Source organism: Poritiphilus flavus (assembly GCF_009901585.1).
In the GTDB taxonomy this organism is placed as follows: Bacteria; Bacteroidota; Bacteroidia; order Flavobacteriales; family Flavobacteriaceae; genus Poritiphilus; species Poritiphilus flavus.
In genome coordinates this window covers 1-57671 of the sequence record NZ_WXYO01000005.1, presented here as the reverse complement: position 1 = coordinate 57671, position 57671 = coordinate 1, and the positions used below count along the sequence as shown (strand labels likewise).

General features: G+C 46.2%; 44 protein-coding genes. 10 read left to right on the top strand and 34 right to left on the bottom strand.

Going from position 1 to position 57671, the window contains the following annotated elements:
- Positions 1 to 10 precede the first annotated feature (10 nt).
- From GTQ38_RS10525 to arfB, 3 genes are all read left to right on the top strand, one after another.
- Positions 11 to 2167 carry a prolyl oligopeptidase family serine peptidase gene (locus GTQ38_RS10525; RefSeq protein ID WP_161435483.1) on the top strand — a complete coding sequence of 719 codons (2157 nt, stop codon included), beginning with the start codon at positions 11 to 13 and terminating at the stop codon, positions 2165 to 2167.
- Between the two features lie 104 nt (positions 2168 to 2271).
- Entirely contained in the window at positions 2272 to 3258 is a 987-nt protein-coding gene (locus GTQ38_RS10520) for an ABC transporter ATP-binding protein (RefSeq protein ID WP_161435482.1), read from the top strand.
- Positions 3259 to 3339: 81 nt separating this feature from the next.
- Positions 3340 to 3741 (top strand): alternative ribosome rescue aminoacyl-tRNA hydrolase ArfB, encoded by a 402-nt coding sequence (arfB, locus tag GTQ38_RS10515; protein WP_161435481.1) that lies wholly within the window; start codon positions 3340 to 3342, stop codon positions 3739 to 3741.
- A gap of 5 nt (positions 3742 to 3746) precedes the next feature.
- Here the strand turns inward: arfB and GTQ38_RS10510 are convergent, their stop codons facing one another.
- From GTQ38_RS10510 to pdxA, 10 genes are all read right to left on the bottom strand, one after another.
- A complete protein-coding gene (locus GTQ38_RS10510; RefSeq protein WP_161435480.1) occupies positions 3747 to 4583 on the bottom strand; it encodes a fumarylacetoacetate hydrolase family protein in 837 nt (278 codons plus the stop codon).
- 86 nt (positions 4584 to 4669) lie between these two features.
- Positions 4670 to 5128, bottom strand: coding sequence for a 3-oxoacyl-ACP synthase (locus tag GTQ38_RS10505; protein WP_238857902.1), 459 nt, complete (start codon positions 5126 to 5128; stop codon positions 4670 to 4672).
- A gap of 51 nt (positions 5129 to 5179) precedes the next feature.
- The gene (locus tag GTQ38_RS10500) at positions 5180 to 5809 is read right to left on the bottom strand and encodes a hypothetical protein (RefSeq protein WP_161435479.1); all 630 of its coding nucleotides are present in this window, start codon (positions 5807 to 5809) and stop codon (positions 5180 to 5182) included.
- Between the two features lie 162 nt (positions 5810 to 5971).
- Entirely contained in the window at positions 5972 to 7087 is a 1116-nt protein-coding gene (locus GTQ38_RS10495) for an NAD(P)/FAD-dependent oxidoreductase (RefSeq protein WP_161435478.1), read from the bottom strand.
- A gap of 171 nt (positions 7088 to 7258) precedes the next feature.
- Complete coding sequence (accC, locus tag GTQ38_RS10490) at positions 7259 to 8611, bottom strand: acetyl-CoA carboxylase biotin carboxylase subunit (protein ID WP_161435477.1); 1353 nt, start codon at positions 8609 to 8611, stop codon at positions 7259 to 7261.
- 88 nt (positions 8612 to 8699) lie between these two features.
- Positions 8700 to 9194, bottom strand: coding sequence for an acetyl-CoA carboxylase biotin carboxyl carrier protein (accB, locus tag GTQ38_RS10485; RefSeq protein WP_161435476.1), 495 nt, complete (start codon positions 9192 to 9194; stop codon positions 8700 to 8702).
- Positions 9195 to 9230: 36 nt separating this feature from the next.
- Positions 9231 to 10226, bottom strand: coding sequence for a beta-ketoacyl-ACP synthase III (locus tag GTQ38_RS10480; RefSeq protein ID WP_161435475.1), 996 nt, complete (start codon positions 10224 to 10226; stop codon positions 9231 to 9233).
- Between the two features lie 174 nt (positions 10227 to 10400).
- The gene (rpmF, locus tag GTQ38_RS10475) at positions 10401 to 10592 is read right to left on the bottom strand and encodes a 50S ribosomal protein L32 (protein ID WP_161435474.1); all 192 of its coding nucleotides are present in this window, start codon (positions 10590 to 10592) and stop codon (positions 10401 to 10403) included.
- Positions 10593 to 10599: 7 nt separating this feature from the next.
- Complete coding sequence (locus tag GTQ38_RS10470) at positions 10600 to 11133, bottom strand: YceD family protein (protein WP_161435919.1); 534 nt, start codon at positions 11131 to 11133, stop codon at positions 10600 to 10602.
- 117 nt (positions 11134 to 11250) lie between these two features.
- Positions 11251 to 12297: a 4-hydroxythreonine-4-phosphate dehydrogenase PdxA gene (gene pdxA / locus GTQ38_RS10465; protein WP_161435473.1), complete on the bottom strand. Its 1047-nt coding sequence runs from the start codon at positions 12295 to 12297 to the stop codon at positions 11251 to 11253.
- Between the two features lie 59 nt (positions 12298 to 12356).
- On the opposite strand from pdxA, the gene GTQ38_RS10460 reads away from it, so the two are divergent.
- Entirely contained in the window at positions 12357 to 12944 is a 588-nt protein-coding gene (locus GTQ38_RS10460; RefSeq protein WP_161435472.1) for a riboflavin synthase, read from the top strand.
- Between the two features lie 17 nt (positions 12945 to 12961).
- On the opposite strand, the gene GTQ38_RS10455 is transcribed toward GTQ38_RS10460, so the two are convergent.
- Together GTQ38_RS10455 and GTQ38_RS10450 are read right to left on the bottom strand one after the other, a co-directional pair.
- Positions 12962 to 14056: an acyltransferase family protein gene (locus GTQ38_RS10455; RefSeq protein WP_161435471.1), complete on the bottom strand. Its 1095-nt coding sequence runs from the start codon at positions 14054 to 14056 to the stop codon at positions 12962 to 12964.
- A gap of 5 nt (positions 14057 to 14061) precedes the next feature.
- Entirely contained in the window at positions 14062 to 15873 is a 1812-nt protein-coding gene (locus tag GTQ38_RS10450; RefSeq protein ID WP_161435470.1) for a sodium:solute symporter family protein, read from the bottom strand.
- Between the two features lie 73 nt (positions 15874 to 15946).
- On the opposite strand from GTQ38_RS10450, the gene GTQ38_RS10445 reads away from it, so the two are divergent.
- Positions 15947 to 16702, top strand: a complete 756-nt coding sequence (locus GTQ38_RS10445; RefSeq protein ID WP_161435469.1) for a sulfite exporter TauE/SafE family protein — start codon at positions 15947 to 15949, stop codon at positions 16700 to 16702.
- 15 nt (positions 16703 to 16717) lie between these two features.
- Here the strand turns inward: GTQ38_RS10445 and GTQ38_RS10440 are convergent, their stop codons facing one another.
- The 11 genes from GTQ38_RS10440 to GTQ38_RS10390 form a co-directional block, all read right to left on the bottom strand.
- On the bottom strand, positions 16718 to 17566 hold the full coding sequence (locus tag GTQ38_RS10440) for an endonuclease/exonuclease/phosphatase family protein (RefSeq protein ID WP_161435468.1): 849 nt from the start codon (positions 17564 to 17566) through the stop codon (positions 16718 to 16720).
- Positions 17563 to 19203: a sulfatase family protein gene (locus GTQ38_RS10435; RefSeq protein WP_161435467.1), complete on the bottom strand. Its 1641-nt coding sequence runs from the start codon at positions 19201 to 19203 to the stop codon at positions 17563 to 17565. The genes GTQ38_RS10440 and GTQ38_RS10435 overlap by 4 nt, the downstream gene beginning before the upstream one ends.
- Positions 19200 to 20060 carry an alpha/beta hydrolase gene (locus tag GTQ38_RS10430; RefSeq protein ID WP_238857901.1) on the bottom strand — a complete coding sequence of 287 codons (861 nt, stop codon included), beginning with the start codon at positions 20058 to 20060 and terminating at the stop codon, positions 19200 to 19202. Before GTQ38_RS10430 ends, GTQ38_RS10435 begins: the two co-directional genes overlap by 4 nt.
- Positions 20061 to 20179: 119 nt before the next feature.
- Positions 20180 to 21562: a glucoamylase family protein gene (locus tag GTQ38_RS10425; RefSeq protein ID WP_161435465.1), complete on the bottom strand. Its 1383-nt coding sequence runs from the start codon at positions 21560 to 21562 to the stop codon at positions 20180 to 20182.
- Positions 21555 to 22925: a glucoamylase family protein gene (locus tag GTQ38_RS10420; RefSeq protein ID WP_161435464.1), complete on the bottom strand. Its 1371-nt coding sequence runs from the start codon at positions 22923 to 22925 to the stop codon at positions 21555 to 21557. Before GTQ38_RS10420 ends, GTQ38_RS10425 begins: the two co-directional genes overlap by 8 nt.
- Positions 22926 to 22952: 27 nt before the next feature.
- Positions 22953 to 24740 carry a LamG-like jellyroll fold domain-containing protein gene (locus tag GTQ38_RS10415; RefSeq protein ID WP_161435463.1) on the bottom strand — a complete coding sequence of 596 codons (1788 nt, stop codon included), beginning with the start codon at positions 24738 to 24740 and terminating at the stop codon, positions 22953 to 22955.
- Positions 24741 to 24784: 44 nt separating this feature from the next.
- Positions 24785 to 26323 carry a RagB/SusD family nutrient uptake outer membrane protein gene (locus GTQ38_RS10410; RefSeq protein WP_161435462.1) on the bottom strand — a complete coding sequence of 513 codons (1539 nt, stop codon included), beginning with the start codon at positions 26321 to 26323 and terminating at the stop codon, positions 24785 to 24787.
- Between the two features lie 7 nt (positions 26324 to 26330).
- Positions 26331 to 29366 carry a SusC/RagA family TonB-linked outer membrane protein gene (locus GTQ38_RS10405; RefSeq protein WP_317169066.1) on the bottom strand — a complete coding sequence of 1012 codons (3036 nt, stop codon included), beginning with the start codon at positions 29364 to 29366 and terminating at the stop codon, positions 26331 to 26333.
- Between the two features lie 232 nt (positions 29367 to 29598).
- Positions 29599 to 32379 carry a Two component regulator three Y domain-containing protein gene (locus tag GTQ38_RS10400; protein ID WP_238857900.1) on the bottom strand — a complete coding sequence of 927 codons (2781 nt, stop codon included), beginning with the start codon at positions 32377 to 32379 and terminating at the stop codon, positions 29599 to 29601.
- Between the two features lie 103 nt (positions 32380 to 32482).
- Positions 32483 to 34222, bottom strand: a complete 1740-nt coding sequence (locus GTQ38_RS10395) for a serine hydrolase domain-containing protein (protein ID WP_161435460.1) — start codon at positions 34220 to 34222, stop codon at positions 32483 to 32485.
- Between the two features lie 103 nt (positions 34223 to 34325).
- The gene (locus GTQ38_RS10390; protein WP_161435459.1) at positions 34326 to 35357 is read right to left on the bottom strand and encodes a helix-turn-helix domain-containing protein; all 1032 of its coding nucleotides are present in this window, start codon (positions 35355 to 35357) and stop codon (positions 34326 to 34328) included.
- A gap of 319 nt (positions 35358 to 35676) precedes the next feature.
- Between GTQ38_RS10390 and GTQ38_RS10385 the strand changes: the two genes are divergently transcribed.
- Positions 35677 to 36396: a hypothetical protein gene (locus tag GTQ38_RS10385; protein WP_161435458.1), complete on the top strand. Its 720-nt coding sequence runs from the start codon at positions 35677 to 35679 to the stop codon at positions 36394 to 36396.
- Here GTQ38_RS10385 and GTQ38_RS10380 read toward each other — a convergent pair.
- From GTQ38_RS10380 to GTQ38_RS10355, 6 genes are all read right to left on the bottom strand, one after another.
- Positions 36393 to 36809 carry a hypothetical protein gene (locus tag GTQ38_RS10380; protein WP_161435457.1) on the bottom strand — a complete coding sequence of 139 codons (417 nt, stop codon included), beginning with the start codon at positions 36807 to 36809 and terminating at the stop codon, positions 36393 to 36395. The two genes, GTQ38_RS10385 and GTQ38_RS10380, sit on opposite strands and share 4 nt — an antisense overlap.
- Before the next feature lie 305 nt (positions 36810 to 37114).
- Complete coding sequence (locus GTQ38_RS10375) at positions 37115 to 39031, bottom strand: transglycosylase domain-containing protein (protein ID WP_161435456.1); 1917 nt, start codon at positions 39029 to 39031, stop codon at positions 37115 to 37117.
- Entirely contained in the window at positions 39028 to 39909 is an 882-nt protein-coding gene (locus tag GTQ38_RS10370) for a hypothetical protein (RefSeq protein ID WP_161435455.1), read from the bottom strand. The genes GTQ38_RS10375 and GTQ38_RS10370 overlap by 4 nt, the downstream gene beginning before the upstream one ends.
- 2 nt (positions 39910 to 39911) lie before the next feature.
- Positions 39912 to 40640 (bottom strand): hypothetical protein, encoded by a 729-nt coding sequence (locus GTQ38_RS10365; protein WP_161435454.1) that lies wholly within the window; start codon positions 40638 to 40640, stop codon positions 39912 to 39914.
- 6 nt (positions 40641 to 40646) lie between these two features.
- Positions 40647 to 41855 carry a YfhO family protein gene (locus GTQ38_RS10360; RefSeq protein WP_161435453.1) on the bottom strand — a complete coding sequence of 403 codons (1209 nt, stop codon included), beginning with the start codon at positions 41853 to 41855 and terminating at the stop codon, positions 40647 to 40649.
- 18 nt (positions 41856 to 41873) lie between these two features.
- Entirely contained in the window at positions 41874 to 42071 is a 198-nt protein-coding gene (locus GTQ38_RS10355) for a hypothetical protein (RefSeq protein WP_161435452.1), read from the bottom strand.
- Positions 42072 to 42304: 233 nt separating this feature from the next.
- On the opposite strand from GTQ38_RS10355, the gene GTQ38_RS10350 reads away from it, so the two are divergent.
- The 3 genes from GTQ38_RS10350 (at position 42305) to GTQ38_RS10340 (ending at position 47429) form a co-directional block, all read left to right on the top strand.
- Positions 42305 to 42727 (top strand): DoxX family protein, encoded by a 423-nt coding sequence (locus GTQ38_RS10350; RefSeq protein WP_161435451.1) that lies wholly within the window; start codon positions 42305 to 42307, stop codon positions 42725 to 42727.
- 115 nt (positions 42728 to 42842) lie between these two features.
- On the top strand, positions 42843 to 45839 hold the full coding sequence (locus GTQ38_RS10345; protein ID WP_161435450.1) for a glycoside hydrolase family 2 TIM barrel-domain containing protein: 2997 nt from the start codon (positions 42843 to 42845) through the stop codon (positions 45837 to 45839).
- Positions 45840 to 45857: 18 nt separating this feature from the next.
- Positions 45858 to 47429, top strand: a complete 1572-nt coding sequence (locus GTQ38_RS10340) for a sodium:solute symporter (RefSeq protein WP_161435449.1) — start codon at positions 45858 to 45860, stop codon at positions 47427 to 47429.
- Between the two features lie 14 nt (positions 47430 to 47443).
- Here the strand turns inward: GTQ38_RS10340 and GTQ38_RS10335 are convergent, their stop codons facing one another.
- Both GTQ38_RS10335 and GTQ38_RS10330 read right to left on the bottom strand, forming a co-directional pair.
- Complete coding sequence (locus GTQ38_RS10335) at positions 47444 to 48385, bottom strand: 3-keto-disaccharide hydrolase (protein WP_161435448.1); 942 nt, start codon at positions 48383 to 48385, stop codon at positions 47444 to 47446.
- A gap of 224 nt (positions 48386 to 48609) precedes the next feature.
- On the bottom strand, positions 48610 to 48795 hold the full coding sequence (locus GTQ38_RS10330; RefSeq protein WP_161435447.1) for a hypothetical protein: 186 nt from the start codon (positions 48793 to 48795) through the stop codon (positions 48610 to 48612).
- 330 nt (positions 48796 to 49125) lie between these two features.
- Between GTQ38_RS10330 and GTQ38_RS10325 the strand changes: the two genes are divergently transcribed.
- The gene (locus GTQ38_RS10325; RefSeq protein WP_161435446.1) at positions 49126 to 51486 is read left to right on the top strand and encodes an ABC transporter permease; all 2361 of its coding nucleotides are present in this window, start codon (positions 49126 to 49128) and stop codon (positions 51484 to 51486) included.
- Positions 51487 to 51734: 248 nt separating this feature from the next.
- On the opposite strand, the gene GTQ38_RS10320 is transcribed toward GTQ38_RS10325, so the two are convergent.
- From GTQ38_RS10320 to GTQ38_RS10310, 3 genes are all read right to left on the bottom strand, one after another.
- Positions 51735 to 51989 carry a hypothetical protein gene (locus tag GTQ38_RS10320; protein ID WP_161435445.1) on the bottom strand — a complete coding sequence of 85 codons (255 nt, stop codon included), beginning with the start codon at positions 51987 to 51989 and terminating at the stop codon, positions 51735 to 51737.
- Positions 51990 to 52203: 214 nt separating this feature from the next.
- Entirely contained in the window at positions 52204 to 52602 is a 399-nt protein-coding gene (locus GTQ38_RS10315; RefSeq protein WP_161435444.1) for a hypothetical protein, read from the bottom strand.
- Between the two features lie 663 nt (positions 52603 to 53265).
- Positions 53266 to 57671 (bottom strand): BspA family leucine-rich repeat surface protein (locus tag GTQ38_RS10310; RefSeq protein ID WP_161435443.1); only part of this gene is annotated, 4406 nt, incomplete at its 5' end.

The window sequence follows — 57671 nt, the reverse complement described above, 5'->3', positions numbered from 1 at the left end:
AACCCTGAATATGAACCGTTATATCCCCATTTGCATGGCATTACTGTTAATAACAGCTTGCCAGAACAGTCCGAAAAAAACTACTATCGCCGTGACCTACCCCAATACGCTTAAAACCGACAGCGCCGACACCTATTTCGGGGTCGAGCTAAAAGATCCATATCGCTGGCTTGAAGATGACAGGAGCCCGGAGACCGAAGCCTGGGTAAAGGAACAAAACCAGGTAACTTTTGGCTATCTGGAACAGATCCCATTTAGAAATGACCTTAAAAACCGCTTTGAAAAACTCTGGAATTACGAGAAGCTGGGGACTCCTTTTAAAGAAGGGGGATATACGTACTTCTATAAGAATGACGGATTGCAGGACCAGTACGTGGTATACAGAAGGAAAGATGATGAGGAAGAAGAAGTGTTCCTTGATCCTAACACCTTTTCCAAAGATGGAACTACCTCACTTTCAAGTTTGAGTTTTACCAAAGACGGAAGCCTGGCTGCCTACCTGATCTCAGAAGGTGGAAGCGATTGGAGAAAAGGGATCGTTTTGAATGCGGAAACCAAAGAAATGCTTGGGGATACGCTGGTTGACATTAAGTTCAGCGGTCTGTCCTGGTACAAGAACGAAGGCTTCTACTATTCCAGTTATGACAAACCTGAAGGCAGTGAGTTATCCGCCAAAACTGATCAACATAAGGTATATTACCACAAGTTGGGAACATCGCAAAAAGAGGATCAACTCATTTATGGAGGCGAACCGGAAGAACAGCACAGATACGTTTCGGCCAGGGTCACCAAAGACCAAAATTACCTGCTGCTGACCGCTGCAAATTCCACATCCGGGAATAAATTATTCATTAAAGAATTAGGCGTTAAGAATGCGGCGTTGGTCCCCATAGTAGATCATGAAGATGCAGACACCTATCTCGTGGATAACGAGGGCGCAAAACTCTATCTGTCCACCAACCAGGATGCTCCGAACACCAGGATCGTCACTGTTGACGCTGCTGATCCCGGACCCGAAAACTGGAAAGATTTTATACCGGAAACAGAGCATGTACTGAGTCCGAATACCGGTGGGGGCTACTTTTTTGCTGAATATATGGTGGATGCTATCTCCAAAGTACTGCAGTACGACTATGACGGCAAACTTATACGTGAGGTAGAACTTCCCGGAATAGGTAGTGCAAGCGGATTTGGGGGCAAGAAAGAAGACAAGGAATTCTACTTTTATTTCAGCAACTACAAAACCCCGGGATCCTCATACAAATACAATGTGGAAACAGGGGAATACGAGCAGTATTGGAAGCCGGAAATCGATTTCAATCCGGACGATTATGAGTCCAAACAGGTTTTCTACAATTCCAAAGATGGCACAAAGGTCCCCATGATCATCACTCATAAAAAAGGCCTGGAACTCAACGGTAAAAATCCGACCCTGCTTTATGGCTACGGTGGTTTTAATATAAGCTTAACCCCGTCTTTTAGTGTGGTCGACGCCATCTGGATGGAGCAAGGCGGAGTATACGCCGTTCCTAATATCCGGGGCGGAGGAGAGTACGGCAAAAAGTGGCACGAAGGTGGGATCAAGACCAGAAAACAAAATGTTTTCGACGATTTTATCGCCGCGGCTGAATATCTGATATCCAACAACTATACTTCTTCTGACTACCTGGCAATACAGGGCGGCTCTAACGGCGGTCTGCTGGTGGGTGCGGTAATGACCCAACGTCCTGATCTGATGAAGGTAGCGCTTCCAGCTGTCGGGGTACTGGACATGCTGAGGTATCACACCTTTACAGCCGGTGCAGGCTGGGCTTATGATTACGGCACCTCGGAAGAAAGTGAAGAGATGTTCAACTACCTGCTCGGATATTCTCCGGTGCATAATGTAAAGGAGGGGACTGCTTATCCGGCTACCCTGGTAACCACCGCGGATCACGATGATAGGGTAGTTCCGGCTCATAGCTTCAAGTTCGCTTCGGAACTACAGGACAAGCAAAGCGGCCTTAACCCCACATTAATTCGTATAGAGACCAACGTAGGCCACGGTGCGGGTGCTCCGGTGAGCAAAACCGTTGAAAAATTCGCGGATATCTTTGCGTTCACCCTTTTTAATATGGGGTTCGAGGAACTTCCAAACCAGGCCGTTTTGAAAGAATTTAAAGAATAAACCCAAATATTTATCGTCAAAATTCGTTTTGAATGTGATGGTTCCATAAGGCCTGCCCCCGGGCCGTACCAAACTACAGAAGGACAGAAAAGAAAACACCGCTTATGTTACACGTAAACCGCGTTTCTTTTGCTTACGATGAAAAACCCGTGCTTGAAGACATCCGTTTTCAAGTGGGCAAGGGCGAACATGTGGCCATTATGGGGGAAAGCGGCTGCGGCAAAAGCACCCTTCTCAAGATAATTTACGGCTTACTGCACGTCAATGTGGGTGAGATTAGCTGGAACTCCAGTCCGGTTAAAGGCCCGTTGTATCACCTGGTCCCCGGGGAACCTTTTATGAAATACCTCTCCCAGGATTTTGATCTGATGCCTTATACCACCGTAGAAGAAAACATCAGTGAATTCCTCTCCGTCTTTTATCCCGAAGAGCTACAACAGCGAACGCAGGAACTGTTGGGAATGATAGAAATGCGGGAGTTCGCAAAGACCAAAGTAAAGCATCTTAGTGTTGGGCAGCAACAAAGAGTGGCACTGGCAAGAGTACTGGCGCAAAAGCCCGAGGTACTTCTACTGGACGAACCCTTCAGTCACATAGACAATTTCCAGAAGAACAGCCTGAGAAGGAATTTGTTCCATTACCTCAAAGCGGAGCAGATCACCTGCCTTACGGCTACTCACGATTACAATGATGTACTACCTTTTGCGGAACGCATCATAGTACTTAAAGACCATAAGATACTTGCTAAAGCCCCTACTCTGGAACTTTATGAGAACCCTGGGGATCTTTACACCGCTTCGCTTTTTGGGGAGGCCAACCTCATCCCCATCAATGTGGTAAAATCCTATGCGGACACCACCAGAAGGATTATCGTATATGCGCATGAATTTAAGGTCTCTCAAAATTCTGGCTTGCCTGTGGAGGTACAACATTCCTATCCCATGGGTAATTATTACCTCATCAAAGGGGTGTCCGATGAGAAAGCAATTTACTTTAATTCCGCTACAGCACTCGAAGCCGGAAGCCGACTATTTCTTAACATAGCCCTGGAAACCATCAACAAGCGGCTGAACGCGAAGCAACTGAGTTAAGGCCAACCGCCAATTGCTGTAACAAGCCTTATTTTTAAAAACCTCTATGTGGTTTTCCTATTTTTGCCAAAACCCTCAGAGTTGAATAAAGAAGAGATCATCCGGGAATTAAGGTTTAAATCTGTTAGAAGTAGCGGTGCCGGAGGGCAACATGTAAATAAGGTTGCTACAAAGGTCGTACTTCAGTTTGCTCTTGAGGATTCCAAAGCACTGAACGAGGAGGAAAAAATATTGATCAAGGCAAAACTGCGTAATCGCTTAAATAAAGATCAGCAGCTCGTACTGCACTCGGATACTACAAGAAGCCAAAGCAGGAACAAAGCCCTGGTAACCCAACAGTTCCTTAAATTAATTACCGAAGCGCTAAAGAAGAAAAAGATACGGAAGAAGACATCCCGTAGCCGGGCTTCCATAGAAAAAAGGCTTTCAGACAAGCGAAAAGCCGCGGAAAAGAAACAAAGCAGGCAAAAGCCGAAGCTTTAACCCTTTTATTCAACACAGTTTATCAGGGTTCCTATTCCATCTATGCTTATGGCGATCTCATCCCCGGACTGCAGGTTAAAACTACTGTCCGGAACAATTCCCGTGCCTGTCATCAATAAGCATCCGTGAGGAAAGGAATACTCCAGGAAAAGATAGTGCACCAATTCCTCGAGCGAACGCTTTAATTGTTCCAGCGAAGTACTTCCGGTGTAAACGGATTTACCTGCCCGGTTTATTGCCATGTGTATAGGGGTATTTCCGGCCAAAGGTTCCTTTTGGACAAGAATACAGGGCCCCACGGCCGCTGCTCCGTCATAGGTCTTGGCCTGTGGCAGGTAAAGGGGGTTTTCTCCTTCTATACTTCTGGAACTCATGTCATTTCCAATAGTATAACCGACGATCTTCCCTGAAGAAGTCACTGAGAGCGTAAGCTCAGGCTCGGGAACATCCCAACTGGAATCCTTTCGCTTTCTCACTTTTCCGTTTGGCCCCACGGCTCTGTATCCCATGGACTTAAAAAAGAGTTCAGGACGTTTGGCTTCGTAAACTCTCGCGTAGAAATTGCTTCCACCGGCTTCTTTAGATTCCTCTTCCCTTCCCAATTTACTGTTGTAGTAAGTAACGCCACTTGCCCAGATTTCCTGGTTTTGGACCGGCGCCAGAAGCTCCTCCTCCAGGTACTTTTCTGCAGACTCTAATGGTTTTGCGGTTTTAATGCGGTCCACCAGCTTGTCATACAGACCGTCATCGTTAATGAATTGATCCCAATTTTCGTTTTCTAAAAGATAGTGAGAACCGCCGTCTTCGAGCAGTATCCCTTTTCTAGTTCTATATACCTTCATGGCTGGTGGGTTGTCGTACGTGCTGTAAATTAAGAAGTATTTTTTGATCCGCGAAAAAGGGAAGAATTTAGCGCAGCCGCAACTAACTACACTATCCGAAGTATTTTGTGCTGTTTGCCATTTAGCTCGTAGGTATCCCCGGCCTGCTTCCCTAATAACAGTCGTCCCACAGGAGCCTGAGGGGAAATACAGAAGACCTGGCTTTTCTTGCCCTTGTACAATCCGGCTGAAATGGACATAAAGAAACATGCTGCTTTGGTCTCAACCAGGGTGCCCAGACCTATTCTTTCTGAGCTGCTCTCAGGATCTATCCCCTGAAGTACACTCTCCATTTTTTCAAGCTCCCGCAGTTGATAGCCTAATTTTTCCCTTTCGAGTTGCAACATGGCCCTTCCGGTTTCGTGTTTATCCCCGGCACTGCTTTTGGTCTCAGAAGTCAGAGCCTCCGCCACTTCAGCAATCCTTAGCCGAATCACTCGGCGTTTCTGGCTGACAAAATCAACACAAAAATCATAGGCTTCTATCTTGTTTTCCAAGATGATCATGAAGCAAATCTAATTAAAAGAAAATACAGTTTTGGGTGGTTATGGCCGGGCTTACTCTTCAAAATGATAGAGGTCTGCGAGCCTGAAGATCAGGAATTCGATGATGCCGTCGTCGCTCATCCCCTGCTGATACATGCTATAGACCTCATCAAAATTATCTTCCTTGAAGTAGTCCAGGTCTCCCGATCGATATTCACTGAATATGTTCCACGACTTAAGCCCTTCCAGCATTTCTTTATGGGCGTAATAGCGCTTACTCACCATGGCCAGATTTTCTTCGTACATTTTGCTCTGGGCACGGTTTAAGCCTACTTCATTGGCCAAAAGTCGGGCGTATTCAGCCTTTAGTCTTCGGTCTGACCTTTCAGCCTGGGCTATGATCTTGAAATAGGCCCTGGAGACCAGGGAATGGTATTTCTTCTCAAAACCGCTGTCAACATCTGATCCCATCTTGGCGTCACTTTCGGAGATCCCGACGTCGGAGCTGCTGTAAAAGAAGTCTTTGTTTTCCGAAGGGGTGATCGCCAGTCCGGCCTGCAACGAATTTTCCCAGGCCTGGGACTTGATCATCTCCTTCCATACCGCATTGTACTCCTTGCTGAAGTTTCTCTTGGAAGGAGAGCACCCCAGACAAAAACAAAGTATGACCACCGGAATTGCAGCGATTTGTCGTGTTCTCATATTTTCGGCCAAAAACAGCTTGAAAATAGATCTAAAGGTCAGGGGAAGGGTGTGAAAAAGGACTGCTTCTTCAGCCTTTGGGGAAAGGGCAAGAAACGACATTTATTCCTAATATAAAAGGGAATTCTTTAAGACGGGCTATTTCTTCGGCAAGTTTAAGGGTTAGGCGCTGATTTCAGCCAGGTCTTTTCCCGTCTCAGAGCCAATTGCCACACCCATACCTCCCAGGCGGACCGCACAAAAGACCTTGTCTGAAACTGCTTTGACAATTGGGGTTTTATGGTCTCCTACGCCCATGATCCCGCTCCATCGCCTTTCTATCCCGATGGATTTCCCAGGCAGGATAACGGATTTCAACAGCTGTTCCAGTTTGTTTTGAATTGTTAAGGTAAGGCCGAAATCTGTGGTTTCTTCTTTGGCGAAATCCAGATTCCTCCCACCGCCCAGGAGAATACGTCCATCCAGATTTCTAAAATAGTAATATCCTGCATCCAGGTGAAAGGTGCCCCGGACTTGGAGTCCTGGAATGGGTTTGGTAAGCAACACCTGTGCTCTGGCAGGTTTTACGTTTTCGTTGAGCAATTCAGAAGCAAATCCATTGGTTGCAAAGCACAATTTTTTGGTCTCAAATTCAAACTGGTCTGTTTGCACCTTTACTACAGATCCGCTCTCTTCAAATTTTTGAACAGTAACTTTGTTCAGTATGGGAATATTATTGGAATAAACAAGCCTTATCAGGTTTTGCATCATCCTTCCTGTATCTATCTGTCCTTCAAATTGGTGGGTGACAAGGGTGTTCTGTATTCCCTGAAAACCAAAGGTATTCCTTTTCGTTTTCAGAGGAGGTTCCTTAAAAATGGGTTTTAGAAGTTCATTGATCCTCGGTAATGACTCCAGGCATTCATCAAAGCTATCCTGCTCGTCTTCCAAAAAGATCTCATGTCCTCCCAGCATTTGAAAATCCAGGGCTTCATCTCCGAGATTTTTGCGAAGCAATTGTATTCCCCGCCATCTTTTGAGCACCAAATCGTAGACGGTTTCCTCGGAGTGGGATCGCAGATCGCTCAATATCTCTGAAATGCTGCCGTAACAGGCAAAACCGGCGTTTTTTGTGCTGGCTCCCATGGGTAGTACTCCCTTCTCTAAAACCAGTATACTTGCTGAAGGATAACGCCTCCTAAGCTCCAGGGCACAACTGAGTCCGACAATACCACTGCCTACAATGGTAAAATCCAGATCGGAAAGGTAGCTCTTGTATTCCCAGTAACTCCAGTTCATTTTTGAGCATAATGAAGCAGTTAAAAAAAGTTCGCTTGCGACTTGGTCACATCGAGCGCAGTCGAGATGTATTTAATAATCGGATATTCAAAGAGTTCTCGACTGCCCGTCCGAATGTCTTAGCCGGGCGGACGCTCGAACGGACAAAAAGCTTTTTCACAACCTCATTTATTAGTCGTCGTATGCAGGGTCCATTTCAAAGTCGTCCATAAAGGCCGTGGTATAGTTCCCCGCCAGGTAGTCCGGATGATCCATCAATTGCCTGTGAAATGGAATTGTGGTCTTAATACCTTCTATTACGAATTCGTCCAGGGCCCTTTTCATTTTGTTGATCGCCTCTTCCCTGGTCTGGGCGGAAGTGATCAGCTTGGCGATCATGGAATCGTAATTCGGTGGGATCGTATAGCCACTGTAGACATGGGTATCCAGTCTTATTCCATGTCCTCCCGGCGTATGCAGCGTAGTGATCTTTCCAGGTGATGGCCTGAAGCCATTATAGGGATCTTCCGCGTTGATACGGCACTCTATGGAATGCAGCTTGGGCGTATAATTCTTTCCTGAGATCGGTACACCACCGGCCACCAGTATCTGTTCACGGATCAGGTCGTAGTCAATTACCTGTTCGGTTATCGGGTGTTCCACCTGGATACGGGTATTCATTTCCATAAAATAGAAATTCCGGTGCTTGTCCACCAAAAACTCAACTGTACCAGCCCCTTCGTATTTGATGTACTCGGCGGCCTTCACGGCTGCCTTTCCCATTTCGTCCCTTAATTTATCCGTCATAAAAGGAGAGGGAGTCTCTTCTGTCAGTTTCTGGTGCCTTCTCTGAACCGAACAATCCCTTTCGGAAAGGTGGCAGGCTTTTCCATACTGATCGCCCACAACCTGGATCTCGATATGACGGGGTTCTTCGATCAGTTTTTCCATATACATCCCTCCGTTTCCGAAGGCTGCCGTAGCTTCTTTTACCGCGCCTTCAAAAAGCTCCTCCATCTCTTCTTCTTTCCAAACGGCGCGCATTCCTTTACCACCACCTCCGGCAGTAGCTTTGATCATAACAGGGTAGCCGATCTTTTTGGCGGTCTTCTTGGCATCTGCCACATCCTTCATCAGGCCGTCAGAGCCAGGAATGGTAGGTACACCTGCTTTTTTCATGGTTTCCTTGGCGGTTGCCTTGTCGCCCATCTTATCTATCTGTTCGCCTGAGGCGCCGATAAATTTGATCTCATGCTCTGCACAGATCTTGGAGAATTTTGAATTTTCAGAGAGAAATCCGTATCCCGGATGAATGGCATCTGCGTTGGTAATCTCCGCCGCAGCGATAATATTAGGGATCTTCAGATAAGATTCGCTGCTGGGCGCAGGGCCAATACAAACGGCTTCGTCCGCAAAGCGTACATGAAGACTTTCCTCATCAGCTTTGGAGTAGACCGCAACGGTTTTGATCCCCATCTCCTTGCAGGTTCTGATGATCCGCAATGCAATCTCCCCTCTATTTGCTATCAGTATTTTTTTAAACATAGCTGTCTAAATTTCAAGTTTCAAATTCCAAATAAACCTTGGATTTGGAACCCGCCTGTAGTCAGGTAGGTTTGGTTTTTTGATTTGCCTATGAAGGATCAATTAAGAACAACGGCTGGTCAAATTCCACAGGAGAGGAGTCATCCACCAGGACTTTTACCACCTTTCCGGCCACTTCTGACTCTATGTCGTTGAAGAGTTTCATCGCCTCAATCACACAGAGTACATCTCCTTTGGATATGGTATCACCAACCTCCACAAAAACGGGCTTATCCGGCGAAGGTTTTCGGTAGAAAGTCCCGATTATCGGAGATTTAATGGTAATGTACTTAGAATCATCTTCGGCTTCTGCCTTAGGTGCGGCATCGGCTTCCGGAGCTGCTTCGGGTGCTGCTTGTGGTGCTGCTGCCTGCGGTACCGGCGCAGGAGCCACCGGAATCTGTTGAACGTAGGTTGTTTCGGAACCTGAGCCTGTTGCCCCGGTTCTGATCGTGATCTTAATATCGTCTGTTTCCAGCTTTACCTCGCTGGCACCGGATTTGGCTACAAACTTGATAAGACTCTGAATTTCTTTGATATCCATGGATTTCAGGTTTTAGTTAGTTGAGTTGCTGTATTATTAAGGGTTATACGCCCATTTCAGGTAGATAGAACCCCAGGTAAATCCTCCGCCAAAAGCCGCAAAGACCAGATTGTCTCCTTTCTTTAATTGGCTCTCGTAGTCTGACAGTAAAAGTGGTAAAGTTGCTGAGGTGGTATTTCCATACCGCTGAATATTCATCATTACCTTACTGTTATCCAATCCCATGCGATGAGCGGTGGCATCTATGATCCGCTTGTTCGCCTGGTGTGGTACCAGCCAGTGCACATCGTCATGTGTGAGGTCATTGCGCTCCATAATGCGTGCAGCGACATCGGCCATATTTGAAACGGCAAACTTAAAAACGGACTTGCCGTCCTGAAACACATAGTGTTGCTTGTTCTTAACGGTTTCTTCCGAAGCCGGTAATAGCGAACCTCCCGCCTCGATCTTCAGGAACTCCCGTCCGCTGCCATCAGATCTCAGGTATTCATCCATAAGTCCAAAGCCTTCCGTATTGGGCTCAAAAAGAACCGCTCCCGCTCCATCACCAAAAATAATGCAGGTCGTTCTGTCTGTATAGTCCAGGATAGACGACATTTTATCCGCTCCAATGAGCAGGACTTTCTTATACTTCCCGGACTCAATATATCGAGCTGCCGTAGACATCCCATACAAAAAATTGGAACAGGCGGCTTGCAGGTCATAAGCAAAAGCATTTACAGCCCCAATTTTTGATGCCACATAAACCGCGGTAGCTGCCACCGGAAGATCCGGAGTAGCTGTACCCAAAATAACCAGGTCTATTTCCTTAGGGTCTATCTTGCTTTTTTGGATAAGGTCTTCTGCGGCTTTAATAGCCAGGTAAGACGTGCCTTTATCCTTGTCCTTTAAAATTCTTCTTTCTTTGATTCCCGTCCTGGTCGTTATCCATTCATCAGTGGTATCAACCATTGTTTCGAGGACCTTATTGGTAAGTCTGAAGTCTGGAACGTAAGCCCCTACAGCCGTAATAGCTGCCGTTAGTTTGCTCATGCTAATGCTCAGTTTTAGCTATAAACCTTTGAAAAATGCTCCAAAATTGGTGAAAAGTAAGGATTTTTTGTGACTTTTCGTTTAAAAACCCCCTTTTTAGGAATTTTTGAATTCCATAAAAAACTCCTACTTAAAAAAGCAGGAGTTGGTATAGTGTCTTTACGATTTATGCGCCTAGGCTTCTTCGGTCTTATCGATCAAGACCTGGCCTCTGTAGTACAATTTCCCTTCGTGCCAGTGAGCCCTGTGATACAAGTGCATTTCTCCTGTGGTAGGATCCGTTGCAAGGGTTGGAGCAACCGCTTTGTAATGGGTTCTTCTCTTGTCTCTTCTGGTCCTTGATATTTTCCGTTTAGGATGTGCCATTTGAAACTTATTTATCCGTTAGTAAATCCTTTAATGCATCCCACCTGGGATCTGTATTTTCTTTGTTTTCTTTTGCCTCTCCCGGTTGTAATTCCTCCAGTCTGTCCAGAACATCAGATTTTAAACTGCCGTCTGCAACTCCGGGATGAATCCTTTTAGAAGGCACAGCCAAAACGAGCATTTCGTACACATATTGCGCGATATTAACCTGATGCTCTCCATGCGGGATGATGAGAATCTCATCATCTTCGTTATTGTACGATTCTCCGAACTTGACCACGAGTTCCAGAGTTCCTTCGATTTTCTGATCGTAAGGTTCACTGGTAAGGTCGCATGCTACATTAACCGTTCCGCCAGCATTCATCTCAAACTCCAGCATGGTACTCATCTTGTGCAGTTTTACCAGCAGTTCGATGTTGGCCCCGTTGAATTCATCATAACCGAAAGACTCAAAGAACGAATTGTCAACCGTGTACTTAAACTCGTGTTTTCCTTCTTTCAACCCGGAAAAAGGAATGTTGTATTCCTTGTGCTTCTCCATCATACACTAGTTTAAGGCGTGCAAAGATACTTTTTTTTTCCTAACACCCAATCAAAAATAAAATATATTTCCGCTCGTCCTGGCCTATCCCTAAGAATATTTTTCGGCCACTCCCTGCTACTTTTTTATTTTCTGTTTTTGCAGGGGATTTGAGGTAAGTTCCAGGTATTCTTCGCGGTTCTTAAAAATACTAATGGCTGTGAAAACTGCCTCTTTGAATGAACTGTGATCCGCCTGGCCCTTACCTGCAATTTCATAGGCAGTTCCATGGTCCGGAGATGTCCTTACTTTAGAAAGGCCAGCCGTGAAATTCACCCCTTTTCCAAATGCCAGAGTTTTGAAGGGGATGAGTCCCTGATCGTGATAGGCAGCCAGGATAGCGTCAAAATTCAGATGGTTTTCGGATCCAAAAAAACTATCTGCGGCGTAGGGTCCGAACATCAAATGTCCTTCATCGGATAATTGCCTTATCACAGGCCTGAGGACCTCATCATCCTCCTTCCCAATAACCCCGTCATCGCCACTGTGCGGATTGATGCCCAGGAAAGCGATCCTGGGTTTTCTAATGGCAAAATCCATTTTAAGGGAACGCTCGATTGTTTTGGCCTTTTTTACAATAACCTCCGGGGTAATCTCGGCCGCCACTTCCTTAACCGCCACATGATCTGTAAGCAATCCTACCTTTAGTTGTTCTGAGACCATGAACATCAGGCTTTCTCCTTCAAGTTCCTTAGCCAGGTAGTCCGTATGTCCGGGGAAATTGAAATCCTCGGACTGAATATTTTTTTTGTTGATGGGGGCGGTTACCAGTACGTCTATCTCCCCGGCCTTGAGTGAAGCGACGGCGGCTTTCAGGGATCTGATGGCATAGTCGCCTGCCTCTGAGGTACATTCCCCAAATTCCGTTTTGGGCATATCCTTCCAGACATTTACCACATTTATTTTGCCATCCAAAGGTTTCCTGGCATTGGGGATCCCGTTGAAATTAAAATCAATTCCCAAGGCTTTTTTTTGAAAGGAGATGGTTTTATTGGATGCGAAGAAAACCGGGGTACAAAAATCCAGCATTCTCGAATCTTCGAAGGTTTTCATGGCCACTTCGCAGCCAATCCCATTCAGATCACCAATGGAAATCCCCACCTTAATTTTCGCTTTTTCCTGCATTATATCTTTACCTTTGTATCTTCTTTGATAAGCGCAAAACTACTCAATTTAAGAAGAACATGTTTACAGGGATTATTGAAACTTTAGGAACCGTGGTTCAGCTGGAAAAAGAGGGTGGAAATCTTAGTATTTCGGTCAAGTCTTCCATTAGTTCAGAGCTTCAGATAGACCAGAGTGTTATGCACAATGGAGTCTGCCTCACAGTGGTAGCTCTGGAAGGAGATACCTATACGGTTACCGCCATAGAAGAAACTTTGGAGAAGACCAATTTGGGAGAGCTTCAAATAGGAAGCCTTGTCAATCTTGAACGCGGCTTAAAGGTGGGTTCCCGTCTGGACGGTCACATAGTCCAGGGACACGTAGACCAGACGGCAAGGTGCACCGGCATTACTCAGAAAGACGGTAGCTGGCTTTTTACCTTTGAATATGAACCGTCGAAAAACAATGTTACCATAGAAAAGGGTTCCATAACCGTAGACGGTGTGAGCCTTACGGTTGTAGATTCCGAAGATGACCGTTTTAGTGTGGCCATCATCCCCTATACTTTTGAGAATACTCTGTTCCAATATTACAACCCGGGAACAGTGGTTAACCTGGAGTTCGATGTGATCGGTAAATATGTGGCACGCTTGCTGGGTCCCCGTTGAGAATGCTCCGGGCCCAGTCAGACCTTGATAAAGATATTTCTTTTGTAGAGCCAATAGGCCAGCAATACGTAAAACGCTACTACGGTAAGGCCATAGAGCAGGGAGGAGAACTGGGCCGACAGAAAATCCTGTACAAATACAGTCTCAAAAAGCCAGGCGTGTAACGATAATTCCTCACTCACTTTGATGGAATAGAATAACTTGGTGATAAAGCTCGACAAGAAATAGACCGTGATGGCATTGGCCCCTGCATATCGAAAAATACTACCAAACTGGATTTTCCTGACATCAGTGATATAGTAGATCAGCGCCAGGAACATATTGGCCCAGCCCGCCGTGACCAGTACAAAACTGCTGGTCCAGAGCGCCTTGTTGATCGGAAAAACTAGATCCCACAAATGTCCTAAAATCAGGAGACTTCCTCCTATCCCCACCATCAGGCGGATCTTTTGTTCCTGTTTTGAGGTTAGGATAAGGCCGGTAAATATTCCGAGTAATGCGGAACAAATTGCCGGTATGGTGCTGAGCAGGCCTTCGGGATCGTAATCGTCTTTCCACATATGCGTGCCCAGAACGTTCAGGTCTATGTAGTTTGCGAGGTTATTTGGAGCCCTTTCAAAAGTGGAGGCCATTCCGTTTACCGGTACAAACCCCATTAACAACCAGTAACCAACAAGTAAAAAAGCGCAGATCCCGATCAGGGTTTTCCATCTGAAATTGAGGAACATAATAGCGGCAAAGAAGAAGACAACACCGATGCGCTGCAATACTCCAGGGAAACGGATCTCGCTAAATTCCTTAATAAAGGGAAAGGATATGGTGAAAGCCCCGAGGAACAAGCCCAATCCTATTAGTTTTAAGCTCCTTATGGTGATTTTCTTATAAGCCGCGGCGTCCGCTTTTTTATGCTTGTACGCGAATACGATAGAGGTTCCCACAATAAAGAGGAAAAAGGGGAAAACCAGGTCTGTGGGGGTATACCCATGCCATTCCGCGTGCAAAAATGGGGCGTAAACACTGGACCAGGTCCCTGGAGTATTCACCAGGATCATAAGGACTATGGTCAGGCCCCTGAAAATATCTACGGAAATTATTCTGTTTTTTAGCGCCATTCTGATTACAAAAGATTATCCTTCATCCTGTTCCATGCTCGTATCAATAGTATTCCTGAAACTATGGCCACCGCAGTTAGGATGAAAGCTGCAGTAGTTCTTCCATAGATCCAATAGCCCGTTGCGAACAAGAGGGAATAAATAAGCGCAACACCCAAAAGCATCGCTGTGATCCCGGACGGCACACTCCATTTTTCCTGGCTGTTAACAATTTCTACTTGTTCTGCCCTGGCCTCATCTACCACCTTATTCCATCCCGGACCACCAGGTTGGATCTTCTGGTAAAAGCTTCTGAGCACCTCTTTGGTTTCAGGTTGGGTCAGGAAAGTCGCTGCCAACCAAACCACGGAGGTAAATACCATTATGAATGGCAGTTCAGCCCAATCCGGCATTAGTCCGGTTTCCGGGTCAAATAAAAAGGGTTTCAGGGAGGTGGTCTCCAATAAAATAGCCAGTATTCCAGAGGAGAACATGGCTGAAATCTCGCTCCATGCATTAATCCGCCACCAGAACCATCGAAGAATAAATATCAAACCTGTTCCGGCCCCGAAGGAGAGCAGCAGATTGAACACTCCCATAGCGTTTTGCATGGCCAGGGCCAGAAACGCGCTCAGGACCATCAGAACCACGGTAGACAATCTACCCACGGCCACCATTTGTTTTTCTGTGGCATTCGGATTGATCTGCTGTTTGTAAAAGTCGTAAACGATATAAGAAGATCCCCAGTTGAGCTGGGTAGATATGGTACTCATATATGCGGCAATCAAAGAGGCCAGCACTACTCCGAGCAGACCACTGGGCAATTTGGTCAACATGGCGGAATAGGCCAGGTCATGACCCAACTTATCTGCCGGAACATTGGGAAATGCAGCTGATATACTTGCTACATCGGGGAAGACAACCAGGGATGCCAGGGCTACCAGTATCCACGGCCAGGGCCTTAATGCGTAATGCATGATATTAAAGAAAAAGGTCGCGCCTATGGCGTGGTTCTCGTTCTTGGCAGCCAGCATTCGTTGGGCGATATAACCCCCGCCCCCTGGTTCGCCACCAGGATACCAGGAACTCCACCACTGTACCGCCAGGGGGATGATCAGAATAGTGATAACCGCCTTTTTATCGCTGAAATTGGGTAAAATGTTCAACTTATCCCTAACGTGTTCACTTTCCAGTATCGCCTGCATCCCGCCTACCTCCGGGATATTTACCAGGTAAAAGGCCGCACCAATGGCTCCTGCCATCGCTACGAAAAACAATAGAAAATCTGTATAAACAACACCTTTAAATCCTCCCAGCGCACTAAAGATAACCGTAATCAGACCAGCGCTTATCACTGTTTCCCAAGGTTCCAGCCCCAACATAATACCTCCTATTTTGATGGCTGCCAAAGTCACAGCAGACATGGTAATAACGTTGAAGAATATCCCCAGATAAACCGCACGGAACTTCCGCAAAAAACTAGCCGCTTTTCCGCCGTACCGTATTTCATAGAACTCCAGGTCTGTGTTCAGGTTAGATTTTCGCCACAGCTTGGCGTAAACGAAGACCGTCAGCATTCCGGTAAGCAAAAAGCACCACCATCCCCAGTTTCCGGATACTCCAGTGGTACGCACCAGGTCCGTTACCAGGTTAGGCGTATCCGTAGAAAAAGTAGTGGCCACCATGGAGAGCCCCAAAAGCCACCAGGGCATGGTTCTGCCGGATAGAAAGAATTCGGAAGAGCTCTTACCCGATTTTTTTGAGACATAGATCCCGATTCCTAAAACGATTGAGAAAAAGACAATGATAAAGGAGTAGTCTAGTGTACTGAGTTCCATAGTTTGGTCTTGGTCGAGCCATAAAGATATATTTTTTTGAAATACCTTTGTTTCCCATTCCTAAAAACCAATCATGCCCTTATTCAGCAACCCGGATATCTCTGTAACTTCCTGGGTGATCGCATTTGTAGCCTCTTTTGTATTGGGAATTTCAAAATCCGGGATCAAGGGGATCGCGGTTATCATTGTCACCTTAATGGCCTTGGCTTTTGGTGCCAGAGAATCTACCGGACTTATCGTTCCCATGTTGGTGGTGGGAGATCTGTTCGCAGTATTCTATTACAACCGACATACGCGTTGGAACTACATTCTAAAGTTTTTACCGTGGATGGTCCTGGGACTGCTTATCGGTGTTCTGATTGGCAGGGACCTGCCCGAAAAAACCTTTAAGGTCTGTATGGTAGTAATTATTCTTACTACCGTTTTTATGATGGCCTGGTGGGATTTACGCAAGACCAAAACGGTTCCTACACATTGGGCTTTTGCCAGCTTTATGGGACTAATGGCAGGCATAACCACCATGATTGGAAACCTGGCGGGGGCCTTTTCCAATGTTTATTTTCTGGCGAAGCGACTGCCTAAAAACGAATTTATCGGAACGGCTGCCTGGCTGTTCCTCATTATTAACGTCCTAAAACTCCCGTTCCACTTCTTTGTCTGGGAGACCATAAGTCTGGAAAGCCTCTGGATCAATTTAAAGCTTTTACCCGGAGTAATTTTGGGGTTGTTTGTGGGGGTGCGTTTGGTTGGGGTGATCAAAGAAGGATTCTATCGCAAAATGATCCTGGTGTTAACCGCCCTTGGGGCTATAATGATATTGTTCCGATAAGCACCCGCTTTATTTTCACCTCTCAAAACTCAATTCGGCATAAACCGGAAGGTGGTCCGAGGGGTACCTGCCATTTTGGGTATGGCTTAAAATGGCATATCGCATCAATTCAAACCCCTGTTGCGATATAAAGATGTAGTCGATACGCCTGCTCACTGTTCCGTCAACTTCAAAGCCACTGAAAGTGCCTTCAGGGCCAAAGGAAAACTCTTTTGCCAGTTGATGCGTGTCTTTCATCTTTGAAGCAAGGTGTTGGATGGCCGGATGATCTGGTTCAAGGTTTAGATCACCCATAACCACAACAGGCAGATCTTCCTTATTGATCTCATCTATTTTCTTAAGAATAAGGTAAACACTTTGGCTACGGGCCTCTTCCCCTATATGATCAAAATGAGTGTTGAACACATAGAATTTTTTTTGGTCTTTTTTGGTCCGGAACAGGCCATAGGTGCATACCCTGTTCAGGGCGGCATCCCACCCTTTGGAAGGGCTTTCCGGGGTTTCCGAAAGCCAGAAAGTCTCACCTTTTAGCAGTTCAAGCTTTTCGGTGTTGTAGAATATCGCTGAAAACTCTCCTGCAGACTCCCCATCGTCTCTTCCTTTTCCGGTATACTGGTATCCACCCAGACCGGATTTTATGTCTTGCAGTTGATGGGCCAGTGCTTCCTGGGTTCCAAAGACATCCGGAGCATGGAACTTGAGTTGTGAGATCAGAACATCCTTTCGGTTATCCCAGCTACTTGGGCCATCCTTGGGATTGTCATAGCGAATATTATAGGTCATTGTCTTTATGGTCTGTCCATTAAGTACAAGACCGAACAATGCCATCATCAAGAAAGCGCATACCGGTTTTAGGTGTTTCATTTCAATCCGGGTCCTTTTAATCTTTCGAAATCCTTGAAGGCTTTATTAACTAATTCCCTAGGTGCCTGCTCAAATTCCTTTGGCGTTACTTTGTAATGTTCCTGGACACTATCCAACCTGGAACGCATATTTAAGACAACTTCCTTGTACTGCTCATCCTCAATAGCGTTGTACAACTCTTGCGGGTCTTTCTCCAAATCGTAAAATTCCCAGCTGTCTATATCGTCATAAAAATGCATTAGTTTATAGCGCTTTGTCCTAATTCCATAGTGCTTTTTTACCATGTGGAAGGCCGGATAGTCGTAATAATGGTAGTAGACCAGTTCCCTGAAATCATCGGCAGTCTCCGTACCTTCCAATAGTTTCCTGAATGACTGTCCCTGCATTTCTGAGGTTAGCTCTTGTCCTCCTGCAAAATCCAAAAAGGTCTGGGCAAAGTCCAGGTTTTGCACAAGTGCAGTGATCTGGCTCCCCGGTTGAATGACCCCAGGTAGTTGCATCAGCAAGGGCATTTTAAGGGATTCCTCATACATAAAGCGCTTGTCAAACCATCCTTTCTCCCCCAAATAGAATCCCTGATCCGAGGTATAGACCACCAGGGTATTTTGGTCAAGACCTGCTGTTTCCAGATAGTCCAATATTTGACCAACACCCTCATCTACCGCAGATATGCTGGCCAGATAGTCCTGAAGATATCGCTGGCCCAGCCATCTATCCAGATCCTCCCCTTTAAGTTTGGCCTTGTGGTAGGCATCGTTTTTTGCCTGATATGCTTTATCCCATTCCTGCCTCTGAGCTTCGGTCATCCTCTCAAAATTTGAAGGCCAGGGATTATAGCCAATCTCCGGAGAACCCAATTTTTCAGTCAGTTTCAGGTCATAACCGGCGTACATATCCTCGTAGATCGTTTGCTGTTGTTCCCTGGCAGCCTGTTGGCCCTGGTGTTCTGCAAAATAGGTGTCCGGAAGCGGGAAATTTATGGAATCGTATTGGTTGGCGTGCCTGAGGGCCGGCATCCAGTTTCGGTGTGGGGCTTTGTGATGTAACATCAAAAAGAAGGGCTGGCCGGAATCTGCCTGGGTTTTTAACCATGAAAGTCCTTTATCTGTAATGATATCGGTTGCATAACCGTTGATAATGCTACTGTCTCCTTCCTTAATAAATTTGGGGTTATAATAGTGTCCCTGTCCTTCAATGATATCCCAGTAGTCAAATCCTGTAGGAGCTCCGTGAAGGTGCCATTTCCCCACTATGGCCGTTTTGTAGCCCTTTTGTCTGAGGTACTTTGGAAGCGTTGGCTGACTGCCGTCAAATCGCTCACCATTCATCCTGAAACCATTGATATGGCTGTGCTTTCCAGTGAGTATTACCGCACGGCTGGGACCGCAAATAGAATTGGTGCAAAAACTGTTCTGGAAGAGTACTCCGTTCTTAGCAATACGATCTATATTGGGTGTAGGTGCCAAATGGCTGATAGGATGCCCGTAGGCGCTTATGGCCTGGACCGCGTGGTCATCAGACATTATAAAAACGATATTCGGTGGAGTGTCCGGCTTCTTCTCCGTCTGTGCTTCCTGCTTACAGGACAGTATTAGTACAGACAAACTCAATAAACCGAAAAGTCTTCTGGTGTTCATGGGTTTTTAGGTTGTAGTTTTATTCTGGATTGAATCAGTTGATTTTCAAGGATCGTCCTTTGAATGAATTCTGCTATGACATCGGTATAGCTATAGGCCAGATTGGCCCAGTCGTGATTTCCATCCGGGTCGTACATCAGTTGATAGCTGCAATTCAGTTCTTTCAGCTTTTCTGCAATGGCTTCTGAGCCATCCAGGATGAGATATCCGGTGGCATCCGTATCACAGTAATGATGAGGAGCCTGGCCATAGGGTACCAGATTGTCTTTTTCTCCGTGAAACATCAATGCGGGAACGGCATTTTCGGACTGGAGGTAACCCGCGTCCACCACAGCTCCCGCAAAAGAAACCACTCCGGCGAATTTAATATCCGGGTAGGGCAGGGATCTGAAATCCTGATGATATCTCATAAAGGCTGTATTCAGTACTGCCTCGGCTCCTGCACTACTTCCTGCCAGTATTATTTTCTCCTTGTCAAAACCAAGTTCTGTTGCCCGGTCAGTCAGGTATTTTGTAGCCTTTAGAATATCTTCAGTGGCCGCTTGAAAGGTCTGGATCTTTTCATTGGCCGGGCAATCACAACCAAAGGACTTGCCTTTGCGAGTCAGGCGGTAACTTATAGAAGCCACCGTATACCCCTTTCCTGCCATAGCTTCACAAAAACCGCGCTCCAGCTCGTTGTCCCTTGTACCTATGGCGAATCCGCCACCGTGGACGAGGAGAATTAAAGGCCTCCGTATGGCCGTATCTTTTTTAGGGCTGTAAAAATCCAATTTTAGCGTATCTGCATAGTTTAAAGTAAGCAGCTGGGTTTCGGTAAAAACGGTTTCCAGATATCGCCGCTGTCCATAACTCATATTTATTGAGAGGAATAGCAGTATTAAAAGGCAAAAGTTAAGGTTGGAACAAAATCTCATACTTGGTTTCAATCTTTTGGAATCATGGTCTGAGCACTAAAATACTGTATTCCGTTTATTCACGGATACGTAAAGCCCAATTTGTCCAGCCCGGATTGAACGGCTTCGTTTTGCATAAAAAGATCCCAGAGTAATCCTGTTCTGTAGTTTTCTATCATGATGATCTGAGGACCTTGATCGATAGCCAAATAAGCATCGGCAACCCAAAAATCGTATTCAGGACTAAAGGCATCGTAGAAACCAGCCGGGCCTAAAAGACGTTCCCTGTTTCGATAGAAGTAATGCATGGCTTTAAGGGATTCTTCCGGACTGTAGGGAATGGAACTAATTGCAGCTGTGGGTGATACCACTCCGGTATCATTTCCCGGTTTGTGAGCAGAATAACCGATTCCGCCATCCGCTGTCCGGGTATAGCTTGCGGTGAGTCCCCAGCAATCCGTTCCATAATCCTTGAAGTTCCCTGGATTTTCCAGGCAGTAATTGTAGTTGATGAGGGTATGATTTACGTTAACACGCCAGTAGTCAGCATATTCATCCCTTAGCCCATTGGGGTTTAAACCCAGGTAGGAATAATGCGCCCAAAAAAGCGGTCCGCCGTATTCCGGAGAGCCTGCATGGCTCAACAAAAGCGGAAAGCCATAGGTTTCTGTGGTGGATCTTATCCCCCCATCCGAGGCCCATCCCTGGGTATAGACTTCTTTTGCTATCCCATAATCTGGCGATGCAGCCGCCAACACATAGGTTATCAATACCTCGTTATACCCCTTTAACTGAAGATTTATGTTGAAATTGAAATCCGGACTCCAATGCCAGTATAGTGTATCTTGATTCTGGGTGTACCAATCCCATTCTATACCCTTCCAAAGCAAATCCGCCTTTTCCGCAAGGTCTTTTTCCTCTGTACTACCGTTCTTGAGATATTCATAAACGCAGATCAGGCCCTGAGCCAGGAATGCTGTTTCTACAAGGTCGCCGCCGTTGTCCTGCGGACTGAATGGGATTACATCTCCCGTTTCTCCATTGATCCAATGGGGCCATGCGCCGTGAAACCGCTCTGCAGACTCGAAAAAAGTCAGGATCTTATCCAGTCTTGCCAGGCCGTCTTGCCTACTGATGAAGTTCCTTTCCATAGCCACAATAATGGCCATAAGACCGAAACCTGAACCTCCGGTAGCAACGGTATTTTGGTCCAAGGTGGGGTTTTGGGGATGATAGCGTTCCTTTGCCGCCCCGGACTTGTCCTCTGCAAAATCCCAAAAGTACTTAAAGGTCTGTTGTTGAACGAGATCCAGCAACTCCCCGTCTTCAATTGCCGGTTCCTCGTTCCCAGGTTCTTCCGCGTCATCGGGAAAGACTATGGGTTGATAGGTGTAATCATCTCCGGAACAGGAACACAGATATGCCGTTAACAGCAAAAGCCACAACGCATTAACTTTACTCATTTTTCTCTAAATAGGTACTGCTAAACCCAAGCTTTTTCAGCCCGTTTTGCACATCTTTGTTTTTCATAAAGATATCCCATAAAAGACCCGTCCGATAATTCTCCACCATCACGGGTATTGGACCCTGGTCTATTGCCAGGTAACGGGGAAGGTACCAATTGTGCTGTAAGCTAAAGGCATCGTAGGGGCCGTATTCACCTATTAGAGAGTCTTGTTCTTTATACATATACCTCAGAAATCTAAGGCTTTCCTCCGGTGTATAGGGCATAGAGGAAAGTGCAGCAGTGGGTGAGATAACCCCGGGATCATCCAATGGACGGTGGGCTGCATAGCCTTTCATGCTGTAGCTGGAAGTTAGCCCCCAGCAGTTTTCTCCATAGCCCTTGTGTCCTTCCGGATTATCCAAAGCATACTTATAATGAATTTTCGCATGGTTTGTATTGAGCTTCCAATAATCCGCATACTGATCTTTTAAACCCTTTGGGTTAAGGCCCAGATAAGAATAATGCGCCCAGAACAAAGGTCCAACGGGAGCATCATCGTGTTCATAATGGTCTAATTCAGTATTCAAGTCATAGAATATAGTATCCTTGCTGATCGCCCCGCTTCTGGCCCAGCCATTTTCATAAACCGCTTTTGAAATACTGTTAGTGGGAGAGGCCGCGGCCAGCACATACATGATAAGACATTCGTTATAGCCACCAACCGGAAAGTTCATTTCCCAACCATAGTTGGGGGACCAGTGCCAGTACAATACCTCTTCCCCATTTTTGGTATACCAATCCCATTCAACCTCTTCCCATAATTTTTGAATACGATCCGCTATGGCCTGTTCTCTCGGAACCGAGGGTTCCATATATTCTTTTACGGTCAAAAGCCCCTGAACCAGAAAAGCTGTTTCTACTAGATCTCCCCCATCATCTTTTTTGCTGAAGGGGTAGGTTTTGCCATTGGGGTTTAACCAATGGGGCCATGCGCCGTGAAAACGATCGGCTTGCTCCAAAAAGTTCAATACCCTTTCAAAGCGATCCAGGGCCTGGGCGCGATTGATAAAACCACGTTCCACCCCTACAATAATGGCCATTAAACCGAAGCCGGAGCCACCGGTGGTGATCACATCTTTGGGGTGATGTGGATATTCGTTGTCCATGTGCAGCCGTTCCCGGGCCAAACCGGAAACTGGTTCCGCTGCTGTCCAGAAATAATCAAAAGTGTGTTTTTGAAGGCTGTCCATTAAAGCAGAATCCGACCATTCGGACTGCGATTCGGAAGTGTTCTGCGAGACTTCCTTTTTAGAAGATTTGTGGCCATTGCACCCAACTATTAAGGATGCAACAGCCACGTAGATTAAAACTAACCTCATAGAATAAAACTAACTAACTCTAATTTTTTAAAGATCGGCATTTCTGATATTCTGAATTTCCTGCTGGGTCAGGGCCTTGTTGTACAATCTCAATTCATCGATAAAACTGAGGTCGGACAAGTGGTTCCATTGGGTAAATCTCGGAGCACCGGAACCAATGGAAAGCAGGTCACATCCTGTCCAATCCACTCCTCCATCCAGAGTGCCCTGAGCCACCACTTCGCCATCAAAGTACACAGCCGCATCCGTACCTGAAATGGTAAAGGCCATATGAACCCACCCTGCGGTAGTCGGGTCTAACGCGGCCACATCCCCTCCGTCAAACCAGGCATCTCCATCGCCGCGGCCTACATTCAGTTTGAATACCTGGCGAGTGGCATCTCCTTCCCTGAAGAATCTGAAACCACTGGTCCTAAGATTCTGAATATCCGGAAACTCCGGCCTTTCAGTATCCTCGGGGCCCATCACTAAAATACCACCTCTTCCGGGTTCGGCATTTACCTTATACCAGAAGGTGGCACTGAATTCGTCCGTTGTCAGACCGTTTGTCGGATAAGTAAGGTAAGAATCCGCACCTCCAGCAAAAGCATCGGTCCCTGCTACGCTTTCACCTGCAAAGCCAGTGGTGCCGACTACGGTTGCTTCCAGGTCTTTGAACAGATCCTTGTTATCTCCATCAAAAGGCATATAGAACATCTCCCCGTCAAAAGTACCAACAAAACCTCCAGCCTCGGAAGTCATAATACCTTGTATTTCAGATTGTGGAAGTGCACGGTTAAAGAGTCTTAACTCATCCATATAGCTGTGATCAGACCTGTGATTCCAGCCGGTAAATCTGGGAGCCCCAGACATGATCGAAAGAATGTCACATCCGGTCCAGTCTACACCGCCTGGCAAGTCGCCCTGACTCACGATCTCCCCATTGATATAAACGGTAGCCTGAGTACCTGAAATGGAAAATGCCATATGGGTCCACCCGGCATCCGTGGAAATATCGGCGGCCGCACCTCCGTCAAACCAGGAGTCGCCATCGCCCCTTCCCACATTCAATTTAAAGCGTTGATTTCCTCCGGCATTTTCGCGGAAAAAACGGAAACCGCTGGTACGATTGTTCTGTGAATCCGGATTGGCTTCATCCGGCGGGCCGATCACCAGTACGCCGGCCCGGTCCGGATCGGCATTTACCTTATACCAAAATACCGCTGTGAACTCGTCTTGCAAAATCCCATCTGTTGCAAAGGAAAGATAGGAATCCGCCGCGCCTGCATAGGCATTTAATCCTACGAATCCCTCTCCGGCAAATCCAGGGGAACCAGTTTCGTCAGCGGCTCTCAGGCCAACAAGGTCAAAATAATCCCCGTCAAAAGGCATATAAAACGTTTCTCCAATGTAAATGGGAACATAAGCGGGTTCTTTGGCAAAGTTCACTGTTGAGGTAGTGTTCTTGCCATCGAGATCCGTTGCCGATACGCTCAGAACATGAGCGCCATCGTCAAGTTTATCGTAGACAAGGTCATCAACCAAAACCCTGCGATAATCCTTAAAACCGCTAAAGCTACCAATATTCTTTCCGTCCAGGGTCACGGCTACAGAAGCCACTTCAATATCGTCCGTTACTTCAAAATCAATAGTGATAGAGGTCACCGCCTCGAGCACCTTGATAGTGGTCCCTTCCTGCGGAAAATTGATCTGTACCTGAGGCGCCGAAGCGTCTGCCCCGGGATCTACCTGAGTTATGGAGTCTATACCGTTATCACATCCCAGAGCGAAAAGCAGGGCTGCGAAAAGGATCAGGAAGTATCTACTTTGTTTCATGAGTCTATCTTTTTTCATCTTATTCTGTTGAAGTTAGTACCTGATTAATCCCCTAAAATCGGGAATTGGTCTACCTGGGTCTGAGGGTAGGGCAGGAAGCTTTTATCTTCGCTAAAGGTTCTGCCGTCGTAGCTCAACTCATCAAACCGACCTAATCTCAGCATATCGAAATAGCGTTTTCCCCATTCCATGCTAAGCTCCGCGTATTTTTCATCAATAATCTGATCCAGTGTGACCCCTGATAACGGCGGCATCCCGGCACGGGTACGAACAAGGTTAACGGCCTGGTCCGCGCTGATAGATCCACCCGAAGCACCCTGCGCCAAGGCTTCGGCATACATTAAGAGGATCTCAGCATATCGGATTATGTTGAAGTTCTTATTACTGCCATAGGCCGTTCTTCCGCTGATAAGCTGATTGGAGGGCAGGTAGTGTTTTCCACTGGCGAAAAGCGCCCGGGCGTAGTCATTGATAAGATCTCCATCGCGAGTGGTATTTGATACAAATCCAGGTAAGGTGGCATAGGCAGGATCCTCTTGCAGTACTGCTATTCCCCTATCTGTGAACAACACACTTGTCTCCAGGCGTACGGTCTCACCGCGGTCCAGCATAAATTTTATAAACTTCATACTGGGTTCAAAGAAACCCCATCCGCTGCTGGCGCCTTCTACCGCCGGGGTCCAGTTTTGCGGTCCGTAAGGTGCATAGAGATGTCCTTCCCGGTCTCCCTCTCCCTGTCCAAAATCGGAATACTGCATATCCAGGATACTTTCATCACTGAGTTTCCCCGGGGTTTTGAATAGCTCATAATAATCAGGATAAAGGCTGAAAGCGCCTGAATTGATAATTTCTGCGGTGGCATCGGCTACTGCCTGGTAATTCTTGAGTTCCTGATTGGCCAGGGCCTTTATAGCCAGAGCGGTATAGCGGGTAACCCCGCCGGGCAGGTCTGTGCGTTCATTAGGCCTTACCGCAAGCAGAAACGGAATGGCCTCGTCCATTTGGTCTGAGATATGTTGCATAACCTCATCCTTGGTAGGTACCACCTCAACATCGGATAACACAGCGGTATCTGAGGTTTCCGGGATAAATACATCGCCCCAGACCTGGGATATATGGAAGAGCATAATGGCCCGAAGCACCTTGGCTTCCGCTATATAGCTATCCCCCAAGGCCTTACCTTCATCATCCGCCAGCTCCTGGAAACGTGCGATCTGCTCCATAGCGGTATGGGCGGAAATAATATCCACATAGATGTTCTCCCAAAGGGAATTATACATCCAATAGTCCTTGTTATAATTAAAAATGTCGGTTTCAGCGAAGTCCTGCTGATCTCCTAGCCCTCCTGCATTGACATCGTCACCCCTAACGGCGATGAGCAGAGGTTGCTCCCAGCCGCGGGATTGAAAGGCCTCATACACTCCTACGATAGAGAGCTGCATATCCTCTGTCTTGGTAAAATCCGTTCCTCCGGCAAAGTTGTTGTTTAGCTCTGGTTCGTCTAATTTGTCCGTGCATCCCCAAATGGCGAGCAGTAGCAGCGCCAGATAGGTCAATGAATTTGTTTTCCTTAGCTTTTTCATAGTAATTTCAGATTTTAATGTTCACCCCAATAGTGTAAACTGCCGGAATGGGATAGGTTTGATTATCCACTCCGTTGGCCACCTCAGGATTAAATCCGTTATAATCAAAAACGGTAAGCGGTTTCTCAGCCGTTACGTAAATTCTGGTCTGCGGAATGCCATTAAGGGTACCGTTACGGTTAATCGTATATCCCAGAGTAATATTCTGTATCCTAAAGAAGTCTCCGTCCTCCACGAAGTAATCGCTCAGGCGTTGGTTCCAGCCTTTTCTGATGCCGGCCGCTGAAGGGTAGCTATTTGTAGTCCCTTCCCCATGCCACCGATTAATTGCAAAATCGCGATCTACATTGGTGTCATTGGTAAATATCACCTCACCCCGTTTTCTGTTGAGGATCTTGTTTCCTCCCTGGCCAATGGCACTGGCCGAGAAATCCCATGCCTTATAATTGAACCCAAGGTTGAAACCAAAAGAGTAGGACGGCAGAAAAGACCCGAGCACCGTACGGTCATCATCCGTAATATCACCATCTCCGTTGATGTCTCTATATTTAAAATCCCCTGGCTCCAGTCCGTTGGCTACCGCTACAGGATCTGCCTGGATCTCGGCATCGTTCTGATACACTCCGGCCACCTCCCGACCAAAGAATGCGAACAGAGATTCACCGACTATGGAACGTTGCCTGAATTCCGCTGTTCCCGCATCGAGGAATGGCTGTCCGCCAAGGTCTCTGACCTCATTGGTCAAAGTGGCAACATTGGCGCCGATGGTATAATTGAAATCTTCGGATACCTGCTTGCTCCAGTTCAGAGCCAGTTCGAACCCTGTATTTCTGATCTCACCAATGTTCTGCCTTGTAGTCCCCGGGATCAACGGTCGTTCTACGGGAATCACGGCATCCCTGGTGTTTCTTACATAATAGTCTGCTTCAATGGCCAGATTGTTATTGAACATTCTTGCAGAAAGCCCTCCGTTGATCTCCTCAGTCACCTCCCATTTGAGGGTGGTAAAATCACTACTGGTGTTTACCCCGCTAAACAGTACATCCCCTAAGGCTGTTGTCACTGTATTGGAGGTGATGGATCCCTCACTGGAGGGTACCTTATCGTTCCCCAGCTCGCCCCAACTGGCACGTAGTTTTAGAAAATCGAATATGCCGTTGTTCTCCATAAAAGACTCCCCGGTCACAACCCAACCGGCACCAACAGTGGGGAAGTAACCCCATTTTTCCTGGTATTTATTGGTCCCATCTGCCCTGTAGGTACCGTAAAGCAAGTAGCGGTTGTCAAAATTATAGGAAACCCGGCCAAAGAAAGACAGCCCGTATTCTCTTCTACCGTCATCCCTGGTAACCCGATTGCCATTTTCTTCTTCAACTATAGTTTCAGCCAAATCTATAAAGTAGGCCTCTTCCCCGGTAAGCGGGAAATTCAGTCCTTTGGCTTGCAGCAGATCAAAAGCTTCATCCCGGAAAGAGGACCCTCCGAGTACCGTAAGGTTGTGTTTGCCGAAGGTGTCCGTATAGGTCAGGGTGTTATCCCATATCTGGTTAGACACTGTGGTATTGCGCTTGAGGATGGAGGCATCTTCGCGCTGGAAGTTGTTTCCGATAAAGTAAGGAAGCCTGATCTCTCTTCGGTCAACCGTTTCAAAATTATGGTTATACGCGGTTCGGAATACCAGTTTTTCCGGGATCAGGTTGATCTCCGCGTAGAAGTTTGCCAGGATGTTGCGGATCCGATTCCGGTTCTCGCTGAAATCCATGGTGGGAAATGGGTTTTGACCTCCCCGGTATCCCAGATCCTGAGCATTGGCATAATTGGTCGGGAATACATTTGGATCGTCCAGCAAAAGGGGGTCAAGAACCGGGAGGATTGGTACCGCAAAATAGGCCAGCCTCCAGGCGGAGTCTTCCGGATCAAAGCGGGTGGCGTTACTCAATACCACATTCCCGCCCAGGGTAAGCCATTCATTGACTTTAAAGTCTAGCTTGCTTCTGAGGTTAAAACGCTCGTATTCATTTTTCATTTTGAGCAGACCCTGCTGTTCAAAGTAGTTTGCTCCAATAGCGTAGGTCGCGGTTTCGCTTCCCCCGGTAACATTGATACTGTGATTTTGAATTATCGCAGTGCGCATGATCTCATCGTACCAATCCGTGTTCACATCCGGAACATTCGGGTTGATCCTACTTCGTCCGTAGCGTTGCATGGCATTGAGAATAAACTGGGCATCCGGTTCTGATCCTGATTCCAGCGCAATCCTTGTAAACTGTTCCGCATTAGCCACCTTTAGTACATTCTGCGCAACCTGGTAACCCGAATAGCCATTATAGGTGATCTGGGCTTTCTGGTTGAATTTACCTGACTTTGTCTCGATCAATACCACCCCGTTGGCAGCCCGAACTCCGTAAATGGCAGCCGCCGAGGCATCTTTTAGTACAGAAATGGACTCAATATCTGCCGGGTTCAGAAAATCAATATCGTCAAAGAAGGCCCCGTCTACCACAAATAGTGGAGAACTGGGGTCGCTTGCATCGTTCAGGTCGGTATCGTAAGAACCAATACCCCTTACCCGCACTGTGGGCGACTGTCCCGGACTACCGTTATTGACAATTTGCAATCCTGCCACTCTTCCCTGCAAGGCTTGCATAGCCTGACCTACGGGAGCGATATCCAAGACCTCAGAATCTACAGTTGTAATGGCTGATGTCAGGTCTTTTACTTTCAATTCACCATAACCAACAACAACCACCTCATCCAGTGCCTGGGTGTCTTCCTGGAGTACTACATTGATAGTCGTTTGCCCATTAATTACGACTTCCTGTGATGCAAAACCGATATAACTAAATACCAACGTCCCGTTTCCCGGGAGGTTACCCAACACATAGTTCCCATCAAAATCCGTTTGAGTTCCTGTTGAAGTTCCCTTAAGCACCACACTGGCACCAGGCAGGGGTGTGCCATCAGTATCGGTAACCACACCGGATACGCTAACAGTCTGTTGTGCATGTGCAAAAAAGGAGAACAATAAAAAACAGATTATCAATAATTTGTTTTGTATTTTCATAAATGTTCAATAATTCAGTTAGATTTTTACTAAATTATTAAACAGCTGTGCCAGGAAGCGGAAATCGGATTACATAAAAAATACATCATCAAGCAGCCCGGTTGGAATGCCTGCTTTCTCGGGTTTTGCAGTAGTAAATACATCAGATCCTAAAAAAACTTTAACAAAGTGATGTAGAAATGATGTAGTCGTAAAAAGCCCGGTTGTTAGCTTATTTTAAGGTGATTAAGAAGTTTGAGATGTTTTGTGAAGCATCGATTGCCAGCTTTTTTCGCAGTCTGTACCGATGTATCTCTACTCCTCGGGTTGAAATTCCCATGAGGGGAGCGATCTCTTTGGAAGACAGATTCATTTTCAAATAGGCACTCAATTTCAGATCTTTTGGTGTAAGACTGGGATATCGATCCAGAAGGATCTCAAAAAAGTCTTCGTGCAGTTCCTTGAAGTTTACTTCGAACCGTTGCCAGTCGTCATCGTCATTAATAGAACTGTTCAGCTTTTTGATGAATGCCCGGTAGCGCTGCTGATTAGAAAACTTGTCCTTATTCATAAGAAGCAAGTTCTTCAGTTCCAGGATCAGTTCATTCTTTTTGGCCACATTCATGGTGGTACTGGCCAGTTCCTTTTGCTTTAACTTTACTTCTTTGGCAAGTTTTTCCTTTTCAAGGCGGGCGAGGTGTTCTTCCTGCTCACGGTGGAGCTTTTCCTTTAATTTAAGGTGTCTTTTCTCCAGCTTCTGGCGGTTGTAGTGCCTTACCAAAAAGAAGACACCCAAAATGCCGAGAAAATAGCAGAGTACGCTCCAGTTAGACAGGTACCAGGGAGGATCAATTTCAAAAGTGATCATCGCAGGAGCGGAACGTTCGTTGTCTATACCCACCGTAGAAACCTCCAGGCTGTAATCCCCGAAAGGTAGGTTCTGAAAGTTCAGGGTTCCTGTATCCATATAAGCCGAATCCTGTATGGAACCTCTCAGTTTATAGTAGTACCTGGGCCTCACAACGCTGGCGGCTGCAAATTTTAGGGTAAGATCCCGGGATCTTTTATAAGGTACCGCAAAAGACCTTTCAATAATGGCATGTGGCCCTTCTGTATCTGCAAAGGCGTTCAATTCCGGGGTGGGGAGTTCAAGGGCGTTCAGATATTCCTTGAATTGTGATCGATTGAGCCTCCCGAAACCGTCGGTAAGGGTAAAATAATAAACAGAGTCATTTAATTGTATGATCTTTTCCGCTTCCTCGGCCAGTCTTCGTTTGAGTTGAGCATCATCAAGAATGAGCTTTTCTTCCTTGAGGTCGGTATAGATGAGCTCTCTGGTACCGTTATTATCTATAAACCAATAGTGCTCGTCATCAAAATGAACCAGATTCTTATTGTTGTAAGCCTGAAACTCCTGAAAGGGCTCTATACTGCCCAGAATTGGGTCGTACTTGTACCATTTTCCTTCGCTTAACAGTACAATCTGATTTTTGATGTTATAGACCCTTACGTTATAGATATTCGGGATCGCATCATCCCGAAACTCTTCACTTTTCACTACCGCATCACGGTTTTCATTCAAATGAACACGGAACAATCCTTTGTATGGGTGTGCTACCCATAAGGTGTTATGGTTTTCAAAACAGAGATACTTGACGGGAAAATTTATTCCGGGTACAGCCCTGACCATCCAGTCCCCGTTAGCCTGTTTGGTATATTTGGCTATACCGGTATAGGTTCCCTGAAGGAAAGCCGCGGTTGTTTCCGGAATTTTTATCATTTGATATCCCCCGGAAATATCAGATACCCTGCTCAACTGTTCTTTTTCAATTTTAAATGTCCCGGTGTTGTGCCCGCAAAGAAGTTCGCCTTCCACCACTTCCAGATCCCAAACATGGCCCTGGGTACCTTCAACAAATTTCAGCTGGTCCTCTTCAAAATAGTAGACCCCTGTATTGCTCCCGAGGTAGGCCACCTCGTTATAAATGGCCAGATCGTAAACAGTTCCCACCGCCCCGGAATAATCCGTATAGTAGGTAAGGGGATTGTTCAACTGCAAGCGGTCTATACCGTTATCCAGGCCTACCCATAGCTGGTCTTCGTATTGCAGCATGGAGAGCACCGTATTGTTTTGCAAACCCAGTTGCCTGTTTAGCCTTTTAAAACTGTCTTGTGCAGGATCGTAAAAATAGATGCCTCCTTTTATGGTACCAAAGGCTATTCTTCCGTCTTCAAGGGGCAATGCCTGGTTAAGCTGATGTTGCTTTAGAGAAGCATTCACTTTGGTTTCATATGGGGATAGCTCATCATCAGCCCCAAGTGTATAGCAACCGTTTAATTTAGTACTGATCAACAATTCTTCACCCACCAGGTCCATATCCACAACCACCTTTCGGTCCAGTAGAGGATGATTCCCGTGTGTCAAAAGTTCATTATCCGATAGCCAATACAAACCTTCATGACCACCTGCCAGAAATACCCTGTCCCGAAAAACCGTCATATTGGTAATTACGAAAGGAGGTTTTACAACTTTGATGGTGTCTTCCTTATATAAATAGATGCCGGCGAAAGACCTGAATATGATCACATCCTTGTAAGGAAGGATCTGCCAGAACTCCTCACTGGTGAATTCGTGATCTTTGATCAAATGCGTTAGGGAAGTATATTCAAGCGGACCTTCAGCAGTTCTTGTCCAATATCCAAACTCTTCATAGGAACCGGTGTATATCCTATCGCCTATACTAGCCACCGACCGAATGGTCGTCTTATTCGGCAGTTGGTAGAGTTGCCATTCCTCCCCATTATAATGTAAAAGCCCTTTGTTGTTCGCGCCAAAAAGCTCCCCATTACCGCTTGCGGATAAACTCCAGTTCTTACTCGCAGCACCGTAGTCGAATGTCCTGTAGTTGGTTATAGGTGGAAGCAGGTTCTGGCCCACAATGCAGACCGGGGCCAGCAAAAGCAACCATAGAAAACCTAATATTTTGTTCTGCGATCTCAGGTACACTTGCATTTAGATTAAGCGTAGCTAAAGTTACAAAAACAAAATAGCCAGGCCTTGCTTACTCGATACAGGTAAGCTAGTTAAACCCGGATACAATCACATATCTTCTTTTTCAGGAAGGTTTCTTTGCTGTTTGTAAAGCATTTATTCTTGAAAAACTCAGGTTTTGTACCGCTTGGTTTCCAACCTTAAACGCCAAAACCTGCCCGTTTTCGTCAATTTGAAATTCCACACTTCCTGCGAACCACTGATCGGCGTCAAAGATCTTTTTGTTAATCGGACTTAAGTTTACCTTTCCTATCTTAGGATGATACATTTGTAGCCCGCCATCGGCAGTGGTGATACGGAAAACGGTACCCGTAACCTCAGAATAATACTCTCCGGTATATTTTTCCAGATCCTTTGTGGACAGGGCTACGGCTGCGTATTTTTCAAAATAAATAGGGTAGGCTTCTCCGCTTATATAGTCCATTGATCGGTTACCATCTTCATTTTTGAATTCCAGGTAGATCTGGTCATCAAAACCGGTATCCAGTTGAAAGCGGTCCTTACCCAACGGGATCAAAGGAGATTCGTATCCATTGGTCCTGACGTACCTTAAAGTATCGTTTTTCAGGTCAATCTCCCTGGAAATCCCTATGGATTGGTCCCAATATGTCCCACAGTAAGTCAGCAGCTTTTTGGTATTGAGATTTTTGACATTCAACTTGTCATAATCCACCGTAGCAGGCTCCGGAAACAACTCTTCCAAATAAAGATATGCGGATTGCATTCCCAGATAACCCGTGTAGGGTGCCCCGCTATTGCTTAAAACTACAACCGCAAATTCGTGATCCCTGAATTTAAAGATGGAGCTGGTATACCCGCCAAGACTGCCCATACAATACACTTCATGCATTCCCCTTTCCTTGTGAATGTATTGCTGCCCCAGGGTGTATTTGCCGGCGGGGGTATTGAAAAGCCTGCTATCCGCATTTTTTACGGTTTCCTCAAGCCGGCCGATCAGTGCTTTGGAGCCAACTCTGGGTTCTAACAGATGAGCTTCCCAGATCATCAGGTCTTCTACGGAGGAATAGATATTCGATGCCCCAAACGGGCCGTGGTTCAACTTTGATTCGATATACGATTCTCCTTGCTGACGGTATGGCAAAGCAAGGTTGCCCACAGCTTCCGAAAGGGTATCCCTAACCAGGGTGTTTTTCATCCCCAGAGGCTTGAATATTTCATCGGTCATATAGTCGGCGTACGATTTACCGGATACCTTGGAAATTACCTCAGCGAGGATCATTAAGCCGGTGTCTGTATGAGCGAAATCCGTACCGGGTTTGAAGGTCAATTCCTTTTGATTCTTTAGAAGCTGCAGTGCATGTTGCTGGGTAAACTCATCTTCCATTCCCCAGCCGGCCAGGGCCTTGAGCGGCCAGTAGCCATAATATCCGTGCGATTGTTGCAAGAGGTTATTCAAGCTTACCTCTCCGGCCCGCGGAATACTCTCCGGAAAATATTTGTCCAGGGTATCCTCCAGGCTTAGCTTGCCTTCTTTTTCCAAAAGCAAAACGGCAAAGGCTGTAAAATGTCTGGAAAGCTCCGCCAATTGAAACCTGGTTTGCGGTGTTATGGGCACCTTGCCTTTTACATCGGCCATCCCAAATCCTTTTTGGTACACCAACTTTCCCTGACTTTGAATCGCTACGGCTACTCCAGGCCTGTCTGGGTTATCCCATTCCGAAAAGAGGGAATCCAGCTGTTTCTCGCTTACATTTGCAGGCTTTTGTACATCCGGAATCTGAGTCCTGGTAATTTGTGGTAATAGTGATAATAGTAGTGCGAAGAGGACGCTGTAATTTTTCATTTGAAGGGTTTCCGGTAATACTAATACAGCTACCCAAAAATCTGTTCGTTAAATATAATCCGGGAGTAGCAGGTTATAAATCAGAACGGCCGGGGATCATGAATTATTTAAATCGTGAGGGAGTTGTGCCTGTCTCTTTTTTGAAGGCGTTGTAGAAGGCCGACTTGGAGTTGAAGCCGCAATCATAGGCTATAGCTTCCAGTGAAAAGGAAGGTTTATCCTTGATCAGGGCTGTAGCCTCCAGTATTCTGAACTTGTTCAGGTAATTCGGGAAGTTAATACCAAGATGCTCATTGAGCAGTTGCGAAAGTCTGTGAGGAGAAGTATTGAGCTGCTTGGCTACTTCCGGAAGGGTGATGTTCGGATTCTTATAAAGTTGTTCCTTTACCATGAGGTCTTCCAGGGTTTTTATCAGTCGACCGGCTTCGTCAGCCGAAATGGATTTGTCCCCGTATTTAGGGGGATACCGGAATAGCAAGGTGTTTTTCTTTTTTGCAAAGAACAGCAGGGTAACCAGCAGATAAAAAATAAAGGTAAAGCAGATAGAACCAAGGATATAGGAAGTGTATCCCACAGTGTTAAAGGCAACCCATATCAAAAGGTTACCCAGGTAAATGCTGAGAATCCAAAGTTCAAAACTTCCCCTTCTTATCATTTGCAGCTTCAGGCCTTTTAGGGCATTTCTCAATAACCATCCGGAGGCGATCAGGTAAACAAGCCATTGCAGATATATGATGTAAATGAACACATTGATCCACAATTTGAGGTATTGAGTTCTGGGAAAGGCCCCAAACAAGACCAACGCGGCGGGTATCAGAAACAGCAGGTGGAATCCCAGGGACCTTTTATACGAGGCTTTTGGCCTGGTGGCAGAAAAGGTGTAGAAATACAAAAGCGGACCGATAAACCAGCAGGCTATGAGGCCAGTCTGAATGTATATCACCGCCAGGTCCGGATTAAAATAATAAAAGACAGACTTACCTACCCGAATGCTCAAGGCAAGCAACAGGGCACCCAGAAAAAGATGCGAATGGTGTTTTGGTCTGGCAAAAAACAAGAAATAAGCTCCCATAACCAGCCCGTTAAAGGCTCCCAGGGCACTGAAGAAAAAAAGAAGTTCTCTGCTTACTTCCATAGCGAGAGGCCATGTTTGGCCTTAAAATTAACATAATTCTTTGAAGCGGGCCCCTGGGATTTTCTTAGAATTTTGATAAAAAATCTCCCTGCCATCTCATTGTTTTAAAATGCTGGTCACTCTTAATTCAAGAACAAAACCGCACTCGTTCATTCTCAAGCTGTTTTTTTAACTGAATTTGAGGGTCCGGTAAAATAAGTAAGCCGGGAAATCGTTATAAAATAGCAGCCCTATACAAATCTTCTTACTTAGCAACACCTATCCAAAATATGCCTTATATGGCTTTTTTTGGTGCTTGGTATAAGAGAACACATGATCAATGGGGCACAAGCCAACATACAATAAATCCTGGAACGCCGTTTACCATTACCTGGAAGACCCCGGTAATCTGGAAAAACACCGGCAATTCTACAATTGCGTGGAGCCGCTGATCAAGCACTGGCTCCTAAGGCTTGGTATTAAAACCGATTTGGAGGGGCACGCTAAAAGCATTTTTTCCGACCTGTTCGTTAAAGAGTTGAAACGATATCGCTCAGGGAAACTGCTGCCCGTAAATTGCACTGCCCAGGTTACTTCTTATTACTATCCGGTTATCCGAAATCTGTGCATCGACTATGTGAATGTGCTGAATTCCAGGATTCCTTTGAGTTACGACACAACACCTCCCGAGCCCGAAGCTATCCCTGGAGTTTTTGACAGCCTTTGGGGAGAGCATAAGAACACCGTATTGCTGGAAATGAACCGCAGTGTGAGCGACTATATTGAATATTCAAACTACGAGCCTTTAAAAAAAGAATTCCTGAGAAAGCGGTTCATACAGGGAAAGAAGATCCTGGATATCCTGAACGGCGTAGACAAAAGGGAGTTCGAAGCACAACGAAAATGGATATGCAGACAGGGTAAAAAGATCGCAAGCCTGATTGCCAATAAGATTCTGCCCGCGATCATAGATTGTTACAGGCTACCCATCAACAGGCATATAGACCCCAAGATCATTGAGAAGCACCTGCTAGGTGCCCAGACCAAAGCAGTAGTCTAATACAAAACCTTTAAAAGATCACGGACTTCTTCCTTATAAGCCTGAATCAGTTCAAACCTGGATTTGGCAGGAGTCGCTTTAGTCTGCTTCCCTATTTCCGGGAACAGATCTTCCAAAGCATTCTCCCCATCAAAATCAAAGGAGTCTGATCCGAATTCCGGGTGGTGCATTTGCGCGATCCGGATCTTTACCGGAAATTCCTCATCGAACCTGGCTCTTCTCCAGATCGCCATCCTGAATTCCGGTTCCAGGGTGGTTTCACCATTTAGATAGGCCTGGTAGAGCAGTAGCAGCCGGATACCTAAAATGTCGTGTTTCAACTGCTGTCCATCCCGTATTTCTTCGCTTTCAGGAGGGTTTTCCCTATTGGCCTTGTTGTTTATTTCGACCTCTTTTTTGTACAGATCATTCATCACCTACATTTCACTTTTTGAATAAGCGTTTCTACTTGCAGTACTGTGGTTTGGCCTTTTGTTTAACGAATGAGGTTAAACGCAATTTGCGGTCTGGTCGCGATAAGAAGGTAAGAAGTACAACACTTGAAACAACGGGGCCCGATGTTTACTTTAGCCGGTAAGTCTCAATATATACCGTTTGGTACATTTTTGTTATTATCGCTTTGATAACGTTTCAATCTGGTAGCAAGTAGTTTTTACTTCAAATAAATACGAGATATTAAGTATATATGGATCAATAGTTTAAAACTAGCGAAAAAAAACTAATTATACAATTGAGCATAGGCCATAGCAGCCAGGATCCCGGCAGAGCCAGCCCCTGATTTTGAGGGTATTTCCGGTGCTCCTTTGGTACTTAGCATGCCCTTCTCATTTTTAACATAACCGGCCCAGGCCACAATCAGTTTTTTGCCATCGCTTAAAACCGTCCAGCCGTCTTTTGCTTTACCCGTCGTACCGGTTTTTCCGTAGTATTGCCTGTTTTCCGGCAAAAAACGGATCAGCCGGTGGCAGGTGCCCCCGGCTTCAAATGCGCCAGGTAAAAGCGCTTTGATCCTATCCGAATTCTTGATGGAATACAGCGGCTTCTGCCTCTGATCTCTGAAATCAAAAATAGTGTCCTGCAAACGCGGGTTGACAATATACTTCCAAGGACTAAGCGTAACAATTCTGCCCTCGTTAAAAAGCATTTGGTAGGCCTGGGCCACTTCCCAGGGTGTCATGGTCCTCGTCCCCAGAACATAAGACTCCCCAAGAATATAGGAGGGATTTGATGCTATATCCATTTCCGCCAGGCTGGATTCCACCTCGCGGGCAACTTCCAGGGGGTCGGTATACACCCGATGGTTAACCGCGGCCTTATTGAGGCTGTACTTCAAGACATCCCTGACCAGCACCTCTTTGTTGCGCATTTTTTTGCTGACATTGTCGGGGTTATAACGGTATTCTTTAAGGTCGCCATTAAACAGCCGGGTGTCCTCGTTAAAATCGTAATTCTCAAAAAGTTCCAGGAAAACCAGCGGCTTTAATATGGATCCACACTGGAAACCACTGCCATAATCCGTAAAATTCGCAATAGCCGCATTGCTTTCGCGATTCCCTAGAGTGGCTTCAATCAATCCGGTTTCAATATCCACCGCCAGCAATGAAACCTCCAGGTTGTAACCCTTCCGGAACAGGCTGGAACCAAACCGTTTCTTAAATCGCTCCACAGCCTTCTGCAATTGTTCCTGATTTTCCTGTTTAATAGAAGAAATGTATTGCACCGCGAAATAGTCTTTGGCTTTACCCCGTTTGCCAGACAGGAAATTGGTAAGCGCGGAAGTCTTTCTCAACTGATTACCGCCGGAAAAACCCAGCTCCATCTTTTTCATCTTTGCCAGCCTTTGGCGATCCTCTTCAGAATCATCCGTAATAAGGCTAAAATAAGCTAGCATACGATCTTTGATCACTTCCCGGTTGGCGTACCTATCAGAACATAACTTTTTGAGTTCGTAACCTCCTTTGAGTGTCTTTACTGTGAGCAACATTTCCAAGTCATTCAGCTCGTGCGGAGGCCTGTTAAAAACGGCATAGGAAGCCATAATGAGTCCGGAAAAATCCCGTTCGTACCAAAAGTTACCTGAATAATTGGTATAGGCCATTAAGATCTCCTCCGGGCTTGCGGATTTTACCATTTGGAAAGCCGCCAGCTGTTCCCCGTATTTCCGTGACAGGTAAATCGTTCCCAGGCCGTCCTTTTTATGGATGGCATTTTTTAGAAGTTGCTGCGGGATATTGGATCCCCCGTCTGCCTTCCCTTTGAACAATCGGGCGATGCCTGAAAAAGACATCCCATAAACATTGTCTTTCCCGAACTCAAAAAAGTTCTTGCTCTCCACTTTGGTAAGAAAGTAGATATAGTTTTCCGGCAATTCCTGGTAAGACATCACCGGGACAATTGGGAATTTATTCAATTCACCCTTCTTGTTGAGTTTTTCGAGTTCCTCCTGGGTAAGGCGGTTATTAAGAATGGTTTTCTCTCCGAAAATGGCCAATACGTTGTGGTCCTCATCCCTTACCGCGGAAATGAAATGCGAATTGGGTTCGAGTTTCATCTGCAATGGCCATAGGATGTGAAATAGTATCAGGGCCAGAAAAACCGCTATGATAGATAGTATGGCTTTAAGACCGTCACTCATAATGCTTTTCTTTTTTCAAAGTCCGCGATGAATCGTACGAGCTGATAAAGGGCCGGGCATACCCATCGCCAAAAAACAAACAGTAATCCTCCGTTGAAAAGTATGGACACAAATAGTCCGAAACTGGAGGGAGAATACATGCGGATGTACGCCGGCAAGAGAAAAAGCATTCCAAGGGCCACAAAAAATATTCCCGTTTTTCGCTGTGAACGAAAGATGTCTGACAGCCAATTCAAACGGATCGACAATACTTCTGAATTCAGAGCGGCCTTGACCCAATCGTAGTGGAAATGCATCCAGGCAGCGATAAAGAGGCAGGCCGTAAAATGAAGCCTGGCCAGAAAAACCGCAAAAAAATTGTGAAATATACGCCATCCGCTTCCGAAGGTCTGAAATGGATATGAGAGGTAGAGCAAAGTCTCAAAGAACATGAACAGGCCCAAACACATGAACTGCAGCTTTAGCCTGTCATGTGCCAGGTTGAAACTGGAGGTGATATTGAGTTTGCTCAGGCAATACAATACCGCATAAAGTCCCGAAAAATAAGATAGGGTATGCAAGCCAAAATAAGACAAAGGGTACTTAAGGCTGCGCAGGGGTGAAAGCAATTCAGATCCGTACCAATACACGTTGTTGATCAGGATATTGTATTCGATGATACTGGAGGAAATGCTCAGGCAGAAGGCAGAAAAGAGCAATTTGCTGAACAAAAAGCAGAGCAGGCTAATACTCATGCCTATGAGCAAGACCACCAGGGTTCCCAGGCCTTCCTCTCGCGCAACTTTTCTATTGAACCAATATTTCCTCGGTATATAAAATAAAATGCATGCCAGCAATGCCAACCCTATAAGCATTAGATAAACTACTACTGCTGGCATGCTTAAAGTGTTGAAATACCATCCGCAAAGGTCACCGGAAGCCCAATTTGTTCTTCAAGGGCATATTTCCAAAAAGCACGGGCCTTATGCACTACTCCGGAATTCTTTGGCTCGGATAAAACGATAAACAACACTTCTTTCTGTGCTCCTGTGCCCACCTTGTCCGGCAGATAGTATCCCTGCATCTTTTGGTAGGCAGTTTCCATCTGCTCCGGGGTGGTAGGTGGGTTCTTGTAAAAATTCACTGCCGGATTATTCTCTATAAGGTCACTCACCACGATTACCGTACCATCCGTTTTGTTGATGGCTTTCATCAATGTGGGGAAGAGCGATGTGCTTTCCATATTACCGAGAGAATCCAGGCTTTGAAGGTTCTTCTCGTGTGCCTCATAGAAATCCCGCCATCCGATGATGAGTTTATTCCTGGCCTGGCCCCAACTGGTCTGCGAGAACTGGGTGGAAACAGGGTTGTAATAACTCTGGGTGGAAATAAATCCGAAATCATAATTGACGGTAAAACAACTAGGGTTCTCCGGCAGATTTAGCTTCTTGGAAATGAGCTGTTTGAAGTTCTCTTTTCGCAGTTCGTATTTCGCGCGATCTATCAGTACCGAATCGGTTACATCTACCAGAATGGTAATATTCCGGGTAGTGACCTGCTCACATTCAGTATTGCAGCCAGAGGCTGTGATGAGTATCGCCAACAATAGTATGACACCTAAATTTTTCATCTGTTCTTAAATATGATTAAAGTCGAACCGCTTCCAATGCACCGGCGTTGCGTTCTCCTTGTAATTCTCAAAATGCTCCCTGTATTTGCTAAGCTCTTCCACGGAGTCGATTTCCAGGTCGCCTAGCTCTTTTTCAAAAACCCCGATTTGGGCCGATAGTTCCTCGGTTCTGTTTTCCAGGGTAGCAACATCCCCGAGGATACGTTTGAATTCGTCTTTACCGGCCACTTGGGAGTTAGTTAATCTGTTTTCAAGCTTCCTCAGCCTGGCATAGGTACCTTTTAGTTCCAGGATCTTAAAATCCAGGTCTGCTTGCTGTGGAGTTTTTTCTGTGGGTTCAGGTTCGGGTTCAGGTTTTGGCATTTTTGCCTTCTTGCGGTCCTGATGATTGTAGATGCTCTTTACCGCATTGGTAAGGAAGAGCGCCAGGGTAACCATCATGACTGCACCGAGAATGAGGAATCCGTTTCTAATGAGGAAAGCGGAAAACGTCAGGGTTTCATCCAGCGCCTTGGATTCCAGGAACCACTCCATTACTGTGAAACCCAATATGGAATAGACCCCGAGTATCAGTAATATAGGGAGCCATACCCACTTCAGTGAAATTTTCCGCGAAGTAAGGAAGCTCGCCGCAAAAACGATAGGGATAAAGAAAATACTCCGCAGAATGATAACCGGGAGATCATGGGTCTCGGTGAGGATGTTGTAAAACAAGATCCCCTCCCCAAAAATAAAGAGGACCTCAACCAAATATAACACCCAAAACGGTACTCGTTTGGGGCCCTGCTTTACTTTGGGTTGGGGGATTTCTTGTTTTGGCTCAAAATCTTCAATGGAAGTGACCTCATCCATATTGTAGGGGCAATAGAGTTCATCTCCGTTGAGTTGACACCGTCTAATGTGATTTTTGATACCGGCCTTCTGAGACCTGATAACCTCCATCAGGGAATCCATCTCTTCCCGGATACTCAGGGTGCCTTCCTTATTCCTAAGCGCTACTTCCCTGGAGAGCTTCCCTTTTATGATCTCCACCTTGCGGATGTTCTCCGCGAGTGACTCTCCCAATTCCCCAATCTTCTCATTGAGGTTGTATTTCTTAGACTTGTATCCATTCAGGATCTTCTGTTCGTCCAGAATGTAGTTTTCTTTTGGCACAATCCCCAGGTTTACCGAACGATAGGCCATATTCTTCAGTTGCTGATCAGAGAATACCATCAGAACAGGCTTTAGGGATTAAGAATTAAGGATAAGATATAATTCGGTCTCCAGGGAGATCTCTGGTACCGCTGCTTTTGCAGATATTTGTTCATGCCCGTTTTCGGAAATGGGAACTTCCGAAAGCAGTTCATTCATTTTAGACTTGTCATAAGCCACAACGGGTTTACCCCAAAGCGGCTGATCTTTGCGAAAAATTTTTTCTCCCAATTTCATTCCTAAAAGTGTTTACGTGGTTTAACCGTATATCTGCCGGAATAAAATTTTGGGACATTTTATTGTTAAATTTTTTTGCCCCTGCCTTTTGACCGTAGCTATTTGACTAGATTTTTGAATATTTTGTTTAAGATTCAATATGGCTGCATAAAGGGGTTATTCACCCGACAGCTCTTTTTTATCTCCTTTAAAATGAGTATCTTATTTGGGCAATCTACTAAATTAATAACGTCATGGGAAGAATTAAAACCTTAAACAAATGGGCCAACGCCCATACTTATTATTGGTTAGACCTTATTCGCGTAGCTCTTGGTGTTTTCCTCATTGCAAAAGGCGTAAGCTTTATGTCTAACCTGGAGTTAATGACTGAAGTAATGAAGCCTTTTGAAAACCTACCCGGCAGCTGGCTGATCATGCACTATGTTATTGGCGCTCATTTTGTAGGAGGATTTATGATCATTGTTGGCTTCCTTACCCGTTGGTGTGCCTTACTGCAGGTTCCGATTCTGATTGGCGCCATCCTGGTAAACTTCATTGGTGTTATGGACCTTAACAACCTTCTTATCGCATTGGCGGTATTTTTGGCCTGTATTTTCTTCGTGGTTTACGGATCCGGAAAGCATTCAGCGGACTACTACCTCAAAATGCAGAAGTAGCGGATTAGAGATTCCAGAGTATAATAGTAGGGTTGGATCGTATGCGAATCCAACCTTCTTTTGTGCAGTCTTGTGAAATAAAATACATTTATGCCAGCTAATTGGATCGCGCTTAATGAAGAAACCTTCCCAACTTCCCCAACCCTCTTACGACTGGCTCTGCGACCCTGGGGTATTTTCCCTTGGGCAAGAACCTGCCACGGCCTTTCGGAGATCTCCATTCAGGGCTGAACACAAGTTAATGCTTAACGGTACATGGGATTTTATCTGGGCCGAAAACAAGGAAGCCCTGCCCAAAGGTTTTTCAAATCCCGGGTTCGATACCCAAGGCTGGGGCAACATAAAAGTTCCGGGCAATTGGGAACTGCAAGGCTACGGCACTCCCATTTACGTAAACCAGCGATACCCCTTTGAAAAAAATCCACCTTTCGTTCCTGAAAAAAACCCCAGCGGGATCTATAAGAAGAAGGTCAACATTCCATCGAACTGGGACCAAAAAAACATTTTCCTGGTTGTTGAGGCCATTAAATCTGCCAGTTATTTTTGGATCAATGGATATTTTATCGGTTATAACCAGGACAGCAAGACCGAGGTGGTCTTTGATATTACCGAATACTACGGCCAGGAAATTGAGATCACCATTCAGTTATTCCGATGGAGCGATGGCAGTTACCTGGAATGCCAGGATTTCTGGAGACTTAGTGGTATAGAAAGAGCCGTATACCTGGAGGCGCGGAATCCGCTGCATATTTTGGACCACAGCATAGAAGCGAGCCTGGTGAACGGCCATAAGGACGGGCGGTTGAGCTTTCAAACGAACTTGCGAAATACCTCATCAACCAAAACAGAAGGTATACTAACCCTTCAACTGATGGATAGGGAAGGAAAGTTGGTAATTTCTTCGGACTTGTCATTTTCCGTAACATCAGGGGAAAATCTTCAGTTAAATACTACCCTGGAGGTTCCTGATGCGCAGCCCTGGAGCGCGGAAATTCCGTATCTGTATTCACTTTCAGCGGAGCTTAAACTTGAAGGTGACATACAGGACCAAATCTCAGCCCAAATTGGTTTTCGGAATATTTCCATCATAGGGAATCAGCTCTGCCTGAACGGTATGCCGCTTACCTTAAGGGGAGTAAACCGGCATGAACACGATCAGGAACACGGCCATGTGATTACCAAAGAAAGTATGATCGCTGATATTTTGTTGATGAAAAGGCATAACATCAATGCCGTGCGCAACTGTCATTACCCCAACGCCCCGGAATGGTATGAACTCTGTGATCAATATGGCCTTTATGTGGTGGACGAAGCCAATATTGAGAGTCATGGTATGGGATTCGAAGAAGAAAGCCTGGCCAAAGACCCCGCCTGGCAAAACGCGCATTTAGATCGTATTGAGCGTATGTATCAGCGAAGCAAAAACCATTGCTCCGTGATCATTTGGTCTTTGGGTAATGAGGCTGGTAATGGGATAAATTTTGAGAGGGGTTACCAATGGTTGAAAGCACAGGACAAGTCCAGACCTGTACAATACGAACAGGCCTTTGAAGAGGCCAATACTGATATCGTATGCCCCATGTATCCCAGTGTTAAAGCCGTAGAAGATTACGCCCAAAACCGGGGAGACAGGCCTTTTATCATGTGCGAATACTCCCATGCCATGGGAAACAGCAACGGAAACCTCAAGGAGTATTGGGAACTGATTGAAAAGTACGATTGCCTGCAGGGTGGGTTTATTTGGGATTGGATGGACCAGGGCATCCTAAAAGAAGAGCACAACCAAAAATACTGGGCCTTTGGAGGGGGTTTTGGTCCTGAGGACACGCCCAGCGACGGTAATTTTTGCATTAATGGGCTGTTGTGGCCAGACCGCACACCGAAACCCGCCCTTTATGAGGTAAAGGAGTTCTATGCTCCGGTCCGAATAAAGCTGTTAGACCAAAACAGCGGACTTCTGAGCATACAAAATGAATGGCTTTACACTTCATTACAGGCTTTTTCTTTGTACTGGTCTGTTGTAAATGAAATTGGCACTGCACAAAAGGGGAAAATACCTCTGGATCTGGCCGGAAACTCAGATGCAGCGTTTAAGATCCCTTATAATATATCTTCCCTCGATACTTCCAAAGAGCACTATCTGAACCTGGACATAATTGCTGACAAACCTTTAGCATGGGCGAATAAAGGGCATGTGCTGGCAGCAACACAATTCCAGTTGACCCAAGGGCTTGAGTCCAAGTTATCCGAACAAAAAAAGTCCGGCGGACAATTAAATGAGGAGGATAAGGAATTCAGGTTTAAAAGCAATGGGGTTGAATTTTGGGTGGATAAAGAATCTGGTCTTATCACTTCGATCCTGAAAGACAAGGAGGAACTGTTGTCTGGCCCTATTAGACCCCTCTTTTGGCGGGCTCCTACGGACAATGACTTTGGATGGGACATGCCGGAGAAATGTCAGTATTGGAAAGAAGCCAGTACCCATTTCAAACTAAATTCACTCCTTGCTGAGCAAAATGAAATTTCCTGCGTTTTTGACCTCGGGGATGGCAAAGCGGAATGTATATTGACCTATCTGTTCGCAGCTGAAAACAACATTGAGATAAGACTTGAACTAAAGGTCCATGCTGATCTGCCACTACTACCAAGAATGGGTCTGTATACGATTCTAAAGGAGTCATTTGCTAACTTAAAGTGGTTTGGAAGGGGGCCATTTGAGAACTACCCTGACAGGAAATCTGCCGCGCGAATGGGGGTTCATAGTGATGAGACCAGCAAGCAATATGTGCCGTACATCTCCCCTCAGGAAAACGGGGCAAGACAGGATTGCCGCTGGCTGAAGTTAACAGGCCGGGAAGATACGCTCACCGCAAAAATCACGGCCTCTGAGCCTTTTTCTTTCAGCGCCCTGGAGTACAGTCCATGGCAATTGAACCGCAGTGAGCGGGATAAGGGTAATGCCTCCCAACTTGAGAAAGCTGGAGGAGTTCACCTATGTATAGATCATCTTCACATGGGCCTGGGAGGCATTGATTCCTGGCTTTCAAAACCGCTTGAAAAATACCTGATAAAACCGGATAATTTTAAATGTAGTATTTTCATTGAGCTATAACAACCAAACTAAAGACCAATGGAAAGCCAGATTTCGAACATTGACATCGGCATTGTCATCTCCTATTTTTTAATCGTTCTCTTCATAGGACTATGGATCTCCAGAAGAACCAAAACCGGGGAAGACCTATTCCTCGGGGGCAGAACCTTTGGTTGGGGTATTATTGGGCTTTCCCTTTTTGCCTCCAACATTTCGGGTTCTACCATTGTGGGGCTTGCAGGTGCGGCCTATACCACCGGTATTGTCAATTCTGTCTACGAATGGATGTCCGGACTTCCGCTTATCATCGCGGCCCTGATCTTTATTCCGCTTTATCTGCGAAGCAGGATCACAACCATCCCGGAATTCTTACAGAAGCGGTACGACAGGCGTTCACAATTGTTCTTTTCCGTGGTCACGATCTTCAGTACCATTGTTATTGAAACCGCCGGTGCCTTGTATGCCGGGGGACTGGTTGTGCAGACCTTCTTCCCGGGTTTTAGCATTTGGGAAACCTCTTTGATCCTCGCCATTGTAGCCGGTATCTATACCGCAGGGGGTGGACTTAAGGCAGTGGTATATACGGACGCCATCCAGGCCATAATTCTTATTATTGGATGTGGGGTAATTTCCTGGATCTTGTTTGGCCAACTGGATTATGATTGGAGTAAGGTAGTGGATTCGGCTCCGGAAGGACACTTTTCCGTAGTACGACCGCTGGACGATCCGGGGATCCCCTGGCCAGGTTTGCTCATGGGTGTTCCGCTCCTGGGCTTCTGGTATTGGTCTACAAACCAATACATCTTCCAAAGGGTTTTGGGAGCAAAAGATATGAAACAGGCACGATGGGGTGTGGTTTTTGCCGGTTTCCTCAAAATTATCCCGCTTTTTATCATGGTCTTTCCAGGAGCTATGGCCATAAGCCTGTACCCTGACATTGCCAATGGAGATACGGTCTTCCCGACCCTGGTAACCAAGGTGCTGCCAGTAGGTCTGGTCGGTCTGGTTTTGGCAGGAATTATTTCGGCCATCATGTCTAGTGTAGACTCCGCGTTGAACTCTTCATCTACGCTACTGGTGATAGACTTTATAAAACCTAAGCGGCCCGGTATAACCGAAAAGGACATTGTAAAATACGGGCGTATCGCCACCCTCACCTTTATGGTCATCGCGGCTTTATGGGCTCCGCAAATCCAGAATTTTACGGGATTATGGGATTATTTGCAGCAGATGTTTTCCATAATCGTTCCGCCAATAGCCGTGATATTCCTGGTTGGTGTTTTCTACCCTCGCGGAAATGGCGATGGGGCCTTCTGGACCCTGGTCCTTGGAACCCTGGCCGGAATCATCTTATTTGTTTTGGAACAACTGGATCTCTGGCACCTGCACTACACCATCAATGTTGGGCTAATGGCCCTGCTCTCAGCCATCATTTTCATTGTGGTAAGCAGCCGAACTCCTGCGCCGGATATGGAAGCGATGAAACAATATACTTTCAGGCCGGGATTGATCCGTGAAGGATTTGAGGATGTCCCCTGGTATAAGAATTACCTAAACCAGATCCTTGTCTTAGTCCTTACCATCTTTGGTATACTGATGTGGCTGTGGTAGGTTTGTACGATTCCTTAGTCCATTGCCGGGGTGAGCACAATTTTTCTGAATTCAATAGGGCCGTGATCGCCCTGAATTAAAAGCGGTCCGGGTTCCCCTTCTTTGCTGTCTATAGCCCCGCCAGTGATTCCTGGGATATTCTGGTCCACGATAATGGCCTTTCCGTTCGCTACAACGGTGACTCTTCGTCCGATCAGCGTAATTTCGTATTGCTGCCATTCTCCCGGGTTTTTGGCTGCCATTTCATTGGGGGTTAAGAAACCGTAGATCCCGCCAAATAACAAGCTGTTCGGCTCAAGCCCTTTGTTGTCTGCAATCTGTACCTCGTATCTTCCTCTAAGGTAAATGCCGCTATTGCTGCCTTCCGGGTAACGGAATTCTACCTCAAGTTTGAAATCCTTAAAGGTATCGGTAGTTAGCAGATTTGCTCCCGGTTTGGCATTCTTTAAGAGTCCGTCTTCCGCCAACCACTCGCCCTCTCCTTGCGATTCCCAACCACTGAGATCTTTCCCGTTGAAGAGGTCTATTGGCTTACCCCAATTGGGGTTGGCGTTATAGGATAGCTTAGGAGCCCGGGTTCCTACCCAGTCATAAGTCTTGCCATCCGTGTATCGCATATTCCCCTTGAGCGTTTCGCCAACATAAGTGCCTTCAAAGGCCATATCATCTTCACCTGGCTCGTACTGTGGCGGAATACTAAAGCTAAACAACTCCCCATCCATTTTTATCTCAGAAACAGGCCTGGCGCTGCCAAAAGCAAAAACGAATCGCCCCACCAGGGATTTTCCGGACTTGCTGATCTCCAGCCATGAGGGTCTTTCTTCACCGTCCATGGTCATGGTAAGGTCCCATCTCCCTACGATGGGGTTCGGTTTATCTTCCTGTGCGGATACGACGGCTGCGTTTACCAAAAAGAGGAATAAAAAAGCCTGGAGGCGGGATTTCTTAAATATCATTTTTAATGTGGGTTTTGTTGTTGATTCGAAGGAGAAAGATACAAGCTTTGCACAAAACTTCCATGGCCATTTTAAGGAAAAGGAAGTTCTGGTAAATAGGGATAAAATCCCGGGTATGGATCCTTAGTCTTTTTTCCCGTAATTCTGATTGTAGAGCCGGATCATTGAGATCAACCACACGATAAAAACGATGCCGACTAAAATGGAGTAGGTATAGACGAGTTTCATGACCTGGGCCTTTTTAAGTAGTTCATAAATCCTAGAATGGTTGGCGCCCAAAGTCCAATAAAAATGGCTTCCAGTTTCTCTCCTTGTAAAAAGGTATACTCTGCTACGATGATAATGGAAAAGACCACCAGAAGCATAACGATATTCATAGGGCCGATCTCCCTGATAAAGTTTCTAAACATAACTAGTACATTGTTGTTTTAAAGGTAAAAAGTTTTTTAACAGAAATCCAGTGTTCCTCCGCCAGGATCAAGAAATTTCCAAAGTAAAATTAGTGGCTGGTGAAGCTGCAATTCCTGTCCACTTTTTAGACGTGCTTTGTAAAATTAATTGACAGAAAATCAGGCCGTAACGAACTTTTATGGTTGTAAAATTCTAATTTTCAAAGACTTATATTCTTGGCATAAAATTAGGATGGCTATAATACGCAATCAGGGTAGATCCCTGTCCGAACCAGATCGGCAGAATGCCAGGGAGGGCGAGAAACACATCATCAAAAAAAGCGAAGCATCATGTTAAGGCATCATCTACTGTTGTTCCTCAGAAACATAAAAAGGCAAAAAAGCTCTTTTTTAATTAATGTAATTGGCTTATCCACGGGCCTTGCCTGTGTTATGTTGATCGCCCTCTGGGTTTCGGATGAACTTAAAGTGGATAAGTTCTATCCCGAACACCAGCAGATCTACCAGGTTATTGAGCACATTCAATTTACTGACGGCTTACAGACTTTATTTGAGACATTCTCCCCCATGGCAGAGGTATTGACGGAGCAAATACCCGAGGTAAAATACGCTGCAGCCACTATTCAACCGGGCTGGTTTGGAAAACATGTGCTTTCGGTAGGAGGTGAAAATAATCTTAAAGCCGTCGGACAACTTGCCAGTGAAGATTATTTTATGATTTTCCAGCATAAGCTCATCCAAGGAAACAGGGAGGAATTACTACAAAGTCCGGATGCCATTGTCATTTCCAAATCCCTTGCATTGAGCTTGTTCGGTACGATAGATAATGTGGTCGGACAGCAGGTGGAATACGAACAGAAAAGGCCATTTCAGGTCTCCGGGATTTTCGAGGATGTGCCCTTGAATGCAACAGACCGTTTTGATTTTGTGCTCTCAACGGAAGCTTATAAGGACGTTCCGCCCTGGACTTCTCTAAACAATTGGAACAGCAGTGGACCACAGGTCTATGCTTTACTCGATGAAGGGGCAGACATTGCCCAGGTAAATGCCAAGATAGACAAGATCCGAAAAGAAGGGAATGAGAACTCTATCAGAACACCTATGTTGATCCCATTTTCTGAGCACTACCTCTACGGTACCTACGAAAATGGGGTGCAGGTGGGAGGCAGAATTGAATATGTAAGGCTGTTTACCATCATCGCCATACTGATCCTGATCATCGCCTGCATAAACTTTATGAACCTTTCAACGGCAAGGGCCTCCGGAAGACTAAAGGAGATAGGAGTAAAAAAGGCAATAGGCGCGAAACGTGCGACATTTATTTTTCAATTTCTCAGCGAATCGGTATTGATGGCTTTTATTGCGCTTGTGGTAGCGCTGGTTTTGGTTACCCTGGCGCTACCTGAGTTCAATACCATCATCGGAAAACAATTAGAACTGAATTTCAGCCCAGTGGCTATTGCAGCCATACTGGGAATTTCAGTGATCACCGGTCTTATTGCAGGAAGCTACCCGGCGATCTATCTTTCCGGTTTCAATACCATCACCATACTAAAAGGAAAGCTCAATCGGTCTCTGGGAGAATTATGGACGCGTAAAGGCCTGGTGGTGATCCAATTCACACTTTCGGTGGTCCTTATAGTCTCTGTGATCGTGGTTTACAAACAAATTGAGTATGTACAAAAGCAAAACCTCGGTTATGCCCAGGAGCAGATCATACGTTTCAATATTGAAGGTAAAATAAAGGACCAACTCAGCACCTTTGTATTAGAATTAAGGAAACTACCTGGCGTAAAGAACGCTTCGAGTACCACTCACAGTATGATCGGTCATAATTGGAGCACCGGATTGGATTGGGACGGGCGGGATCCTGATGATATTAAGGCATTTCAGATCGTTGGGGTGGATTATGACTTTGTTGAGACCATGGGCATGGAAATGAAAGCTGGCCGTAGTTTTAGCCGGGAATTCGGAGCAGACAGTGCCAGAATAATTCTCAATGAAACCGCGATCAGGACCATAGGGTACCAAGACCCTATTGGAAAAACCGTGGAGAACGGACGGGCTGAAATAATCGGGGTTGTGGAGGATTTTAACTTCAAATCGCTGCACGAACGGGTAGAGCCCCTGTTTATGGTGATGATGCCTCAGGGTGTAAAATACGTTATGGTTAGAATGGAGGCAGCCAGGGAAGAAACTGCACTCCAGGAAATTCAGCAATTCTACGAGCGCTTTAATCCGGGGGTCCCTTTTGAGTATGATTTTCTGGACGAAAACTTCCAGGCCCTTTACGAATCCGAGCAGCGCGTGGGGGCTCTGTCCAGGTATTTTGCGGGTATGGCCATCCTCATTTCCTGCCTTGGCTTATTTGGCCTGGCTATTTTTACGGCAGACCGCAGGCGTAAGGAAATCAGTATCCGGAAAGTACTGGGACAAAGCGCGCTACAGGTATCTGTGATGTTAACCCGTGATTTTGCCTTGTTGGTCTTCCTTTCAATTTTCATTGCCTTACCCATCGCTTATATACTGGCTAACGACTGGCTTGCCGGTTTCGCCTACAGCATTTCACTACGGATATGGTACTTCCTGGGAGCCGGACTGATCGCCCTCCTGATAGCCATGCTGACCGTAGGTAGCCAGGCCATCCAGGCCGCGAATCGCAACCCTGTAGAGGGTTTGTATGAGGAGTGATTGATTCTAAAGAGCTTCCATTATTTTTCCGATTGCATTAGAAACTTTTCTATTTTAGATAGTCGGGAGGATAAAGATTTTAGCGTTTGATGCTCTTTTTCAAGTTTTCCTATTTTCTTTTCTTGTTGGATGGTATAGAGGGTCCGTTCCTCAATTTTTTAAAGTAATTGAATTTGGAATTCTCCAATATTAACCCCGTTCTTTTCCATTTCTTTGGCGGATGCAATTTCTGGCAAGTGTTTTTTTTCTTAAATGTGATTTTCGATAAATTCAAGAGTAGGTAGATTGTAATCTTCCTCAAATACAAAATCAGCACTTCCTGCGGTAGTTGTTACTTTTACTTCCCGAGTCTCGATTTTACCTCTAGAAATAATATTTGCAACTCTTATATTGGTATATCGGGTATTACTATCAGAGTTCCAGAAATTTATTGTTTTTTTCTTACCGTCATAAAATATTTTGGAATAAGAACCATCATCGTAACTACTGCTATATGCTTTCATAGTGAAGTATGAATTGGTATGATTTAGAATTCCGGTAATTGGGTCTTGCGCATTTGCTATATTAACTCGTTAATAGAATTGCCAGCAAGGTCATTTTTTTCATTGTATGCTTTTTATTTTTAATTATTAATGTATTAGATGATCCACTTAACATATGGCTCGGTAGTAAACCTGTGAGCCCCTATCTTTTTTGTTACATCGATAAATAGGGATATTATCCCTCCGGATTTGTTCTTATAAGCAGTAAGTATCCATATAACTTTTTATCGCCCGCCTGGATGCTGTCACAGGTCGTGTTATACAATCTCAGCTCGTTTCCCCGAAACTCCACTCTACATGTCTCCACCTTGGATAAGATGTCATAGGTGAACCTGTATTCATTTAACTTCAAGCGGTGCCAGGTACCCCTCCACGGTGCCCCGATAACCTCCCATGTGCCGTCAGCCCTGAATTCTTCCATTAATCTCGCTGCACCCGTATTCGTATCCAGGTGCTTGTCAGTGTCACATTCATGGGTATAGTGCCCAAGGCGCTGCCACTTACCAACCAGAGGGTCATGTTGTGCGTGTCCATAGAAGCAAAACAATATGCACAGAGACAGGATCGTTCTCATTTTGAAAGGTTTTGCTTGCAATAGTATCACTAAATACCTCATCGGCATGGTATCAATTCATATCTGTTAGATTGTAGGAATATCCGGACACTGTGCCTCAGGATTTCTTGCTTGGATACTTTAATATCAGTTATGGGGTCTGTTTCGATGTAGTTAGCTGTGTCTTCTCCACCAGGGTGGATCCTGGCCGGGTGAGCTGATGTTTCCCTTCACTAATTCCTTATGAAAATATCAGCTTCCCTACAAAAAAATTGCAGGGAGTGAAACTGCTTACCGGTTTCACGTGAATTTAAAATGCACTATATGGGAATTGAAAAACCTTGATAACCTCCGGCTAATTTTCATAGTAAATAAGATCACAGCTAGTCAAAAATCTTAGTTAACATGGTACACTGATAGCGAGGATCGCCTGACTTTGCAAAAATGGCCGAGCCTGGTTCAAAGTCATGAGTGTATCAAAAATTCATCGGTAATTTTGATACATTGTCTAGCCACAATCGTTGCCATCACGCAAATAGCCTATTCAATTCGAACACCTATTCTGGTTTGAAGTATGGCAGAACGAAAGACCCGTGGGCCCCTATCTCTTTTTTCATCAATAGTAGTCCACGTCTCCCGTCTTTATACTAATCTTACATCTGATCCTTTTCTACAGTCACCGGCCTACCGCTGCAGATAGACAACTCCCTGAACTGCCGGTCTGGTTCCGTCCCCGAAGTCTATCATATAGTAGTACACTCCGTAGGGCAGCTTTGCATCTCCCATAGTAATGCTTTGGCCGGCAGCGCTTCCGTCCCAGTCCGGTGTTCCCGCGTCTCCCTGGTACACCAGGGTGCCATTCTGGTCATAGATCGCCATGGTGTAATTAGGGTAATCGCGCCTCAGCCAGCTAATGGAAAAGGTATCGTTGATCCCGTCGCCGTTTGGTGAGAATCCCCTGTTCCCTACCTCCGGCAGCCCTGCAAAGTCCTTGCTATCCGTTTCATCATCGTTCGTTGCGGACCCCGATCCGCCCGGATCTGACAGCCCACTGAGACCATCGCTGCTGGTCCCGTCGCCCTTCGGATTCTGCACGAACAAACGTCCCGGGTCCCCGACCCCACTGCAGTCCTTACTGTCTCCAACAATATTGAAGGACAGCGTGGCACGCTCGGTTTCGGCGTTGCAGTAGGACAGTCCGGAGGCACCAATGGTGGGGGTGTTGGTAAAGCCCTGGTTATACCATCCCTTGAGCGTTTTGTCCCAGTTGGCCACTGAGAGCCCACTATTGTTGAGCATCCCGGTCCCATCTGTCACGGCCCCCAGGTCCCAAGCGCCCAAGTCCTGGTCAAAGGCGCTTGCACCCTCGAACATGCTGCTCATATTGGACACAAAACTGGTATTCCAGGAACCGATGTCCTGGTTAAAGGCGGGTGCGCCATTAAACATATGATTCATAAGGTATACATCGCTGGTATTCCAGGAACTGATGTCCTGGTTAAAGGCGGTTGCGCCATTGAACATATGCATCATATAGTATACATCGCTGGTATTCCAGGAACTGATGTCCTGGTTAAAGGCGGTTGCGCCATTGAACATATGATTCATTAACCTTACCTTGCTGGTATTCCAGGTACCGATGTCCTGGTTAAAGGCGATTGCCCCGGAAAACATAGAGTTCATACTGGTCACATTGCTGGTGTTCCAGGAACCAATGTACTGGTTAAAGGCGATTGCCCCGGAAAACATAGAGTTCATACTGGTCACATTGCTGGTGTTCCAGGAACCAATGTCCTGGTTAAAGGCGGCTGCGTTCGCAAACACCCATTGCATAATGGACACGTTGGATGTGTCCCAGGTGGAGAAGCTCATCGTCCCCGTTAGTGAGGTACACCCATGAAACATCTGGGTTATGTTGGTGACATTGCTCAGGTCGGGGGCGTCGGTAGCCTTAACATCCAGATTGGTGCAGCCATAAAATGCACCATTCATAGTGCTCCAGGAGATACTGCCACCCCATTGGTCCACGGAAAGCAGTTTATCCTTATCCCCGGAATTGTTAAAAGATATCCTGCTCAGGTTCCCGCTTGTGGACGCGGCATTTCGAATGGCCACTTGTATCTCTCCAGCCGTATGGCTATAAGTGGTGATATCTATAGTTGTGGTTCCGGTCTGGTCTGTTAAATCATAAGTTCCATCATTGCCCAGATCCACGTCGTAAGTCCCAGTTAAAGGGAGGGTGATGGAGTTCCCGTCTGATGCGCCGGACTTGTTCGTGTCCCAAGTGGTGATAAAAGTCGCGGGATCCTCCACGGTCACGGTGGCCGGGCAGGTTTTTGTGGTGGTGCCATCAGTCACGCTTAAGGTTACTGTATTATCACCAACGTCCGAGGTCGTAAAACTGCTCTTCGACAGGCTTAGGGAGATCCCACAACCATCGCTACCGTTGTCTACAAGGTCAGGCGTCAGGGTGGCGGTACCATCCGTGCCCAAAAGCAAGGTGGTTGCTTTGCACTCAGCCGTCGGTTGGGTAGTTGCCTTGCTGTCGCCGGTAATATTGAGGGTCAGTGCGGCGCGTTCATTGGCGGCCCTGCAGTAGACCAGGCCGGAGGCGCCAATGGTCACAGTGTTCGTAAAGCCCTGCCCGTGCCAACCAATTAGTGTGGCGTCCCAGTTGGCCACCGATAGCCCACTGTCGCTGAGCATACTGGCGCCAGAGTTCAAGTTCCCCAGATCCCAGCCACCCAGGTCCTGGTCAAAGGCAGTTGCATTTAAGAACATACTCCACATATTTGTCACACTGCTGGTGTCCCAGGAACCGATGTCGCTGTTAAAGGTTCTGGCATCCGTAAACATGGTGTTCATATCCGTCACACTGCTGGTGTTCCAGGAACCAATGTCCTGGTTAAAGGCGATTGCCGTAAAGAACATGGACCCCATATTTGTCACGCTACTGGTGTTCCAGGAACCAATGTCCTGGTTAAAGGCTTTTGCGACATCAAACATACCCTGCATCTCGGTTACTTTGCTGGTATTCCAGGAACCAATGTCCTGGTCAAAAGTGGTTGCTAAATAGAACATGTGTCCCATATCTGTCACGTTGCTGGTGTCCCAGAAACCAATGTCCTGGTTAAAGGTATTTGCGTTATGAAACATATGCTCCATATCGGTCACGCCACTGGTGTTCCAGGAGCCAATGTTCTGATTAAAGACTTTAGCACCCAGGAACATGTAGCCCATATCGGTCACACTACTGGTGTCCCAGGAACTTATGTCCTGGTCAAAGGTGAATGCCCCATTGAACATCGCTCTCATAGAGGTCACCTTACTGGTGTTCCAGGAACCGATGTCCTGGTTAAAGACACTTGCAGCCTGGAACAAGTTAGTCATATCGATCACGCTGCCAGTGCTCCAGGAACTAATGTCCTGGTCAAATGTGGTTGCACCGGCAAACATGAGGTTCATATAGCTCACCTTGGCTGTATTCCAGGAACCGATGTCCTGGTTAAAGGTGCTGGCACCATTGAACATATTCCTCATATCTGTTATGTTGTCGGTGTTCCAGGCAGAGAAGGCCAAAGTTCCCTTAAGTGATGTACATCCGCCAAACATAAATGACATATCGGTGACACTGCCCAGGTCTGGGGCATCGCTCGCCTTAACGTCCAAATTCGCACAGCCGATGAATGCCCTGTTCATAGTGCTCCAGGAGATACTACTGCCCCATTGGTCCACAGAAAGCAGTTTATCCTTATCCCCAGAATCGTTAAAATATATCTTGCTCAGGGTCCCGTTCCCTGAGGCGGCATTGCGAATGGCCACTTGTATCTCCCCGGCCGTATAGCTATAGGTAGTCACATCTATGGTAGTGGTTCCGGTCTGGTTCAACAGCTCATAGCTGCCGTCATTGCCCAGATCCACATCGTAGGTCCCTGTCAAAGGGAGGGTGATGGAGTTCGTACCGGAACTGCCGGACTTGGTCGTGTCCCAGGTCGTGATAAAAGTTGCGGGATCCTCCACAGTCACCGTGACCGTACAGCTGTCGGAGTTGCTACCGGGGTCCGTTACCGTCAGGGTCACCGTATTGGTGCCAGTGGTCGTAAAACTGCTCTTGGACAAGCTTAGTGAGACGCTTCCACAGTTATCGCTGGAACCATTGTCCACAATGGAAGCATCCAGGGTAACCGTACCGTTAGTGCTTAATTGGAGCGTTACCGCAGACTTGCAACTGGCTGTAGGAGCGGTGGTATCATTAACCGTTATGGTCTGGGTTACATCCGTACTGTTCCCTGCCTCATCAGTCACCCTATAGGTGCGGGTGATCACCTCAGGGTTGCTGTTACCATCGCTTACATCACTTACAAAACTGACTGTCGGGTTTGCCGTACAGTTGTCCGCCTCATCGGTTACTACCGTAATGTCCGTTGCTGGGACACATTGTACACTTACCGCTACCGGGTTGCTGGCCGTAGGAGCGGTGGTATCCTCAACGGTGATCGTTTGGGTGACATCCGTACTATTCCCCGCCTCATCCTTCACCCTATAGGTCCGGGTGATGGTTTCAGGGTTGCTCTTGCCATCACTTACATCACTTACAAAGGTGACCGTTGGGCTGGCGGTACAGTTGTCGGCCTCATCGGTCACCACCGCAATGTCCGTGGCAGGGACATTGGAGGTGCATTGTACACTTACCGCTGCCGGATTGCTGGCCGTAGGAGCGGTCGTATCCTCTACGGTTATGGTCTGGGTTACATCCGTACTGTTCCCCGCCCCATCCTTCACCCTATAGGTGCGGGTAATCGTTTCAGGATTGCTTTTCCCATCACTGACATCACTTACAAAGCTCACCGTTGGTGTGCCGCAATTATCGGCCTCATCGGTCACTACCGCAATGTTGGATGCAGGAGCACTACACTGGGCACTGATCGCGGCCGGGTTGCTGGCCGTAGGAGCGGTCGTATCCTCTACGGTTATGGTCTGGGTGACATCCGTACTGTTGCCCGCGGCATCCGTCACTCTATAGGTGCGGGTGATCACTTCTGGGTTGCTTTTCCCATCGCTTACATCACTTATAAATGTAACTGTTGGTG

Coding starts and splice junctions, on each gene's coding strand:
- GTQ38_RS10525 (WP_161435483.1), top strand. CDS start 11: ATGAACCGTTATATCCCCATTTGCATGGCATTACTGTTAATAACAGCT.
- GTQ38_RS10520 (WP_161435482.1), top strand. CDS start 2,272: ATGTTACACGTAAACCGCGTTTCTTTTGCTTACGATGAAAAACCCGTG.
- GTQ38_RS10510 (WP_161435480.1), bottom strand. CDS start 4,583: ATGAAGGTATATAGAACTAGAAAAGGGATACTGCTCGAAGACGGCGGT.
- GTQ38_RS10505 (WP_238857902.1), bottom strand. CDS start 5,128: ATGATCATCTTGGAAAACAAGATAGAAGCCTATGATTTTTGTGTTGAT.
- GTQ38_RS10500 (WP_161435479.1), bottom strand. CDS start 5,809: ATGAGAACACGACAAATCGCTGCAATTCCGGTGGTCATACTTTGTTTT.
- GTQ38_RS10495 (WP_161435478.1), bottom strand. CDS start 7,087: ATGAACTGGAGTTACTGGGAATACAAGAGCTACCTTTCCGATCTGGAT.
- accC (WP_161435477.1), bottom strand. CDS start 8,611: ATGTTTAAAAAAATACTGATAGCAAATAGAGGGGAGATTGCATTGCGG.
- accB (WP_161435476.1), bottom strand. CDS start 9,194: ATGGATATCAAAGAAATTCAGAGTCTTATCAAGTTTGTAGCCAAATCC.
- GTQ38_RS10480 (WP_161435475.1), bottom strand. CDS start 10,226: ATGAGCAAACTAACGGCAGCTATTACGGCTGTAGGGGCTTACGTTCCA.
- rpmF (WP_161435474.1), bottom strand. CDS start 10,592: ATGGCACATCCTAAACGGAAAATATCAAGGACCAGAAGAGACAAGAGA.
- GTQ38_RS10470 (WP_161435919.1), bottom strand. CDS start 11,133: ATGGAGAAGCACAAGGAATACAACATTCCTTTTTCCGGGTTGAAAGAA.
- pdxA (WP_161435473.1), bottom strand. CDS start 12,297: ATGCAGGAAAAAGCGAAAATTAAGGTGGGGATTTCCATTGGTGATCTG.
- GTQ38_RS10460 (WP_161435472.1), top strand. CDS start 12,357: ATGTTTACAGGGATTATTGAAACTTTAGGAACCGTGGTTCAGCTGGAA.
- GTQ38_RS10455 (WP_161435471.1), bottom strand. CDS start 14,056: ATGGCGCTAAAAAACAGAATAATTTCCGTAGATATTTTCAGGGGCCTG.
- GTQ38_RS10450 (WP_161435470.1), bottom strand. CDS start 15,873: ATGGAACTCAGTACACTAGACTACTCCTTTATCATTGTCTTTTTCTCA.
- GTQ38_RS10445 (WP_161435469.1), top strand. CDS start 15,947: ATGCCCTTATTCAGCAACCCGGATATCTCTGTAACTTCCTGGGTGATC.
- GTQ38_RS10440 (WP_161435468.1), bottom strand. CDS start 17,566: ATGAAACACCTAAAACCGGTATGCGCTTTCTTGATGATGGCATTGTTC.
- GTQ38_RS10435 (WP_161435467.1), bottom strand. CDS start 19,203: ATGAACACCAGAAGACTTTTCGGTTTATTGAGTTTGTCTGTACTAATA.
- GTQ38_RS10430 (WP_238857901.1), bottom strand. CDS start 20,060: ATGAGTTATGGACAGCGGCGATATCTGGAAACCGTTTTTACCGAAACC.
- GTQ38_RS10425 (WP_161435465.1), bottom strand. CDS start 21,562: ATGAGTAAAGTTAATGCGTTGTGGCTTTTGCTGTTAACGGCATATCTG.
- GTQ38_RS10420 (WP_161435464.1), bottom strand. CDS start 22,925: ATGAGGTTAGTTTTAATCTACGTGGCTGTTGCATCCTTAATAGTTGGG.
- GTQ38_RS10415 (WP_161435463.1), bottom strand. CDS start 24,740: ATGAAACAAAGTAGATACTTCCTGATCCTTTTCGCAGCCCTGCTTTTC.
- GTQ38_RS10410 (WP_161435462.1), bottom strand. CDS start 26,323: ATGAAAAAGCTAAGGAAAACAAATTCATTGACCTATCTGGCGCTGCTA.
- GTQ38_RS10400 (WP_238857900.1), bottom strand. CDS start 32,379: ATGCAAGTGTACCTGAGATCGCAGAACAAAATATTAGGTTTTCTATGG.
- GTQ38_RS10395 (WP_161435460.1), bottom strand. CDS start 34,222: ATGAAAAATTACAGCGTCCTCTTCGCACTACTATTATCACTATTACCA.
- GTQ38_RS10390 (WP_161435459.1), bottom strand. CDS start 35,357: ATGGAAGTAAGCAGAGAACTTCTTTTTTTCTTCAGTGCCCTGGGAGCC.
- GTQ38_RS10385 (WP_161435458.1), top strand. CDS start 35,677: ATGGGGCACAAGCCAACATACAATAAATCCTGGAACGCCGTTTACCAT.
- GTQ38_RS10380 (WP_161435457.1), bottom strand. CDS start 36,809: ATGAATGATCTGTACAAAAAAGAGGTCGAAATAAACAACAAGGCCAAT.
- GTQ38_RS10375 (WP_161435456.1), bottom strand. CDS start 39,031: ATGAGTGACGGTCTTAAAGCCATACTATCTATCATAGCGGTTTTTCTG.
- GTQ38_RS10370 (WP_161435455.1), bottom strand. CDS start 39,909: ATGCCAGCAGTAGTAGTTTATCTAATGCTTATAGGGTTGGCATTGCTG.
- GTQ38_RS10365 (WP_161435454.1), bottom strand. CDS start 40,640: ATGAAAAATTTAGGTGTCATACTATTGTTGGCGATACTCATCACAGCC.
- GTQ38_RS10360 (WP_161435453.1), bottom strand. CDS start 41,855: ATGGTATTCTCTGATCAGCAACTGAAGAATATGGCCTATCGTTCGGTA.
- GTQ38_RS10355 (WP_161435452.1), bottom strand. CDS start 42,071: ATGAAATTGGGAGAAAAAATTTTTCGCAAAGATCAGCCGCTTTGGGGT.
- GTQ38_RS10350 (WP_161435451.1), top strand. CDS start 42,305: ATGGGAAGAATTAAAACCTTAAACAAATGGGCCAACGCCCATACTTAT.
- GTQ38_RS10345 (WP_161435450.1), top strand. CDS start 42,843: ATGAAGAAACCTTCCCAACTTCCCCAACCCTCTTACGACTGGCTCTGC.
- GTQ38_RS10340 (WP_161435449.1), top strand. CDS start 45,858: ATGGAAAGCCAGATTTCGAACATTGACATCGGCATTGTCATCTCCTAT.
- GTQ38_RS10335 (WP_161435448.1), bottom strand. CDS start 48,385: ATGATATTTAAGAAATCCCGCCTCCAGGCTTTTTTATTCCTCTTTTTG.
- GTQ38_RS10330 (WP_161435447.1), bottom strand. CDS start 48,795: ATGTTTAGAAACTTTATCAGGGAGATCGGCCCTATGAATATCGTTATG.
- GTQ38_RS10325 (WP_161435446.1), top strand. CDS start 49,126: ATGTTAAGGCATCATCTACTGTTGTTCCTCAGAAACATAAAAAGGCAA.
- GTQ38_RS10320 (WP_161435445.1), bottom strand. CDS start 51,989: ATGAAAGCATATAGCAGTAGTTACGATGATGGTTCTTATTCCAAAATA.
- GTQ38_RS10315 (WP_161435444.1), bottom strand. CDS start 52,602: ATGAGAACGATCCTGTCTCTGTGCATATTGTTTTGCTTCTATGGACAC.